Origin of the sequence: Achromobacter sp. UBA4530, assembly GCF_002388205.1 — a bacterium.
GTDB classification, from domain to species: Bacteria; Pseudomonadota; Gammaproteobacteria; order Burkholderiales; family Burkholderiaceae_B; genus Achromobacter; species Achromobacter animicus.
In genome coordinates, this window is sequence record NZ_DGMA01000031.1 from 322,742 (window position 1) to 379,496 (window position 56,755).

Annotated in this window: 50 protein-coding genes and 1 tRNA gene (1 of these 51 only partly in view); 25 read left to right on the plus strand and 26 right to left on the minus strand. The window is 63.3% G+C overall.

Annotation, left to right across the window (positions count from 1 at the left end):
• Positions 1-123: 123 nt before the first annotated feature.
• The gene (gene fahA / locus B2W22_RS22590; protein WP_175184653.1) at positions 124-1,443 is read right to left on the minus strand and encodes a fumarylacetoacetase; all 1,320 of its coding nucleotides are present in this window, start codon (positions 1,441-1,443) and stop codon (positions 124-126) included.
• Between the two features lie 137 nt (positions 1,444-1,580).
• Positions 1,581-2,879 (minus strand): homogentisate 1,2-dioxygenase, encoded by a 1,299-nt coding sequence (gene hmgA, locus B2W22_RS22595; protein ID WP_286939611.1) that lies wholly within the window; start codon positions 2,877-2,879, stop codon positions 1,581-1,583.
• Positions 2,880-3,043: 164 nt separating this feature from the next.
• On the opposite strand from hmgA, the gene B2W22_RS22600 reads away from it, so the two are divergent.
• The gene (locus tag B2W22_RS22600) at positions 3,044-3,952 is read left to right on the plus strand and encodes a LysR family transcriptional regulator (protein ID WP_175122534.1); all 909 of its coding nucleotides are present in this window, start codon (positions 3,044-3,046) and stop codon (positions 3,950-3,952) included.
• 76 nt (positions 3,953-4,028) lie between these two features.
• Here the strand turns inward: B2W22_RS22600 and B2W22_RS22605 are convergent, their stop codons facing one another.
• From B2W22_RS22605 to mutM, 4 genes are all read right to left on the minus strand, one after another.
• A complete protein-coding gene (locus B2W22_RS22605; protein WP_175122535.1) occupies positions 4,029-4,229 on the minus strand; it encodes a DUF2783 domain-containing protein in 201 nt (66 codons plus the stop codon).
• A gap of 17 nt (positions 4,230-4,246) precedes the next feature.
• A complete protein-coding gene (locus tag B2W22_RS22610) occupies positions 4,247-5,926 on the minus strand; it encodes an FAD-dependent oxidoreductase (RefSeq protein WP_286939612.1) in 1,680 nt (559 codons plus the stop codon).
• A gap of 98 nt (positions 5,927-6,024) precedes the next feature.
• The gene (locus B2W22_RS22615) at positions 6,025-6,978 is read right to left on the minus strand and encodes an MBL fold metallo-hydrolase (protein WP_286939613.1); all 954 of its coding nucleotides are present in this window, start codon (positions 6,976-6,978) and stop codon (positions 6,025-6,027) included.
• A gap of 140 nt (positions 6,979-7,118) precedes the next feature.
• Complete coding sequence (gene mutM / locus B2W22_RS22620) at positions 7,119-7,946, minus strand: bifunctional DNA-formamidopyrimidine glycosylase/DNA-(apurinic or apyrimidinic site) lyase (protein WP_286939614.1); 828 nt, start codon at positions 7,944-7,946, stop codon at positions 7,119-7,121.
• Between mutM and B2W22_RS22625 the strand changes: the two genes are divergently transcribed.
• From B2W22_RS22625 to B2W22_RS22710, 18 genes are all read left to right on the plus strand, one after another.
• Positions 7,945-9,831, plus strand: a complete 1,887-nt coding sequence (locus B2W22_RS22625; RefSeq protein WP_286939615.1) for a tetratricopeptide repeat protein — start codon at positions 7,945-7,947, stop codon at positions 9,829-9,831. The two genes, mutM and B2W22_RS22625, sit on opposite strands and share 2 nt — an antisense overlap.
• Before the next feature lie 47 nt (positions 9,832-9,878).
• Positions 9,879-10,430: a lipoprotein insertase outer membrane protein LolB gene (gene lolB, locus B2W22_RS22630; protein WP_286939656.1), complete on the plus strand. Its 552-nt coding sequence runs from the start codon at positions 9,879-9,881 to the stop codon at positions 10,428-10,430.
• Between the two features lie 219 nt (positions 10,431-10,649).
• Positions 10,650-12,248: a methyl-accepting chemotaxis protein gene (locus B2W22_RS22635; protein WP_191577961.1), complete on the plus strand. Its 1,599-nt coding sequence runs from the start codon at positions 10,650-10,652 to the stop codon at positions 12,246-12,248.
• Positions 12,249-12,312: 64 nt separating this feature from the next.
• Complete coding sequence (gene ispE / locus B2W22_RS22640; protein WP_286939616.1) at positions 12,313-13,254, plus strand: 4-(cytidine 5'-diphospho)-2-C-methyl-D-erythritol kinase; 942 nt, start codon at positions 12,313-12,315, stop codon at positions 13,252-13,254.
• A gap of 1 nt (position 13,255) precedes the next feature.
• Positions 13,256-13,332: transfer RNA gene (locus tag B2W22_RS22645), tRNA-Gln, on the plus strand.
• A 180-nt stretch (positions 13,333-13,512) separates the two neighbouring features.
• Positions 13,513-14,463 (plus strand): ribose-phosphate pyrophosphokinase, encoded by a 951-nt coding sequence (locus B2W22_RS22650; RefSeq protein WP_006227587.1) that lies wholly within the window; start codon positions 13,513-13,515, stop codon positions 14,461-14,463.
• 149 nt (positions 14,464-14,612) lie between these two features.
• Positions 14,613-15,224: a 50S ribosomal protein L25/general stress protein Ctc gene (locus tag B2W22_RS22655; RefSeq protein ID WP_175122543.1), complete on the plus strand. Its 612-nt coding sequence runs from the start codon at positions 14,613-14,615 to the stop codon at positions 15,222-15,224.
• Between the two features lie 99 nt (positions 15,225-15,323).
• Entirely contained in the window at positions 15,324-15,920 is a 597-nt protein-coding gene (pth, locus tag B2W22_RS22660; RefSeq protein ID WP_175122544.1) for an aminoacyl-tRNA hydrolase, read from the plus strand.
• Positions 15,920-16,690, plus strand: coding sequence for a type II CAAX prenyl endopeptidase Rce1 family protein (locus tag B2W22_RS22665; protein WP_175122545.1), 771 nt, complete (start codon positions 15,920-15,922; stop codon positions 16,688-16,690). Before pth ends, B2W22_RS22665 begins: the two co-directional genes overlap by 1 nt.
• A 243-nt stretch (positions 16,691-16,933) precedes the next feature.
• On the plus strand, positions 16,934-18,025 hold the full coding sequence (ychF, locus tag B2W22_RS22670) for a redox-regulated ATPase YchF (RefSeq protein ID WP_175122546.1): 1,092 nt from the start codon (positions 16,934-16,936) through the stop codon (positions 18,023-18,025).
• 196 nt (positions 18,026-18,221) lie between these two features.
• On the plus strand, positions 18,222-18,950 hold the full coding sequence (locus tag B2W22_RS22675) for a tyrosine-type recombinase/integrase (protein ID WP_286939620.1): 729 nt from the start codon (positions 18,222-18,224) through the stop codon (positions 18,948-18,950).
• The gene (locus B2W22_RS22680; protein WP_286939622.1) at positions 18,941-19,432 is read left to right on the plus strand and encodes a tyrosine-type recombinase/integrase; all 492 of its coding nucleotides are present in this window, start codon (positions 18,941-18,943) and stop codon (positions 19,430-19,432) included. The genes B2W22_RS22675 and B2W22_RS22680 overlap by 10 nt, the downstream gene beginning before the upstream one ends.
• A 352-nt stretch (positions 19,433-19,784) precedes the next feature.
• Positions 19,785-20,846 (plus strand): Fic family protein, encoded by a 1,062-nt coding sequence (locus B2W22_RS22685; protein ID WP_286939623.1) that lies wholly within the window; start codon positions 19,785-19,787, stop codon positions 20,844-20,846.
• A gap of 129 nt (positions 20,847-20,975) precedes the next feature.
• Positions 20,976-23,774, plus strand: a complete 2,799-nt coding sequence (locus B2W22_RS22690; RefSeq protein ID WP_286939624.1) for a DEAD/DEAH box helicase family protein — start codon at positions 20,976-20,978, stop codon at positions 23,772-23,774.
• A 15-nt stretch (positions 23,775-23,789) separates the two neighbouring features.
• Positions 23,790-25,454, plus strand: a complete 1,665-nt coding sequence (locus B2W22_RS22695; RefSeq protein WP_286939625.1) for a type I restriction-modification system subunit M — start codon at positions 23,790-23,792, stop codon at positions 25,452-25,454.
• Positions 25,451-27,094 (plus strand): restriction endonuclease subunit S, encoded by a 1,644-nt coding sequence (locus tag B2W22_RS22700; protein ID WP_286939626.1) that lies wholly within the window; start codon positions 25,451-25,453, stop codon positions 27,092-27,094. The genes B2W22_RS22695 and B2W22_RS22700 overlap by 4 nt, the downstream gene beginning before the upstream one ends.
• A complete protein-coding gene (locus tag B2W22_RS22705) occupies positions 27,091-28,923 on the plus strand; it encodes a restriction system-associated AAA family ATPase (protein WP_286939627.1) in 1,833 nt (610 codons plus the stop codon). The genes B2W22_RS22700 and B2W22_RS22705 overlap by 4 nt, the downstream gene beginning before the upstream one ends.
• Positions 28,923-29,981, plus strand: coding sequence for an HNH endonuclease (locus tag B2W22_RS22710; protein WP_286939628.1), 1,059 nt, complete (start codon positions 28,923-28,925; stop codon positions 29,979-29,981). Before B2W22_RS22705 ends, B2W22_RS22710 begins: the two co-directional genes overlap by 1 nt.
• Before the next feature lie 54 nt (positions 29,982-30,035).
• Here the strand turns inward: B2W22_RS22710 and B2W22_RS22715 are convergent, their stop codons facing one another.
• The 7 genes from B2W22_RS22715 to B2W22_RS22745 all read right to left on the minus strand — a co-directional run bounded on the left by B2W22_RS22715 (position 30,036) and on the right by B2W22_RS22745 (position 36,765).
• The gene (locus B2W22_RS22715) at positions 30,036-30,899 is read right to left on the minus strand and encodes an integrase domain-containing protein (RefSeq protein WP_286939629.1); all 864 of its coding nucleotides are present in this window, start codon (positions 30,897-30,899) and stop codon (positions 30,036-30,038) included.
• Between the two features lie 601 nt (positions 30,900-31,500).
• The gene (locus tag B2W22_RS22720) at positions 31,501-32,406 is read right to left on the minus strand and encodes an STY4528 family pathogenicity island replication protein (protein ID WP_286939631.1); all 906 of its coding nucleotides are present in this window, start codon (positions 32,404-32,406) and stop codon (positions 31,501-31,503) included.
• Positions 32,403-32,660, minus strand: a complete 258-nt coding sequence (locus B2W22_RS22725) for a hypothetical protein (RefSeq protein ID WP_286939632.1) — start codon at positions 32,658-32,660, stop codon at positions 32,403-32,405. The genes B2W22_RS22720 and B2W22_RS22725 overlap by 4 nt, the downstream gene beginning before the upstream one ends.
• Positions 32,661-33,052: 392 nt before the next feature.
• A complete protein-coding gene (locus tag B2W22_RS22730; protein ID WP_286939634.1) occupies positions 33,053-33,226 on the minus strand; it encodes a hypothetical protein in 174 nt (57 codons plus the stop codon).
• Positions 33,207-34,262, minus strand: a complete 1,056-nt coding sequence (locus B2W22_RS22735; RefSeq protein WP_286939657.1) for a PDDEXK nuclease domain-containing protein — start codon at positions 34,260-34,262, stop codon at positions 33,207-33,209. Before B2W22_RS22735 ends, B2W22_RS22730 begins: the two co-directional genes overlap by 20 nt.
• 457 nt (positions 34,263-34,719) lie before the next feature.
• A complete protein-coding gene (locus B2W22_RS22740) occupies positions 34,720-35,163 on the minus strand; it encodes a MarR family winged helix-turn-helix transcriptional regulator (protein ID WP_105240556.1) in 444 nt (147 codons plus the stop codon).
• Between the two features lie 3 nt (positions 35,164-35,166).
• On the minus strand, positions 35,167-36,765 hold the full coding sequence (locus B2W22_RS22745; RefSeq protein WP_286939636.1) for an MDR family MFS transporter: 1,599 nt from the start codon (positions 36,763-36,765) through the stop codon (positions 35,167-35,169).
• A 412-nt stretch (positions 36,766-37,177) separates the two neighbouring features.
• Between B2W22_RS22745 and B2W22_RS22750 the strand changes: the two genes are divergently transcribed.
• Both B2W22_RS22750 and B2W22_RS22755 read left to right on the plus strand, forming a co-directional pair.
• Positions 37,178-39,676 (plus strand): AsmA family protein, encoded by a 2,499-nt coding sequence (locus B2W22_RS22750; protein ID WP_286939637.1) that lies wholly within the window; start codon positions 37,178-37,180, stop codon positions 39,674-39,676.
• Complete coding sequence (locus B2W22_RS22755) at positions 39,673-40,059, plus strand: MOSC N-terminal beta barrel domain-containing protein (RefSeq protein ID WP_286939638.1); 387 nt, start codon at positions 39,673-39,675, stop codon at positions 40,057-40,059. Before B2W22_RS22750 ends, B2W22_RS22755 begins: the two co-directional genes overlap by 4 nt.
• 19 nt (positions 40,060-40,078) lie before the next feature.
• Here the strand turns inward: B2W22_RS22755 and B2W22_RS22760 are convergent, their stop codons facing one another.
• The 4 genes from B2W22_RS22760 to rsmD all read right to left on the minus strand — a co-directional run bounded on the left by B2W22_RS22760 (position 40,079) and on the right by rsmD (position 42,790).
• On the minus strand, positions 40,079-41,302 hold the full coding sequence (locus B2W22_RS22760; RefSeq protein ID WP_175184641.1) for a benzoate/H(+) symporter BenE family transporter: 1,224 nt from the start codon (positions 41,300-41,302) through the stop codon (positions 40,079-40,081).
• On the minus strand, positions 41,299-41,550 hold the full coding sequence (locus tag B2W22_RS22765) for a YfhL family 4Fe-4S dicluster ferredoxin (protein ID WP_006391351.1): 252 nt from the start codon (positions 41,548-41,550) through the stop codon (positions 41,299-41,301). The genes B2W22_RS22760 and B2W22_RS22765 overlap by 4 nt, the downstream gene beginning before the upstream one ends.
• A 112-nt stretch (positions 41,551-41,662) precedes the next feature.
• A complete protein-coding gene (gene coaD, locus B2W22_RS22770; protein ID WP_056325406.1) occupies positions 41,663-42,166 on the minus strand; it encodes a pantetheine-phosphate adenylyltransferase in 504 nt (167 codons plus the stop codon).
• A gap of 18 nt (positions 42,167-42,184) precedes the next feature.
• On the minus strand, positions 42,185-42,790 hold the full coding sequence (gene rsmD / locus B2W22_RS22775) for a 16S rRNA (guanine(966)-N(2))-methyltransferase RsmD (RefSeq protein ID WP_175122810.1): 606 nt from the start codon (positions 42,788-42,790) through the stop codon (positions 42,185-42,187).
• A 439-nt stretch (positions 42,791-43,229) separates the two neighbouring features.
• Between rsmD and ftsY the strand changes: the two genes are divergently transcribed.
• On the plus strand, positions 43,230-44,282 hold the full coding sequence (ftsY, locus tag B2W22_RS22780) for a signal recognition particle-docking protein FtsY (RefSeq protein ID WP_349679465.1): 1,053 nt from the start codon (positions 43,230-43,232) through the stop codon (positions 44,280-44,282).
• A 209-nt stretch (positions 44,283-44,491) separates the two neighbouring features.
• Here ftsY and B2W22_RS22785 read toward each other — a convergent pair whose 3' ends face one another.
• The 9 genes from B2W22_RS22785 to B2W22_RS22825 form a co-directional block, all read right to left on the minus strand.
• On the minus strand, positions 44,492-46,687 hold the full coding sequence (locus B2W22_RS22785) for a phosphocholine-specific phospholipase C (protein ID WP_286939641.1): 2,196 nt from the start codon (positions 46,685-46,687) through the stop codon (positions 44,492-44,494).
• A 46-nt stretch (positions 46,688-46,733) separates the two neighbouring features.
• Positions 46,734-46,931 carry a hypothetical protein gene (locus tag B2W22_RS22790; protein WP_175137534.1) on the minus strand — a complete coding sequence of 66 codons (198 nt, stop codon included), beginning with the start codon at positions 46,929-46,931 and terminating at the stop codon, positions 46,734-46,736.
• Positions 46,932-47,206: 275 nt separating this feature from the next.
• Entirely contained in the window at positions 47,207-48,865 is a 1,659-nt protein-coding gene (locus tag B2W22_RS22795) for a CYTH and CHAD domain-containing protein (protein WP_286939642.1), read from the minus strand.
• Between the two features lie 284 nt (positions 48,866-49,149).
• Complete coding sequence (gene phnE, locus B2W22_RS22800; RefSeq protein ID WP_175122559.1) at positions 49,150-49,974, minus strand: phosphonate ABC transporter, permease protein PhnE; 825 nt, start codon at positions 49,972-49,974, stop codon at positions 49,150-49,152.
• A complete protein-coding gene (gene phnE / locus B2W22_RS22805; protein ID WP_175122560.1) occupies positions 49,971-50,858 on the minus strand; it encodes a phosphonate ABC transporter, permease protein PhnE in 888 nt (295 codons plus the stop codon). Before phnE (B2W22_RS22805) ends, phnE (B2W22_RS22800) begins: the two co-directional genes overlap by 4 nt.
• On the minus strand, positions 50,855-51,625 hold the full coding sequence (gene phnC / locus B2W22_RS22810) for a phosphonate ABC transporter ATP-binding protein (protein WP_175122561.1): 771 nt from the start codon (positions 51,623-51,625) through the stop codon (positions 50,855-50,857). Before phnC ends, phnE (B2W22_RS22805) begins: the two co-directional genes overlap by 4 nt.
• Before the next feature lie 6 nt (positions 51,626-51,631).
• Positions 51,632-52,630, minus strand: coding sequence for a phosphate/phosphite/phosphonate ABC transporter substrate-binding protein (phnD, locus tag B2W22_RS22815; RefSeq protein WP_056558855.1), 999 nt, complete (start codon positions 52,628-52,630; stop codon positions 51,632-51,634).
• A gap of 147 nt (positions 52,631-52,777) precedes the next feature.
• Entirely contained in the window at positions 52,778-53,593 is an 816-nt protein-coding gene (locus tag B2W22_RS22820; protein WP_105240545.1) for an IclR family transcriptional regulator, read from the minus strand.
• Between the two features lie 20 nt (positions 53,594-53,613).
• Positions 53,614-54,432 carry an HAD-IIB family hydrolase gene (locus tag B2W22_RS22825; RefSeq protein WP_286939644.1) on the minus strand — a complete coding sequence of 273 codons (819 nt, stop codon included), beginning with the start codon at positions 54,430-54,432 and terminating at the stop codon, positions 53,614-53,616.
• A gap of 149 nt (positions 54,433-54,581) precedes the next feature.
• On the opposite strand from B2W22_RS22825, the gene ribBA reads away from it, so the two are divergent.
• The 3 genes in view from ribBA to nusB are tightly spaced (at most 10 nt apart) and all read left to right on the plus strand, a layout consistent with a single transcriptional unit that may run on beyond the window.
• A complete protein-coding gene (gene ribBA / locus B2W22_RS22830; protein WP_175122563.1) occupies positions 54,582-55,757 on the plus strand; it encodes a bifunctional 3,4-dihydroxy-2-butanone-4-phosphate synthase/GTP cyclohydrolase II in 1,176 nt (391 codons plus the stop codon).
• A 10-nt stretch (positions 55,758-55,767) separates the two neighbouring features.
• Positions 55,768-56,298, plus strand: coding sequence for a 6,7-dimethyl-8-ribityllumazine synthase (gene ribH, locus B2W22_RS22835; RefSeq protein ID WP_175122564.1), 531 nt, complete (start codon positions 55,768-55,770; stop codon positions 56,296-56,298).
• Positions 56,267-56,755, plus strand: the 5' portion of a protein-coding gene (gene nusB / locus B2W22_RS22840) for a transcription antitermination factor NusB (RefSeq protein ID WP_175122565.1). It continues 21 nt past the right edge of the window; only the first 489 of its 510 coding nucleotides appear in the window; its start codon is at positions 56,267-56,269; its stop codon lies beyond the right edge, outside the window. The genes ribH and nusB overlap by 32 nt, the downstream gene beginning before the upstream one ends.

Consider the following 56,755-nt stretch of genomic DNA (forward strand, 5'->3'; position numbering starts at 1 on the left):
GTCGCCCGCCGCCGGGTCGCCGGCCGCCGGATCGCCGGCCGTCACAAACCCGCCCGTCAACTAAATAAAAAAAGCCACGCAGCGGTCGCGCCGCTGCGTGGCTTTGTCCATGCCGCCTGAGCGTCAGACGCGCGCGGGCAGCACCACGCCCGAGCACTCGCCGAAGCCAATGCGCGGATAGCCCGCCTTCACGCATTCGGCGCGGATGATGATCTGGTCGCCATCCTGCAGGAAGGTGCGCTTCTCGCCCCACGGCAGTTCGATCGGCGCTTTGCCGCCATTGCTCAGTTCCAGCAGCGACCCCGCTTCCGAAGGCTGCGGGCCGGACAGCGTGCCGGTGCCCAGCATGTCGCCCGGCTGCAGGTTGCAGCCATTGACCGTGTGATGCGTGATGAGCTGCGCGACGTTCCAGTAGGCGTCGCGGAAATTGCTGCTGGACAGCTTCACCGGCGGCTTGCTGTCGGCGCGCGATTGTTCGGTGGTCATCAGCACCTGCATTTGGACGTCATACGCGCCCTTGGCCCGATTGGCGTCGGAGGCCAGGTAAGGCATCGGCTGCGGCTCGCCCGCGCCACGGGTCCATTGCGTGCGGAACGGCTCCAGCGCTTCCATCGTGACGATCCACGGCGAGATCGTGGACGCGAAGTTCTTGGACAGGAAGGGGCCGAGCGGCTGGTATTCCCAGGCCTGGATGTCGCGCGCCGACCAATCGTTCAGGATGCACAGGCCGAACACGTGCGAATCCGCGTCGGCCAGCGTGATGCGTTCGCCCTGCGCGTTGCCGGTGCCCACGAAAATGCCCAGCTCCAGTTCATAGTCCAGACGCGCGCAGGGGCCGAATTGCGGCGCTTCGCCTTCGTTGGCGGGACGCGTCTGGCCGACCGGGCGCGGGAATTTCTGGTCCACGCCAATGCTGGAGGCGCGGCCGTGATAGCCGATCGGCACCCACTTGTAATTGGGCAGCAGGGGGTTGTCGGGACGGAACTGCTTGCCCACGGCGGTGGCGTGGTGCACCGAGATATAGAAGTCGGTGTAGTCGCCGATGCGGGCGGGCGTGGTGTATTCGGCGTCAGCCTGCGCGACCAGCAGCGGTTCCACCGTGGCGCGCAGGGCGGCGCCTTCGCGCAGCGCGCGCGACAGGGCCAGGCGCAGCGCGCTCCAGTGCGATTGGCCCAGGGCCATCAGCGCATTCAGGCTATCGGTGGCGCAGGCGGCCAGGGCATCCGCGGCCAGGCCTTCGAACGGCTGCTTGCCGGCCAGCGCGGCCAGGTCCAGGATCTGGTCGCCGATGGCCACGCCGGGGCGGAAGGATTCCTGCGAGCCCTTGCGGCGGAATGCGCCGTAGGGCAGGTTCTGCACGGGGAAATCCGACGTGTCCGAATTGGCGCTGGCGACCCAGCTCTTCAAGGACGGGTCGTGGGTTTCGTTGATCGTGGTGGTCATGGCTGCGTGTCTCGGTCAGTGTGGTTATGGGGGGCTGGCCGGGCGCTCGAGCGGTTCGTGCGCCGGATGAATCAAACGCCAAACGGCGATGCGCTGTTCGCGCATCGCCGCCGGCAACAAAGGTTGACGCAGTCGCGTCACGCCTTCCTGGGATCGAAGTGCTTTGCGATGCCCTGCCAGCACCGGTAGTAATCGCCCTGCAATTCTACCGACGCCAGCGCCTGCTCCGTCGGGCGGATCACGCGGCGGGTCTCGAACATGAACGCCATCGTGTCGCGGATGTAATGCGCCTTGCTGGTGTCCGCGTGCGACGCCTTTTCAAACGTTTCGGCGTCGGGGCCGTGGCCGCTCATGCAGTTGTGCAGGCTGGCGCCGCCGGGCGCGAACCCGTCGGCCTTGGCGTCGTACACGCCCTGGATCAGGCCCATGAATTCGCTGGCGATGTTGCGATGGAACCAGGGCGGACGGAACGTGTTCTCCATGGCCAGGACGCGCGGCGGGAAGATGGCGAAGTCCATGTTGGCCGTGCCCGGGGTGTCCGACGGCGCCGTCAGCACCGTGAAGATCGAGGGATCAGGGTGATCGAAGCTGATCGAACCGATGGTGTTGAAGTGGCGCAGGTCGTACTTGTAGGGGGCGTGCGTGCCATGCCAGGCCACCACGTTCAGCGGCGAATGGTCGATCGCGGCACGCCAGAAGCCGCCCGTGAACTTGGCGATCAGTTCAAAGTCGCCGTCCACGTCTTCGTACCAGGCCACGGGCGTCTTGAAGTCGCGCGCGTTGGCCAGACAGTTCGAGCCGATGGGACCCAGTTCCGGCAGGCGCAGCGCCGCGCCGAAGTTTTCGAGCATGTAGCCGCGCGCCGTGCCGTCCAGCAGTTCCACGCGGAATCGCACGCCGCGGGGAATGACGGCGATCTCCAGCGGTTCCAGGTCGATAAGACCCAGTTCGGTGGCCAGGCGCAGGCGCCCCTCTTGCGGCACCAGCAGCAGTTCGCCGTCGGCGTTGTAGAAGAAGCGGCCTTGCATCGAGCGGTTGGCGGCATACAGATGGATGCCCACGCCGCCCTGTTCGTCGGGGCCGCCATTGCCGCCCCATGTCTTCACGCCTTCCAGAAAATCCGTGGGGGTATCGGGAATCGGCATCGGGCTCCAGCGCAGCTGGTTCGGCGTGACCGGGCCGTGGCCGAAGGTGCTCAGCCAGCCGGCGGCGCCGCCGAACGCTTCAAAGGGCTTGTGCTGCGCGCCCGGACGGATGCGGTACAGCCACGAACGGCGGTTTTCCGCGCGCGGCGCCGTGAAGGCGGTGCCGGACAGCTGCTCGGCGTACAGGCCGTAAGGACATTGCTGCGGTGAATTGCGGCCAGCGGGCAGGGCGCCGGGCAAGGCCTCGGTTGCGCATTCGTTGCCGAAGCCGGACTGATATTGCAGTTCCATGGAATCCTCCTGGGTGGCGGGCGCGGTGCTTGGCCGCGCAGCTTGGTGTGGTGGCGGGACGGGCGCCGCCCGAGCCGATGTGCCATTGTCGGAAAAAATCCCTGTTGCGGCTACGGGAATGCAAAAATAGCGACTATAAATTTCGTGAATAGTAGGGGGCGCCGATGGCCGAACTGCGCGATGTCGATCTGAACCTGTTGCTGCTGTTTCAACACCTGCTGGAAGACCGCAACCTGTCAGCGGTGGCGCGGCGCATGGACCTGTCGCAACCCGCGGTGAGCAATGCGCTGCGGCGCCTGCGCGTGGCATTCGGCGATGAACTCTTCGTACGTACCGCGCAGGGCATGCTGCCGACGCCGCGCGCCCAGCGCCTGGCCGGACCCGTCAGTGAAGCGCTGGGGTTGCTTTCGCAAGCCTTGCAGGACCAGGACGAGTTCGATGCGACGACCAGCACCCGGCGCTTTCGTGTGGCCATGACCGACGTCGGCGAAATCCACTTCATGCCGCGCCTCATGGAAGTCTGCGTGCAGAAGGCGCCGCACGTGCGCATCGACTCGGTGCGGGTGCTGGGGCCGGATCTGCCGCGCGAGATGGAGTCGGGCAGGGTGGACCTGGCAATCGGCGCGTTCGATGAGATGGGAGCCGGCACGCTGCAGCGGATGCTGTTTCGCCAGGGCTACGCCACGCTCTTCCGCCAGGCGCATCCCACCGCGCATGCGGGCATGGGGATCAAGGCGTTTCGCGCGGAGCGTCATCTGATCGTGTCGCGCGCGGCGCCTTATGGGCAGGTGAATCAGTCGATGGAGCGGGCCGGGGTGGACCTGGCCGAGCATTTCAGCGTGCCGCATTTTTCCGCGGTGCCCTATATCGTCAGCGCGACGGATTTGCTGGCAACCGTGCCGGAGAAGCTGGCGGCCAGCGCCGCCGCACCGTTCGGCCTGCGCTTCATGACCCCGCCGCTGAAAGTGCCCGCGCTGCAGACCAACATGTACTGGCAGCGCAGGGTGGATCGCGACGGCGGCAATCAGTGGCTGCGCGCGCTGATCGTCAATACCTTCGCGGTGGGCTCATGAGGGCGCGCGCGGCGCGTTGACGCCGACGCGGACCCACGCCGTTGGGATCGGACGCGCGCTGTCTTGAATTGCCGCCTTAAACCGCCTGCGTCACGGACGCGCGCGCATGTTGCAACGCTTCCTTCAGCAGCGGCAGGTCGCCCAGGTGGTTCGCCAGCAGCAGGATCAGCGCCGCATTCAGCTCCTGGCTCTGCTCGTTCGTCAGGTCGCGATGGGCGTCGATCAGCGCTTCATAGAAGTCGTCCGGCGCGCTCAGGTTGGTTTCGGTGATAAGCATGGTGACAACCTCGGGAATCACGCGCGGCCCGTCGCGCGCTGAACGGCGGCGGCAACGGCGTCGGGATTGAAAACGCGCCAGCGCGCGGCGATGTGCTGGTCGGGGCGGATCAGGTAGGCGGTGCCGTCCTGCGCGTCGTAGCGCTTGGCCAGGCAGCCTTCGCTGTCGCGCACCACGGGCACGTCCGCGGCCACGGCGGACAGGTCGCACTGCATATCGGCCACCAGCACGGCTTTGACGGGCACCGGCGCCATCCGCATCGCCTGCAACGCCATCAGCGTGTCGTGGCCGGGCAGCGCGCCGCCGCAGAACACCGCCAGCACAAACTCGCCATCCAGTTGCGACAGCCACCAGCCCGCTTCGCCCTGAACCTGCAACGGCGCATCCAGCGCCACCGCGCCCGGCATCATGCGGCCGGTGAAGGCGTCGGCATCCGGCGTGTTCAGGGGCGATCCGGCGTAGGTGGCCGGCAGCGAAAGCCGCCCACTGTTCACGAGCGATCGCGCAAACGGGTGGTCTTTCGCCAGGTTCAGCACTGCGTTGCGGAAGCTACGGCTGATGTCGCTCTTGGGCGTGATGAAGTCGGTGGCGCGCGACGAGTTCAGGATGTTCTCGTCGGCCGCGAATTCACGCTCGGCGCTGTAGCTGTCGATCAGCGTATCGGGCGCCAGGCCGGCCACGACAAGCTTGAGCTTCCACGCCAGGTTCTCGGCATCCTGCACGCCGCTGTTGGCGCCGCGCGCACCGAACGGCGACACGCGATGCGCGGAGTCGCCCGCGAACACGATGCGGCCGTGGCGGAACTTGTCCATGCGTTCGCACGCAAACGTGTAGACGCTGACCCATTCCAGTTCGAACTGCGCATCCGGACCCAGCAGCGCCCGGATGCGCGGCAGCACGTTCTCGGGCTTGACCGCTTCAACGGGGTCGGCGTTCCAGCCGAGCTGGAAATCGATGCGCCAGACGTTGTCGGGCTGCCGGTGCAGCAGCACGGATTGATTCGGGTGAAAAGGCGGATCGAACCAGAACCAGCGTTCGGACGGAAAATCCGCGGTCATCTTGACGTCGGCGATCAGGAAGCGGTCGCGGAAGATGCGGCCGTGGCTTTCCTGGCCGATCAGCTTGCGCACCGGCGATCGTGCGCCGTCACAGGCGATCAGCCAATCGGCATGCAGCGTGTACGGGCCTTCGGGCGTTTCGACGGTCAGCGTCACGCCGTCATTGCCCTGCATGACGCCGGCGACCTTGTTCTTCCAGCGCAGCTCGATGTTGGGCTGCTGGCGGGCCTGCTCGTATAGATAGCCTTCGGCGTAGTACTGCTGCAGATTGATGAATGCCGGCCGGCGGTGACCGGGTTCGGGCAGCAGGTCGAAGCGCCAGACTTCCTGTTCGCGGAAGAAAATCTTGCCCACGTTCCACGACACGCCCTTGTCGATCATGCGCTGGCCAACGCCCAGGCGATCCCAGATTTCGAGCGTGCGCTTGGAAAAGCAGATGGCGCGCGACCCTGTGGACAAGCGGTAGTCGTCGTCCAGCACCACCACGCGCACGCCCTGGCGCGCCAGGTCCAGCGCCGTGGTCAGGCCGACGGGGCCGGCGCCCACCACCACGACCTGATGGCGCGCCGGGTCGGCCGCCGTCTGGTCCGCATGCTTTTCATAGGCGAACTCCATCGCCTGAAAGTCGATGTCTCCCACGGTTGTCTCCTGTGTGGGTCATTTTTTTATTTATGCGGACACGCTGCGCCGCAAGGGTCGCGCGTGTCCGGTTCTTGCTTGTCTGGTCGGGGGTAGGGTCAGCCTTCCAGCTGGGCCCACATCTCCAGGTCGCGCTTGTCCGTCCAGATGCGCGGATGCGTGTGGCCCGACGCCTCGTCAAAGGCGCGCGACACGTCGAACGGCATGCAGTGGTCAAAGATGACCCAGTCGCTGTAGCGCGGCTTCATGAAGTCGTAGACCTCGCGGTAGATCGTCTTCAGGTCCTTGCCCTCGGACACGCCGCGGTTCACGGCGCCGTACAGGTCCGTCAGGAAGGCGCGCGTGCCGGCCAGGCCCTGGCGCACTTCGGTGGCGTTCTTGAGCGCCGGGCCGCGGCCGGGCACCATCTTCTCGGCTTCAAAGCCCGACAGTGCGTCCAGCGTGGTGGGCCAGTCGCGGAAGTAGGCGTCGCCGCAGTAGGGCGTGGACTGGTATTCGACCAGGTCGCCCGCAAACAGGATCTTCTGTTCCGGCAGCCAGGCGATGGTGTCGCCCTTGGTGTGGCCGCGGCCGACCTGCAGCAGCTTGACTTCCAGGTTGCCCAGGTTGACCGTCATTTCGCCCTTGAACGTCATCGTCGGCCAGACGAGACCCGGCGGAATCGATTCGGCGTTGCGGAACAGGCGGGGGAAACGGCCGATTTCGCTGGCCTTGTCCTGTTCGCCGCGTTCGGCGATCAGGTCGTAGGTGTCGCGGCTGGCCAGGATTTCCTGGGCGTTGTAGGCCGACGCACCGAACACGCGCACGGCGTGGTAGTGCGACAACAGGATGTACTTGATGGGCTTGTCCGTGACTTCGCGGATGCGGCGGATCACGTCCTGGGCCATGACGGGGGTGGCCTGGGTGTCGATCACCATGACGGCCTCGTCGCCGATGATCACACCCGTGTTGGGGTCGCCTTCGGCGGTGTAGGCATAGGCGTTGTCGGACAGCTTTTCGAACGAGACGACCTTGTCGTCCATGTCCGCGTGCGAGGCGAATTGCTTGCTCATGGAGGCTCCTTCCACTTTTATAGGAATAGGGTGTGTGGAAGGAAATATAGTCCCGCGTTAGTTTTCGTGCAATACGTTTGCTATAAACGAATTCCCCGGTTGTAACGGCGATTTCCCCAGGTGCGGCGGCCCGGCCCGGGTCAATTCCGCTGGCATTTCGGGCAGTAGTAAGTGGCCCGCTGCCCCTGGACGAAACGGCGGATTGGGGTGGCGCAGACCCGGCAGGGCAGGCCTTCGCGTTCGTACACGGCCGCGTGGATCTCGAAATAGGCCCCCGGCTCGCCGCTGGCGCCCACGTAGTCGCGCAGCGTGCTGCCGCCGGAGGTCAGTGCGTCGGCCAGCGTGGCGCGCACCATGTCGGCCAGCCGCTCGCAACGGGCCAGCGACAGCTTGTTCGCGGGCGTCTTGGGATTGATCCGGGCGCGGAACAGGCTTTCGGACGCATAGATATTGCCCACGCCGACCACCGCCATACCGGCCAGCAGCACCTGCTTGATGGCGGCGGAATGGTTCTGGAGATGCCGGTGCAGCCAGGCCCCGTCGAATCGCGGGTCGAAGGGTTCGATGCCCAGCTTGGCCAGCAACGGGTGCGCCTCGATGGGCCCGGCTTCGGCGTCGTGCCACAGCACCGCGCCGAAGCGCCGCGGATCGTGCAGGCGCAGGACTGCGCCGTCGAAGATCCATTCGACATGATCGTGCTTGCGCAGGAATTCACCGGGCGCCACGCTGCGCAGCGAGCCCGACATGCCCAGATGCACGATCTGGGTGCCATGTTCGAAGCGCAGGAGCAGGTACTTGCCGCGCCGCGCGCATTCCAGCACCGTGCGTCCGCCGATCAGGGACGGCAGCTCCGGCGGGATGGGCCAACGCATGCGGGGTTCGTGAACGACCAGTCGCGAGAGCGTCTGGCCGGTGATGATGGCGTCGATTCCTCGGCGCGTGGTTTCGACTTCAGGCAGTTCCGGCATGAGCCAGTGTAAGATCATCAATTGCGTGTACGAAGATTGTGCCATCAACCGGACGGGCCGCGTGAAGTCGTCTTTTAAACAAATGAATATCGGGATCGCCGCGTTGGGGCTTGCGCTGGCAGCAATCATGGCCCCGCCGGCCCAGGCCGCCGACGGCCGGACGCGTGACGCGACGGGCCCCCGGATGGCCCCCCAAAGCCGCCAGCCTGAGACCGAAGTCATCCGCCTGCGCCCAGGTCAACTGCCTTATGTGTCGCTGACCGGCGATATCTTCTACCGCGTACTGGCTTCCGAAATCGCCGCCCAGCGGGGCATGTACGGCACCGCCGCCACCACCATGGTCGGTCTGGCCCGTGACACCGGCGATCCCCGTCTTGCCCGCCGCGGCCTTGAATTCCAGCTTGCCGGCGGCAACCTGCCCGGCGCGCTGGACGCGGCCCGCGTCTGGGCCCGCCTGGCTCCCAACGACGTCGAAGCCAGCTCCACCGAGCTGGCGCTGGCGGCTGCCAATGGCCAGACCAAGGGCTTGGCCCAGGCCCTGCGCAAACGCATCGATTCCTCGCGCGACAAGCCCGCCGCCATCGGCCAGGCGCTTGCCGTGCTCAGCCGCCTGAACGACCGGCGCCTGGCGCTGCGCATCCTGGACGAATCCCTGAGCGACAGCGTGCGCAAGCTGCCCGCCGCCCATCTGGCGCTGGCCGATGTGGCCTCCGCGGCCGGCGACTACGAGCGTGCCGCGCAGGAATCCCGCGCCGCGCTGGCCGCTGATCCCAAATCCGAAGGCGCCGCCCAGCGCGTGCTGGAGTACGGTTCCAAGGTCGACCCCAAGCGCGCGCAAACCGAAGCCCGCACTTTCATCAACCGCAATCCGGGCGCCCGCAAGGTGCGCCTGATGCTGGCCGGTCAACTGGCCGACAGCGGCGACTACGACGCCGCGCTGGCCGAACTGCAAGCCATGTCGCGCCGGTCGCCTGAAGACTTCGACCTGCTCTTCATGCAGGCGCAACTGGCGTACAAGTCCGGGCAGCTTCCGCAGGCCAAGACCTTGCTGCAGCAGTATCTGGACGTCCAGAACCAGCGCCAGCGGGCCACGGTCCCGGGCGCCACCGACGCCGGCGCCGCCGCCGCCGATGCCCACGTGCTGCTGGCGCGCATCGCCGAAGACCAGGGCCATTACGACGAAGCCATCGCCGAACTCGGCCGCATCGATGACCCCACGCTGCGCTATTCCGTGCGCATGCGCCAGGCTGCGCTGCGCGCAAAGAGCGGCCGCGTGGACGACGCGCTGGCCATGATCGACTCGGCCGGCCCGCAGGACGAAGAAGAACGCGCCCTGGGCGCGCTGACCAAGGCGCAGATCCTGCGCGACGCCGACCGCATCGGCCAGGCGGTCACCGCCCTGGAAGCCGCCGACCAGGCGCTGCCGGACACGGTCGAAATCAAATACGAACTGGCGATGCTGTACGAACGCCAGAACCGCCTGGCTGACCTGGAGCGCATGCTGCGTCAGGTCATCGCGCTGGATCCGGACCACGCCCATGCGTACAACGCGCTGGGCTACACGCTGGCGGACCACAATCAGCGCCTGCCCGAGGCCCTGGACCTGATCACGCAGGCGCTGGAGTTGTCGCCCAACGATCCGTTCATTCTCGACAGCATGGGCTGGGTCAAATTCCGCATGGGCGACACCTCCGCCGCCGCGGATTATCTGCGCCGCGCCTACAGCGTGCGTCCCGAAGCCGACATCGCCGCGCATCTGGCCGAAGTGCTTTGGGCGCAAGGTAAGCGCGATCAGGCCATGGACCTGCTGCGCGCGGCCCTGCAGAAAGATCCCAAGAACAAGACGGTTCAGGACGTCGTGAAGCGTCTGGGGGTCAGCCTGTGACGGCAGTATTTGCAGGATTGCGCGGCGCCGCGGCCAGCGTGCGCTGGATGGCAATGGCGCTGTTGGCCTTCACCCTGGCGGCATGCACGTCCTTGCCCAAGCCGATCGAAGGCGCCAGCGCCGATGCGTTTTCGCGCATCGGGCGCTTTGCCATTACTGTCAACGAAGAAAGCGGCAAGCAAAACGCGGTGCAGGGCGGTTTTTCCTGGTCCGACGATGGCCGCCGTTATGTGCTGGACCTGACCAACCCGCTGGGCTCGACCGAAGCGCGTGTGGAAGGCGCCCCCGGCGCCGCCAGCCTTACCAAGGCAGACGGCACCCGCCTGGTCGCCGACAACCCGGATGCGCTTGCCGAAGACGCGCTGGGCAGCAGCATGCCGGTGTCCGGATTGCGCGACTGGCTGCGCGGCAAGCTGCCCGCAGACCCCGAGGCCACCGACGTCACCCGTGACGAACTGGGCCGCCCCGTGGCATTCGAACAGGGCGGCTGGCGCGCCAAGCTTTCCCGCTACGACGAGAAAGGCCCGCAACTGCTGGTGCTGGAGCGCCAGGAACCCGGACGCCGCATCCTCGTTCGGCTGGTCGTCAACCAGTCGTGAGCGCGCGCGGCGTCAGGCGCCGCGCCGGGTGATTCGGGTAAACCCTTATCACATCGCCTTCATTCCAATCAAGCGAATAACCGCCGCAAATCCGGGCGTGTTACCGCTTGAAATATATTGACTTCACTGAATAATTCTCCCTGCCCGCGCCCGGTTCGTGCGCGGCGCAGCAATTCGGGGTCGACGCTCGTCTGCCGCCACCCTTTTGGAGAATGGCCAATGTTCAGGAACACACGCATCGCGACGGTGCTATTGGGAATCATCGCGATATTTTTCACCTTCCAGTTGGTGATTGGCGGCATGGGCTTTGTTGCCCTGCGGCAGACCAACCACGATGTCGAGCAGCTTTATCGCCTGTCGGCGCAACAGGTCAATGCGGTCAATTCCGCGTCGCTGTCGCTCGTTGCGGCCCGCACGGACCTGAGCCGCTACGCCACGCGCGTCGCGCAGGGCAATACCGACGACAAGAGCTCGCTCCAGGCCGCGCGCCAGCGCATCGTGTCGGCCGATCGCGCCTTCCAAGGGTTCTCGGGCAGCCTGTCCGCCGAGGAAAAGGCCGAGTCCGCCGCCATCATCGACGCCTACACCAAGCTCAGCACCAACCTGCAGAACGTGGGCCGCGTCCTCGAAGCCGGCGACATGGACGCCTACTTCAAGCAGGGTACGCAGGCCGTGCAGGAGCGTCTCGTAAGCGAGCGCGACGCCTTCGTACTGCGTGCCGAGAGCACCGGGCAGACGGTCATGGATGAAATCTCCATGTTCCACACGCTGTTCAGTTCGCTGCTGGCCGGCATTCTGGCGCTGGGCCTGTTGATGGCCGTCGGCGCGCATGTGTTGATCCGCCGCATGATCGTGCGTCCGCTGCTGGAAGCGGGCGAAGTCTTCCGCCGCATCGCCGAAGGCGACCTGACGCGCCGCGTGGCGGATATGGGCAAGAACGAAATCGGCGCGCTGATCGGCGCCCTCAAGGCCATGCAGGACAGCCTGGTGCGCACCGTGTCGGCCGTGCGCCGCGGCGTTGACGAGATCAACGTCGGCGCTCGCGAAATTTCTTCGGGCAACACCGATCTGTCCAGCCGCACCGAAGAGCAGGCTGCGTCGCTCGAGGAAACCGCGGCCAGCATGGAAGAGCTGGCCACCACCGTGAAGCAGAATGCCGACACCGCACGCGAGGCCAATCGCATGGTGGCCGCGTCGCAGGCGGTTGCACAGCGCGGCGGCGAGGCCGTGTCCAGCGTGGTCGAAACCATGCATGCGATTTCGGGCAGCTCGTCGCGCATCGCCGACATCGTGGGCGTGATTGACGGCATCGCGTTCCAGACCAACATCCTGGCGCTCAACGCCGCGGTGGAAGCCGCGCGCGCCGGCGAGCAGGGCAAGGGTTTTGCGGTCGTGGCCAGCGAAGTGCGCACGCTGGCACAGCGCAGCGCCGCCGCCGCCAAGGAAATCAAGCAGCTCATCGAAGACTCTGCGCAGAAGGTCGGCGTGGGTTCGGAGCAGGTTGAAAATGCCGGCGCCACGATGCGCGAGATCGTCGAATCCGTGCAGCGCGTGACCAGCCTCATGGCTGAAATCTCGGCGGCTTCGGAAGAGCAGGCCACCGGCATCGACCAGGTCAACCGCGCGGTGTCGCAGATGGATAGCGTGACGCAGCAGAACGCGGCCTTGGTCGAAGAAGCCGCCGCTGCTGCTGGCGCCCTGGAAGAACAGGCGCGCCAACTGGCCGGCGCCGTGTCGGTGTTCAAGCTGCCGGACGGACAGGTCATCGACGCGCCTGCTGCACGCCTTGGCGGCAGCGTGACGCCGCAGTTGGCGTAAAGGCGCCACGGCGCGCCGGCCCGTCTCGCTAGAATGACGGATTGATCCGCACCGGTTGTCTTTCGTGACCCTCTACGACGTTCCCGCTCCCGCCAAGCTGAATCTCTTCCTGCACGTTGTGGGCCGCCGCGACGACGGCTATCACCTGCTGCAGACGGTGTTCCGCTTCATCGACCTGTGCGACACGCTGCACTTCGATGTGCGGTCCGATGGCGTCATCAGCCGCGCCACCGATCTGCCGGGTGTCCCCGAAGACCAGGACCTCACTGTGCGCGCCGCGCGCGCCCTGCAGAAGGCCACGGGCACGCGCCAGGGCGCGCAGATCAGCCTTGAAAAGCGCATTCCGCAAGGCGGGGGCTTAGGCGGCGGTTCCAGCGATGCGGCATCGGTGCTGATCGCCTTGAACAAGCTGTGGAACACGGGACTGTCGCGTCAGGAACTCATGGCGCTGGCGTTGCCGCTGGGCGCGGACGTGCCCGTCTTCGTCTTTGGCCAATCGGCATTTGCGCAGGGCATCGGCGAAGATCTCACCGCCGTGACGCTGCCCGAACGCGCCTATCTGGTGGCGCAACCGGATGCCAGCGTGCCGACTGTTGGAATATTTTCCGCACCCGATTTGACAAGGGATTCTTCTTACATCACAATAGCGGACTTTCTTGCTTCGCAAACATTTTTGCCAAGCGGATCCGGCGGTGAAGTTGCCAAAGGATGCGCGCTTTACGGAAAAAATGATTTGGAGCCGGTGGTCTACCGTCTTTATCCTGAAGTACTTGGGGCATCGCGGTGGCTTGCTGAGCGGGGTCTCCCTGTTCGCATGTCGGGATCAGGCGCGTGTTTATTCGCCGAATTTTCCGAAACATCGCAGGCCGTTTTGGCAGAACAAGAAATTACCGCTATAATGCGCGGCGCTGATAAAACATTCAGCCAAACGCATCCACGGTTTCGGTTAGTGCAGGCATGTACTGGGTTAGCTGAACATCCGTTGCGGAATTGGATTGCAAGATAGTTGGGGAGTCGCCAAGCTGGTTAAGGCACCGGATTTTGATTCCGGCATGCGAAGGTTCGAATCCTTCCTCCCCAGCCAACCGAATACATAAAAAAGCTGTTGAACACGCCTGTAAGACACTGGCCCGGGTTCAGCAGCTTTTTTATTTTCCGGATTCGCTGGTGCAAGTTGAACGTGCTTGTCCAAGTCACCCCGGGTATCACCCCGCATCATTCGCATCAATCGTTAGTGTCTCAAACGACCATCGCATCATCCATCATGGCAAACGATAGCTTCATGATTTTCACGGGCACCGCCAACACTCGGCTGGCCGTGGACGTAGTCAACCACCTCGACATGTCCCTGGGAAAGATGACCGTTGGTCGTTTTTCGGACGGCGAGGTGATGGTCGAGATCAACGAGAACGTGCGGGGTAAAGACGTCTTCGTCCTGCAGCCCACCTGTGCGCCTACGAACGACAACCTGATGGAAATCATGGTGATGGTCGATGCCCTGCGCCGCGCGTCGGCCGGCCGCATCACCGCCGCGATTCCCTATTTTGGCTATGCCCGCCAGGACCGCCGCCCGCGTTCGGCGCGCGTGGCCATCTCGGCCAAGGTCGTGGCCAACATGCTGCAAGTGGCTGGCGTTGACCGCGTCCTGACCATGGACCTGCACGCTGACCAGATCCAGGGTTTCTTCGACATTCCCGTGGACAACATCTACGCCGGTCCGATCCTGCTGGGCGACATCTGGCGCCGCAATTTCTCGAACCTGGTCGTGGTGTCCCCGGACATCGGCGGCGTGGTTCGTGCCCGCGCGCTGGCCAAGCAGCTTGAAGCCGACCTGGCCATCATCGACAAGCGCCGTCCGCGCGCCAACGTGTCGGAAGTGATGAACATCATCGGTGAAGTCGACGGCCGCACCTGCATCATCATGGACGACATGGTCGACACCGCCGGCACGCTGTGCAAGGCGGCCCAGGCCCTGAAAGACCGCGGCGCCGGCGCCGTTTACGCCTATTGCACGCACCCCGTGCTGTCGGGCGGCGCCATCGACCGCATCGAAGCGTCGGAACTCGACGAACTCGTCGTCACCGACACCATCCCGCTGTCCGAGCAAGGCCAGGCCAGCGGCAAGATCCGCCAGCTGTCGTGCGCCGCGCTGCTGGGCGAGACCATCCTGCGTATTTCCAACGCCGAATCGGTCAGCTCGCTGTTCGTCGATTGACGCGTAGGCGTTGATCGGGCCACAGCCCACATTTGCAGTTCTTTGCGCCTCGCTGGTCGCGGCAAGGCGCAAACAAGCACGGCGCGCCCTTTGCGCGCCGTGAATTCAACCGGTGAAGTCTCTTCACCTTTATCGTTTCGGAGTTATCCATGAAATTTACTGCCACTGCGCGTAGCGTCCAGGGTTCGAGTGCGAGCCGCCGCCTGCGCCGCGCGGGCCGCGTTCCCGCCATTGTTTATGGTGGTACGGCTGCCCCCCTGAACATCGAACTCGACCACAACGAGATCTACCACGCGCTGCGCAAGGAAGAATTCCACGCATCGATCCTGCAAATGCAGCTCGAAGGCGCCAAGGATGAGCAAGTTCTGCTGCGTTCGGTTCAATGGCACGCCTACAAGCCGCAAGTCCTGCACGTGGACTTCCAGCGCGTTGACGCCAACCAAGCCCTGCGTACCAAGGTGCCGCTGCACTTCGTGAACGCTGAAATCTCGCCGGCTGTGAAGCTGAGCGGCGCCATCATCAGCCACGTGACGACCGAACTGGAAATCACCTGCCTGCCGTCGGCTCTGCCCCAGTTCATCGAAGTGAACCTGGCTGACGTCCTGGCCGGCGGTTCGATCCACCTGGCCGACATCAAGCTGCCCATGGGCGTGACGTACGTCCCCCACGGCGGTGAAGACAACCCCCTGCTGGCCGCTGCGGTCACCAAGGGTGGCGCTGCCGCCGCCGACGACGCCGAAGAAGCTGCTCCGGCAGCCTAAGTCCTGCAGGAAAGCCTTTGCGGCTTTCCCGCGGCTTACGCCCGAAACCCTGCGTGTGCATTTGCATCCGCAGGGTTTTTTGGTTTAAACACCCCCATCATGTCTACTCCCATACGCCTCATCGTGGGACTGGGTAATCCAGGTCCCGACTACGAAACCACCCGGCACAACGCCGGCTTCTGGCTGGCCGACCATCTGGCGGACGATCTGCGCACTTCTTTTGCGCTCGAGAAATCCTTTTTCGGCATGGTGGCCAAATCGCGCCTGGGCGCGGACAACGTCCTGCTGCTCAAGCCCAACACCTACATGAACCGTTCCGGCCAGGCGGTCGGCGCGCTGGCGCGCTTCTACAAGCTGACGCCCGAAGAAGTGCTGGTGCTGCACGACGAACTGGACCTCATGCCCGGTCAGGTCAAGCTCAAGCAGGGCGGCGGCCACGCCGGCCACAACGGCCTGAAGGACATCCAGGCTGCGCTCGGCAGCCCCAACTTCTGGCGCCTGCGCATCGGCATCGGCCATCCGCGCACGTTGGGCCTGGCGCAACAGGTCGCCGACTTCGTCCTGCACCCGCCGCGCCGCGAAGAGCAAAAGGAAATCGAAGCCGTCATCGACCGCTGCCGCGCCGTCGTGCCGTCCATGCTGGCCGGTGACTTCGCACTCGCCACCCGTCAGTTGCATAGCGGCAACGAGTCCTGATGACAAAACGCCAGCCCAACGGGAAGATGCGTTTTCGCAGCGAGATCGCCGACTTCTGGCGCTTCATCCGCCATCCGCATCCGCTGTCGCGCCTGCCGAACCGGGCAGGTGGCAGCGGGCTGGTCGCCGACTGGTGGCCGGGCATCGGACCGGGACGCCTCCTGGCCTGGGCCGCCGTGCTGTGGGTCATCAATCTTTTTGCGCTGGGGCCCGTGGCCGTCGTCGCGGCCGGACTGGGCGGCGTCTCGCATCGCCTGGATCCCCACAACATTCCGTGGCTGACCGCGGTGCTGTGGGCGCCGCTCGTCGAAGAAATGCTGTTCCGCTACGGCCTGCGCCGGCCGCGTCAGGCGCTGTGGCTGATTCCCGCTCTGGTGCCCGTCGTGCTGTGGGGGCCGAAGCTCTGGACGGGGCTGCTGCTGGCTGCGTTCATTCTGCTGGCGGTGTGGGGGCTGCGCGCACGCCCTGAGCCCCTGAAAGGCTGGGACACGAGCTGGCGCAGGTATTACCTGCAGCACTATGGCGTCGTGTTTCATCTGATCGCGCTGACGTTTGCGGCGGTTCACCTCACCAACTTCGTCTACAACAAGACCCCGTACTGGCTGCTGCCGCTGCTGGTGCTGCCGCAATGGCTGACCGGGCTGGTGCTGGGATGGATGCGCGTGCGGCGGGGCATCGGGGCGGCGATTTTGCTGCACTCGGTGTTCAATGCCGGGCCGATTTTGATGATCTGGCTCGTTATGCGCTACGCGCCGACGGCGGCCGGTTAAGTTTCGCTGCCGGGGCGCTCGGCGCCCGGCGCTCGGCGCCCGGCGCTCGACGCCCGGTCCGAACGGAGGCGGGCTGGGCTGGTCTGATGATGGCAATTCGCGGGCGCCGTTCTTAGGATCGCAGCGGGATCGCATCGAGGTCACTTCGGGGCCGCATCCCCCCTCCGCCCACACGGCGTCGTTTCGCCCCGCCGGGGTAAACTACGCCGTTAACGCTCAATACCGTACTTACACAGGATTCCCATGGCTCTGCAATGCGGCATCGTCGGCCTGCCCAACGTTGGCAAATCGACACTCTTCAACGCTTTGACCCGCGCCGGCATCGCCGCCGAGAACTATCCGTTCTGCACCATCGAGCCCAACGTCGGCGTCGTCGAAGTGCCGGATCCGCGCCTGCAGAAGCTGGCTGAAATCGTCAAGCCCGAACGCATCCTGTCCGCCACCGTCGAATTCGTCGACATCGCGGGCCTGGTCGCCGGCGCGAGCAAGGGTGAAGGCCTGGGCAACCAGTTCCTCTCGCACATCCGCGAAACCGACGCCATCGTCAACGTCGTGCGCTGCTTCGAAGATCCCAACGTGATCCACGTTGCCGGCAAGGTCGACCCGATCGCCGACATCGAAGTCATCGAAACCGAGCTGGCCCTGGCCGACCTGCAGACCGCCGAAAAGGCCCTGCAACGCCACCAGAAGACCGCACGCTCGGGCGACAAGGAATCGCAACGCATCGTCGCCGTGCTGGAAAAGTGCATCGCCCAGCTCAACGAAGCCAAGCCCATCCGCGCGCTGGACCTGACCACCGAAGAAAAGGCCGACATCGCCCAGCTCTGCTTCATCACCGCCAAGCGCGCGATGTACGTGGGCAACGTTGCTGACGACGGCTTCACCAACAACCCGCTGCTGGACCGCCTGACCGAATTCGCCGCCGCCCGCAACGCGCCCGTCGTGGCCATCTGCGCCGCCATCGAATCCGAAATCGTCGACCTCGACGACGCCGACCGCGAAGCCTTCCTGAAAGACATGGGCATGGAAGAACCAGGCCTGAACCGCCTGATCCGCGCCGCCTTCAAGCTGCTGGGCCTGCAAACCTACTTCACCGCCGGCGTGAAGGAAGTCCGCGCCTGGACCGTGGCCATCGGCGCCACCGCGCCCCAAGCCGCCGGCGTCATCCACACCGACTTCGAACGCGGCTTCATCCGCGCGCAGACCATCTCGTACGAGGACTACATCACGTATAAGGGCGAGCAGGGCGCAAAGGAAGCCGGGAAGATGCGCGCGGAAGGCAAGGAATACATCGTGCAGGACGGCGATGTGATGAATTTCTTGTTTAACGTCTGACGATTTTTGCTGAATCTCGGTGGCGTTCAGTAGCGCTTGGTGGACAGATTGACCCGTTTTAAATCAATGGGTTGCGTAAACAATACGGTCTACTGAGCGTTCCTATTGTTCATCGAGGTCTGAAAAATTCGGGGGTAGCGTTGGGGGTACTCGTGTTCAACCGTGGGGGTACATCTCCCCGCAGTGGAGTCCAACGATGCCCGAGAATCTACTCACCGACACCAAGGTCAGGTCGGCCAAATCGACTGATCGAGATTGGAAACTGTCAGACAGCGGGGACCTGTTCCTGCTGGTCAAGCCCACCGGCGGCAAGCTCTGGCGGTGGAAGTACCGCCTGCAAGGCAAGGAGAACCTCTTTGCCATTGGCGGCTTTCCCCAAATAAGCCTTGCAGAGGCGCGTGCTGCCCGCGAGAAAGCGCGTGCCTTGGTCAAGCAAGGTATCCACCCTGCGCATGAGCGGCGGCAGGTCAAAGAGCGCGACCTGGAGGCGCTGGAGGAACGCAAGCGCGCAAAGGAAAGCTCGTTCGCCAAGGTGGCGCAGGCGTACCTGGCCGAGATCAAGTCAGTCTTTGCGCTCAGTTCCTACCGCACGAAAGAGTCCCGCATCAGGAAGTACCTGTCGCCCAAGTTCGATGGGATGCCGATGAGCGACATTGGCGTGAAGCAGAATCGCCCGCTGCTGGAGGAGTGCAAGTCCCACGGTGCGTGGGCGGCCATCCATGTCAAAGGCGATCTTTCGGCCATCTTCGAATTCGCGGTGGTTCGTGGGCTGGTCGAGGCAAATCCAAATCCCAGCCTGCGAGGGCTGCCACGCGTGCCGCTCAGCGAGAGCAAGGCGGCGATGACGCGAGAGCAAATCCAGAGGTTTTATCAGGGTTGCGCGGCTACCGGGGCTATCCGGAAACCTCGTTGTGCTTGCGGTTGATCGCTCTGACCGCCTGCCGTCCAGGGGAAGCGGCGGATGCCGAGTGGGACGAGTTCGACTTTGAGGATGCACTGTGGCGTCGGCCTGCGGCGAAGATGAAGGCGCGGCGTGACCATGTCAGTCCGTTGTCCAAGCAGGCCATAGCGGTGCTGAAAGACTTGCAGCACATCACGGGTGGCGGGCGCTATCTGTTTCCGCACCGAAGCGGAAAGGGCTTCACTACGCCCAATCGGCTCACCTACGCGATGCGCGACATGAATCTGGGCCTGGGTACGACGCCGCATTGCTGGCGGACGACCTTTTCAACCTGGGCCAATGAGAACGGATACCGGCCTGATGCGATTGAACGGCAGCTTGCACACGTGGAAAGCAATAAGGTGCGGGCGACGTACAACAAGGCGCTGCTGCTGGATCAAAGAAGGACACTGTTGCAGGACTGGGCGGACTATCTGAGTGCGGCGGGGGACAGCGGCACGGCATAGAGAAGAGTTGGCTGGGTGTTGCAGAACGAATGGACAGGGCGGCCTTTTCCTTTTCTGGGAAGGGCCGTTGTCCCTTGAGTGCCGTTCCCTTGCCATTTGCCTTTGCCCAAGGCTGGGCGCTGGAAATGGGGTATGCAATGAAATAAATGGGGTAATTTTTCAGTTATTACCCCTTTTTTTTTGGATTCACGTCGCCTATTTTTTTCTTCCCGGTCAGCCATGCCAGCCCCTCACGACCGGTCCTGTGTTCAGAAATGGGGTAGTCAAACCTCGTTAATGAGGTATTTTTAGAGACAATGCCCCATTTAATGGCTATGATTACCCCATTTAGATAGTCCAGCCTTACATTCCCATGCACTCGCTCACACCCGAGTACCTTGCCGCGCTTCGCTTCGATGGCATCCAGGCCGCCACGTTGCGCACACTGGGCGAGTACCAGGGTAAGCAGCAACTCTACGCCGCGCAGTCGCCCGAAGCCCTCAAGGGGCTACGCCAGATCGCGGTGGTGGAGTCCACCGAGTCGTCCAACCGGCTGGAAGGCGTTGTCGTAGCGCCCTCGCGGTTGAAGTCCCTGGTCATCCGCAACGCAACGCCAAAGAGCCGTTCCGAACAGGAGATCGCCGGCTACCGTGATGCCCTGGCGCTGATCCACGAGTCCGCTGCGCACATGCCCTTCAGCGAAAGCGTGGTACTGCAACTGCACACCCTGCTGTATCGCTACATGCCGCAGGCGGGCGGACGCTGGAAGGCCACCAATAACGACATCATTGAGCGTCACCCGGATGGCACTTCGCGTCTGCGCTTCCAGCCGGTGGCTGCGCATCTCACGCCGATGGCCATGGCTGATCTGACAGGGCGCTACGCCACTGCACTGGACCAGCACCTGGCCGACCCGTTGGTACTGGTGCCGCTGGCGATGCTCGACTTACTGTGCATCCACCCTTTCCCGGACGGTAACGGTCGCATGTCCCGCTTGTTGACCCTGCTGCTGCTCTACCACTTCGACTATGCCGTGGGCCGCTACATCAGCTTGGAACGCATCTTCGAGGACACCAAGGAAGGTTATTACGAGACCCTGGAAGCCAGCTCGCAGGGTTGGCATCAGGGGCAGCACGACGTTAAGCCCTGGCTCGACTACTTCTGGGGTGCCTTGCTGCGAGCCTACCGTGAGTTCGAGGAGCGTGTCGGCACCATCGAACGTGGCCGTGGCAGCAAGGGCGACCGGGTGCGTGCGGAGATCCTGGGGCGTAGTCTTCCGTTCTCGATTTCTGAGATCGAAGAGGCCTGCCCGGGTGTGAGCCGGGACATGGTACGGCTGGTATTGCGGGTGATGAAGTCAGAGGGACTGATCGAATCGACCGGCAAGGGACGTGGAGCAAAGTGGCTTCGCATCAATCAAGTGGGTGAGGAATGAAGACTAGAAAAAGTATTTTCAGCCTCGACATCCGCGACGATCACACTTGCAGCAACGTGCCCGCGTTCCAGACCGAGGAAATGATCGCAGTTAGTAGCCAAGGCTTCCTCATCGCCAGGGAGGCTAGGCATGTCTAAATCCGAGGCACAGACACGAGCCGACTTGATCGACCAGCAACTCGCGTTATCAGGCTGGAACGTCAAAGACCCGACTCAGGTCGTCGAAGAATTCGACATCCTCACTGCGCTAACAGAGGGTGTGGCCGAACCACGCACCCCATATCAGGGCCATCAGTTCAGCGATTACGTCTTACTGGGCAAAGACGGTAAGCCACTGGCTGTGATCGAGGCCAAAAAAACCCTCCGAGATGCCGCGCTTGGCCGTGAGCAAGCCAAGCAGTACTGCTACAACATTCAGAAGCAACTGGGCAGCGAACTGCCATTCTGCTTCTACACCAACGGCCTCGAAACCTTTTTCTGGGATTTGGAGAATGCACCGCCCCGCAAGGTTGTCGGCTTTCCCACCCGCGATGATCTGGAGCGCGTTGCCTACATCCGTCGCAATCGCAAGCCGCTGACGCAAGAGTTCATCAATACCTCCATTGCAGGCCGGGACTATCAGATCCGCGCCATTCGCTCGGTGCTCGAAGGCATCGAACAGAAAAAACGCGATTTCCTGCTGGTGATGGCAACCGGCACGGGCAAAACGCGCACCTGCATTGCCATGGTCGATGCCTTGATGCGTGCTGGGCATGCAGAAAAGGTGCTGTTCCTCGTGGACCGTATCGCGTTGCGAGAACAGGCACTGGCAGCCTTCAAGGAGCATCTGCCCAACGAGCCTCGCTGGCCCAACGTGGGTGAAAAGCTCATTGCCAAGGATCGCCGTATCTATGTAGCGACTTACCCAACGATGCTCAACATCATCCGCGATGAAGTCCAGCACCTGTCACCGCACTTCTTCGACTTTATCGTCGTGGACGAAAGCCATCGGTCCATCTACAACACCTACGGCGAAATCCTCGACTACTTCAAAACCATCACCCTCGGTCTGACTGCCACGCCGACCGACATCATCGACCACAACACCTTCCAGCTCTTCCACTGCGAAGACGGTTTGCCTACCTTCGCCTATACCTTCGAAGAGGCCGTCAATCGCGTTCCGCCCTATCTCTGCAACTTCCAGGTCATGAAAATCCAGACCCGGTTCCAGATGGAAGGCATCAGCAAGCGCACCATTTCACTGGAAGACCAGAAAAAGCTCATCCTGCAGGGCAAGGACATCGAAGAGATCAACTTCGAAGGCACCCAGCTTGAAAAGCAGGTCATCAACAAGGGCACCAACACCCTGATCGTCAGGGAGTTCATGGAGGAGTGCATCAAGGACGGCAACGGCGTGCTGCCCGGCAAGACGATCTTCTTCTGCTCCTCCAAGGCCCATGCCCGTCGCATCGAGGAAATCTTCGACAAGCTTTATCCCCAATACCATGGTGAACTGGCCAAGGTGCTGGTCTCGGATGACCCCCGCGTCTACGGCAAGGGCGGCCTGCTCGATCAGTTCACCAACAACGACATGCCACGCATTGCCATCAGCGTGGATATGCTCGATACCGGCATCGACGTGCGAGAAATCGTCAATCTGGTCTTTGCCAAACCGGTGTATTCCTACACCAAGTTCTGGCAGATGATCGGTCGCGGCACCCGCCTGTTAGAAGCCAGCAAGCCCAAGCCTTGGTGTACCGAGAAGGACGTATTCCTGATTCTCGATTGCTGGGACAACTTCGAATACTTCAAGCTGCAACCCAAGGGCAAGGAACTCAAACCCCAGCTACCGCTGCCCGTGCGCTTGGTGGGCCTGCGCATCGACAAGATCGACAAGGCCATTGCCACAAACCAAATCGACATCACTGAACGCGAGGTGGCCAAACTGCGCTGGCAGATCGCGACACTGCCGAAAGACTCTGTGGTGATCAAGGACGCTGCTGTCGCACTGGCCAGGTTGGACGAAGAGAACTTCTGGATCAACCTCACGCCCCAGAAGCTGGAATTTCTGCGCGCTGAAATCAAGCCGTTATTTCGTACCGTCTCGGAAGCCGACTTCAAGGCCATGCGTCTCGAACGCGATGTGCTCGAATACTCGCTGGCCGTACTCAATGAAGACAGAGAGCAGGCCGACACGCTCAAAGAGGGCATCGTCGAACAGATTGGTGAATTGCCACTCTCGGTCAGTTTCGTCAAGCAAGAAGAAGCCTTGATCCGCGCCGCACAGGCCAGCCATTACTGGGCTACGGCCGACGAAGATGCCTTCGATGAGTTGGTGGCCAAGCTCGGCCCGCTGATGAAATTCCGCGAGCAGATGGCCAGCCCGGGGCCAGCGCATCTGGATCTCACCGACATACTGTACAACAAGGAACGGGTCGAGTTCGGCCCCCAGCACGAAGCGGTGAGCATCAGTCGTTACCGGGAAATGGTTGAAGCGCTGATTACCGAACTCACTGAGCACAACCCAGTGCTGCAGAAGATCAAGAGCGGCGAAACGGTGAGTGCAGACGAGGCCAACCAACTGGCTGAACTGCTGCATGAAGAACATCCACACATCACTGAAGACTTGCTGCGCCAGGTCTACAAGAACCGCAAGGCGCGCTTTATCCAGTTCATCCGGCACATCCTCGGCATCGAAGTCCTGCAGAGTTTCCCTGACGAAGTTAGCGCTGCGTTCGACCAGTTCATTCGCGCCCACACCACCTTGTCCAGCCGCCAGATGGAGTTCCTTAATCTGTTGAAGAACTTCATCATCGAGCGCGAAAAGGTGGAGAGAAGAGACCTGATCACCGCCCCCTTCACGGTCATCCACCCGCAAGGCATCCGTGGCGTGTTCAGCCCGGCAGAAATCAACGAAATCCTGCTGCTGACCGAACGCTTGGCAGCTTAAGGAACAAGGCATCCCATGCTACAGAACAACCCCGAACTCAAAAGCAAAATCGACCAACTCTGGAACAAGTTTTGGAGCGGCGGCATCAGCAACCCGCTCACCGCTATCGAGCAGATTACCTATCTTCTGTTCATGAAACGGCTAGACGAGCTGGATCAGAAGAGACAGGCGGATGCCGAGTGGACCGGCGAGAAATACACCTCTAAGTTCGAAGGCGCCTGGATTCCACCCGAGGAGCGCAACTGGCCAGAGGCGGAACAGCGTCCCATCGACAAACGCACGTTGCGCTGGAGTGAGTTCAAGCGTATGCAGGCCGAAGAGATGTTGCAGCACGTGCAGGGCAGGGTTTTCCCCTTCCTGAAAGACCTGAACGGTGCCGAATCCAATTTCACCCATCATATGAAAAATGCCGTGTTCATCATTCCCAAGCCAGCTCTGCTGGTGGAAGCGGTGAAGACCATCGACGAAATCTTCGAGGTGATGGAGAAGGACTCACGGGAAAACGGTCAGGCCTTTCAGGACATCCAGGGCGATGTCTACGAAATGCTACTGGCCGAAATCGCCACCGCCGGTAAGAACGGCCAGTTCCGCACCCCACGCCACATCATCAAGCTGATGGCTGAGCTGGTACAGCCACAGCTAGGTCACAACATCGTCGACCCTGCCTGCGGCACCGGCGGCTTCCTGCTGGGCGCCTACCAGTACATCGTCACGCAGTTGGCCATCAAGGCAGATACCAAGAACCTTGCGCCCGATGAAGACGGCTTTGTCCGCACCTCGGTCGCTGCCGCACTGACCGAAAAGGCCCAGACCATCCTGCAGGAAAGCCTGTACGGCTACGACATCGACGCCACCATGGTGCGCCTGGGGCTGATGAATTTGATGATGCACGGCATTGATGAGCCGCACATCGACTATCACGACACCCTGAGCAAGAGCTACAACGAAGAAGCCGAATACGACGTCGTGCTCGCCAACCCGCCCTTTACCGGCAGCATCGACAAGGGCGACATCAATGAAAACCTGCAGCTCTCTACCACCAAGACCGAACTGCTGTTTGTCGAGAATATCTATCGCCTGCTCAAGAAGGGCGGCACTGCCTGCGTGATCGTGCCGCAGGGCGTGCTGTTCGGCTCCGGCAAGGCATTCAGGGATCTGCGCCAGACACTAGTGGAGCGCTGCGACCTCAAGGCCGTCATCACCATGCCTAGCGGCGTGTTTAGGCCTTATGCCGGGGTCAGCACCGCCATTTTGCTGTTCACCAAGGTCTGGGGGCCGCAGGACAAGATTGCCAAGCCCGCAACCGAGCATGTCTGGTTCTACGAAATGACTGCCGATGGCTATTCTCTGGACGACAAGCGCAGCAAGCGGGAAAACTTCGGCGACCTGCAGGACATCGTCGTCCAGTACCGCGCCCGCAGCCCGGCGACTGACACTGACCGCACGGCAAAATACTTTATGGTGCCACGCGCCGAGATCGCCAGCGACACGAGCAACTACGATCTCTCATTGTCGCGCTACAAGCAGGATGTATTCGAGGAAGTGCAATACGACAAGCCGGGGGTGATTCTGGATCGGCTGATTCAAGCTGAAGTAGGCGATTTGGATGAGGCAGAACTGGTCAAGGTGCAAGATGGCATTGTGCGCGAGTTGCTGGAATTGAAGGGGATGGTGGGATGATTTTTCGGAAACTGTCAGAAGTTGCACCTCCAAAGCCATCCAGCACTAAGCCAGCTCCTAACGAATCTGTCTGGCATCTCACGTTAGATCAAATCGAGTCTGGATCAGGGCAGATTGTCAATCGTGTTTACGGACGTGCTTCGGACGCGGGTTCATCCACCTTTGCATTTGACAATGGGAACGTACTTTATTCTAAGCTTCGTCCGTACCTAAACAAAGTTATCTGCCCGGACACAAATGGCATTGCAACAACAGAGTTGGTGCCACTTAGACCAAGTCCCAGTGAACTGAACCGAGAGTATTTATGTTCCTACCTTCGATCTCCTAAATTTGTTTCTTGGGCGAGTTCGCAAGTTGATGGGGCAAAAATGCCACGAATGAAGATGAAGTCATTCTGGGCATACGAAATTCCTGTCCCGTCGCTTGACGAGCAAATCCGCATTGCCCATCTGCTCGGCAAGGTGGAAGGGTTGATCGTCCAGCGCAAACAACACCTGCAACACCTCGACGACCTGCTCAAGAGCGTGTTTCTGGAGATGTTTGGCGATCCGGTACGAAATGAGAAGGGGTGGGATAAGAAACAGTTTTCAGAACTGCTCGACGACATTGAAAGTGGGAAAAGCCCCAAGTGTGAGGCTAGAGAGGCCGCCGCAGACGAATGGGGGGTGCTTAAGCTAAGCGCTGTAACGCGCGGCAGATTTGATGAGAACGAAAACAAAGCGCTGCCACAGGATGTTCTTCCATCAGTGCGCGACGAGGTCAAAGCAGGAGATTTGCTGTTCAGCAGGAAAAATACCTATGACCTGGTGGCGGCATGCGCCTATGTATTTAAAGCTCGGCCAAAGCTCCTAATGCCTGACCTGATCTTCCGCTTTGCTTTTAAGAAGAACGCGGAGATAAATCCAATTTTCATATGGAAGCTCCTCATTTGTGATTCGCAGCGGAAGAGAATCCAGTCGTTGGCCGCGGGGGCTGCTGGTTCTATGCCGAACATTTCGAAGGCGAACCTTAAGACAGTCCTCCTACCAATTCCACCGTGGCCGTTACAAAATCAATTCGCCACCATTGTCGAAAAAGTCGAAGGCATTAAATCTCTCTACCAACAAAGCCTCACCGATCTGGAAGCCCTCTACGGCGCACTAAGTCAGCAGGCCTTCAGGGGCGAATTGGATCTGTCGCGCGTGCCTCTCCCCACCCAGTCTATCGATCCCGTTGCTATTGGAGATCAAGCCACCGTGCCCGAACCTGTTGTGCGGACCGTACCTGCTATTCATTTGCCCGATACGGGAAACTTGCTGGCAGCGTTGGAAAATTCCGAGGCGCGTAAAGCATTGATCGCAGAATGGCTGGAAGCCTATCGCCAACAACTGGGAGATGCACTATTTTCGGTGCAAGATTTTATGGCGGCGGTGAGTGATCGACTCACAGAATGGCTGCAGACTGTGGTGGAAGACGAAGGTGTCACTGATGAGCAGAAGAACCGTTTAGCCGAGTTCTACCCGAGCAATGATGTTGGGCTTGACGTAAACGACTATGAGCACATCAAAAAATGGGTATTCGAGGCGCTGGCGGCTGGCGCCCTGACGCAGGGGGGCAATAAGGGGGGCAACCGCATCGAACTCAAGGCTGTTCAGTCATGAAACTGCTCCGCCTCAAGATTACTGACCCGGCAGGCTTTCGTAGCCTGCCCTGTGGTTTCGAGCATCACTTCCGGACCGATTGGAGCTTGCAGGAAGAACTGGCCCAGCCCGAAGGTTTTTCGCCTTTCGTGTGTGCTGGCCCCAACGGCAGCGGTAAGTCCAACTTGCTCGAAGCGTTGGCAGCCATCTTCTTTCAGCTGGAGGTGCAGCGGGTACGCCGCAATTTCTTACCCGACATCTTTCAGTACGACCCTGATGACAATCCGGAGGGCATACGAGAGCACGAAGGCCATCCCAACGCCTATGAACTGGAATACCTGATCAAGTTGCCGAAGGACCACCGTTCTTCCGGTAGTCCGGAGTTCGCCCACGTGGTCGTGATCAAGGAGCCGGACAAGTCGCCGTGGCTACGCTGGGAGAACAACGAAGCGTTTCCTGTCGAGGGTTTTGCTTTCAGCCGGTTGAGCGATGAAGAGCGCGACCTGCTATTGCCGCAGTACGTGCTGGGCTATTCCTCCGGCGAGAACGAGATTCTCAGCTTGCCGTTCTTCAAGATGCGCTTCATCCAGTTCGATGAGTACTGGAATGCTCTGGCTCGCCAGCTTCCTTATCCCGGCCGCCCCGAAACGCGGCTGGCCTATCTGGACAGCGGCTTCAGCCAGGCCATCCTGCTGTGCAACTTGCTGTTTCAGGACGCGGCTACGCTCCAGCCCTTCCGCGAGGATGTTGGCATCGAGGCGCTACAGGAGTTTCGCATCGTCCTGCGCCGCAGTATTCTGGTCACCCATCAGCAGGTTGCTGCTTTCACTTCGGGTGAGTACGTTTTGCCCACTGAGACGCAGGATGGTCGCTTTACAGATACCAATGTGGTTTATCTTGACCCGGAGACTGGCGATTACCGGCTCAATCTGCTTCAGGGACTGGAAGCGAATGAACGCACTAAACGTACCGCAATTGTCGAGAAGCTCAAGCGTTGCGCGACGCTGCATTTTCACGATGAAGCGACCGATACCTTGGTTCTGGATTACCAGATCAATGAAGCGACCAAGCAAGCCTTCCGCGCCAATTTCGATGATCCGGCAGGCCCTGCACTCGCTTTGTTCCAGGCCTTGCAGGTTCTGCTGACGCTCAACCTGTATAGCGCCAGCGATACCATCAAGACCGACTTGTACCGCTCCACCAGCCACTACGTCAGTGAGACGGTACCGACGCTCGCCTCCGACCAGCGCATCATGCGCTTCAAGAATTTTTACTTCACAAAGCAGGGCGTAAAAAAGCCGATGCTGCTCAAGGAACTGTCGGACGGCGAGTACCAGATGCTGCACAGCCTCGGGCTATGCCTGCTGTTTCGCAGGACCAACAGCCTGTTCCTACTCGACGAGCCAGAAACCCACTTCAACCCGCACTGGCGCGCCAGTTTCATTACCCGTCTGCGTCAATGCTTGCCCGATGTTGAGGATGCTGGACAAGAAATGCTAGTTACCACCCACACGCCCTTCCTGATCTCCGACAGCAAGCCGGAGAAGGTGTTGGTGTTCGCCAAGGACAAAGCCAGCGGCAAGGTTAGCATCAGCAAGCCGAACTACAACACGCTGGGTGCCTCGATCAACAAGATCACCATGAACACCTTCGGTAAGCGTGAAACCATCGGTGACCACGCACAGGCAATTCTGGATGATTTGCGCAAGCGCTTTGAACGGGGCACCGAAGACAAGGAAGCCTTGATCACGGAGATTCACCAGCAGCTCGGCGACTCGGTGGAGAAAGTGTTGCTGATCAAGTCCATCCTCGACGACGATCAGTCAGGCAATCGGGAGGTGCAGGGCTGATGTTGTTCTCGTATACCTATGTGCCGCACCAGATGGAGAAGATGCAGGAGTTCATTGACTTCATTTTTCATAAGGTATGGTGCAAGGCGCCGGCCAGCGGCCCCTTCGGTCTACAGCTGTTCGACGCCAATGCAGAGTTGCGCGAAGTGATGGAGGCGTTCTATTACTCCGACGCGCAAGGTGCCGATTTCTTCTACGGCCATGTGGAGCGAATCTACGGTTTGTTCTCGACACTGACTGCCGTGCAGATCAATCAGTTTCAGCAGTGGTATCAGGGCAATAACGATCTGGAAAAAGTCTGCGCCAATGATCCCGCAACGCACCTCGCCCGTTACGCCGACATCGCCGTCAATCACAAAAACCTTGCCGCTCAACTCGGCACCTTCTTCAAAGGGCTGTATTCGCCATCCCTGTTGGGCCTCGCTGCGCTTCGCACCAAGATTGGTGACATCGACGATCACTATCAGGCATTTGTGGCCGCGAACAGGGTGGGTAAATGCCCTTTCTGTGGCATCGGAGATATCAAGGGCGAGCATCACAGTAAACGCGAGGCCTACGACCACTATCTGCCGAAAGCGCTATATCCATTCAATTCCATAAATTTTCGTAATCTCGCACCCGCCTGTCACGAGTGCAACAGCACCTACAAGCTGAGCAAAGACCCTGCACACAATGCAGCTGGACGGCGCAAGGCCTTCTATCCGTATGCCGCTGTCAGCCATATCGTTGAATTGCAGGTTGCTTTGCTGCATGCAGATCTCGATAAATTGGGGCCTGCCGACATCACAATTCAACTTGGCCCTGCGGTATTGGCTGAAGAACTCGACACATGGAAGGACGCGTACGGGATTGAAGAGCGCTACAAAGCCAAGTTCTGTGCGGAGAATGACGGCAAATACTGGCTGACGCAGGTGCTGGACGAGTGGAAAGAGGACGGTCGAGACCCAGCCGACTTCATGACCACGCTAGCGCGACAGGTGCAGAAGAACCCGTACGGTGGTTGCAACTTCCTCAAAAAGCCGTTTCTCGATGCTTGCCAGCAGATTGGTGCTTTTTGATGGAGGTAGGCAGCCGACAAGTCGGTTACGGGCCTTTGGAAACTCAGGTTTGGATCAGCTTCCCAGGTAGACCGCCGTCACCTTCACCCGCTCGTGCCCGAGTTCGCGACTGATTTGCTGCCGGACATGTTGGTCGACCAAGCGTTGTGATAGGTCGAGTTGAGCCTTGCCTGGTCCGCCTGCTGCCGGTGACTTCCACCCCGTCAATGTTTCATATCGCATCTGTGCATACTGATGCCGCAGCCCATGCATATTGCTCAGGCCCGCCACCTTGCTCTGCCCATCGTAAACGTGCCGTTGCTGGATGTAGGTCCTGTGTGCCGGGATCAATGACGCTGAGCCTGCTAGGTGGTGTGCTGCCTGGAGCGCGTCGCGATGCTCTGTCGTGGTGATGGGCACAGTTCGCTCCCGGCCGCCCTTGGTCCACGATCCCATGAGGGCGATGTGGTCGCCCCGATCCGCGTAACTGGGCTGGAACTTGATCGCTTCCTCCCGACGCAATCCGAAGGCAGCCTGTAGCTGAAGACTCATGCGTACGTGCGCGTCGGTGACCAGTTCAAGACCTGTGCCCAGTTCTTGGGCCTTGCTGATGTTGGTCACATAGCGGCGCTCGGCCACGCCGAGTTGCGTGTTGTTCGCCGGCAGGATGCCGGCCTTGCCGATCTTCTCGGCCCACCAGCGCAAGTGAGAGAGCCGATTCTTGATGGTGCCCGACGACAAACCGTCGCCTTGCCAGCGCTCCAGCAGCGCCTGGACATGCTTGCCTTTGAGTGACGAAGCCTTCATCTGCCGGAAGCCGGCCTCGCGTAGTTGCCGCGCAGCCAACGCGAGAGAACGCTTCCGGTCGGCCTGTGTGTTGTGGCCGCCGTCACGGTTGCGCTGGCAAAGCTGCCGCTGGGTGTAGGTCAAGTCGTCCATCGTCCGGCCTCCAAGCAAAGCGCCGTACTGCGTTGTCCTGAAATTCAGTGGTTAGTGTTGGTGCCAGCTCGCCAAGGCGAGATCCCGTGAGGGCAAGGGCATGGTGTTCAGGAGACACCAGAGCCTCGAATGAGGCGTCCGTCTTGCTCCCTGTTGGAAGCCCGGACGGAGTTACTGCAAGACGAAAGTGATGCGAACGTGGACAAATCCTCCTATGAAGTGAGTGGGATGAGAAATGCAGCGGGAACCCTGTGCGTTGCGCACAGGTAATAGCCGCAAGGGACAGTGCGCCAGCTGGCGCGGTAGGGATGAGTTCAAACAGCCGAAGAAGGCTCCGCCCTGGGTAGGGCCGGTATGCGGTCGGAGCCTGGGCATATCTGGGGCGGTTCCACCCTGTCGGGCCAGCGCTTGCAGGAACCTGCGCTGTTGGGGTTTCCGATGTACGAAGCCCATCGGTCTTGGCAACTGCCCGGTCAGTGTAGGGCGGCCATCATCATGTCTGCCGCACGCAATAGGATTCGGCATTCGCCCGCATTGTTGCTGGCGTGGGCGGGGTCGTCACTGCGGCGTGCAGTGACGACCCGTTTCGCGGCAGCATTTGCTACGCAGGGTGCGGCTGCCATCCCCTGGTCTGCATTGCCTGTGCCGCGATGTCCCCAGCGTTCGTCGGGGCATTCAGCATCTTGCGGATGTTGGCGATGTGCGCCAGGGCGGTTTCACGCGATGCCGGTGGCGCAGTCGGTTCTGGGCGGTGTTCGGTGCGTGGCACACCAGCAGGCCTATTTTCGACAGGCCGTGAGGCGGCAGATGTCTCCTTACGACCTGCCCACAAGCGGAACTCGCCCGCAAAGACGCGCTTCACCAAGGCGAAGAAGTAGGCCACGACATTGCGCACGGTGCCGCTCTGGCTGCGCGCCTGCAACTCATCGAGTACTTCCTGGCGATGTTGCGGCGGCAGCCGCCGTAAGGCGGCCTGCACGTCCTTTTGCTGATCTGCCTGGGCATTGGTCAGGCAAGGCGGCAAGCTCACCGACGGCGATGCCGAATCGCCGTCGCCTTCGCGCGCGCGGTACGTACGTTCTTTTTTATACATATACATCTTATACGTACCGCCCGGCTCAGCCGTCATGTGGCGGGCGTGTCCGGTCTGTTGCGGAACAAGCGTGCTGCCAGCGGAATCGCCAGACAATGGTAGTGGGTCGGCTGCCTCGCTCGCCTGCGACGGCGGCGTTGGGGGTAAATCATCGTCATCGTGGCGCTGATCGTGGGTCGCAATGGAGGCGGCTTCAGGTGCCAGCGCCAGCGCTGCCTGAATGTGGACGGCCACCCGATCCACCTGGTTGTTTTCGTGGCCGATAGACCCTTGCAGAAGTGCGGGCAGACTGGCATCGAGCGTGCAGGCCTGCTGGAAGTGCAAGGCGCTTTCGTGAACCTGATACAGCTCGCTGAGCACATGGCCGGTCAGAGGATCGCGGTGCTGGCCTATCAGGCTGATCCAGCCCGTCAACCGAAGCACAACGAGGACGCGCCGGGCCGTCTCGTATCCCCGGCCCTCTGCCCCAGCGGGGTGGAGGTGAGATAGCGGCGCAACTGCCCCAGATTCGCCAGCGGGCTGATGCCCTCGGCAGAGCGCAGCATGCGTAGAACCTGCCAGCCATTGCGCTCCAGCGGCGTGAGGCGAGCATCGAGCATGAGCGAAGCAGGTGTAGCGAACAGGGCATCTTGCCCCAGCGAGTTGTGGCGGGTGTGGTGGTCTGCCATAAGAGTTCTCCAAGGTCTGGGCCACAGTGGCCCGTTCCCCTGCATCTCATCGCGTACCGTTCAAGGCGTCAGCCAACAATGCGGTCTGCGCCATAACCGATTTATCCGGCTGGGCGCGGCGCTGGCACCGGTAGCCGGACTGATCTATTATCCCGATACCCCCATGGGGGTACAACTGGGGGTACTTCCAGCGATTCCCGCAAAGGCCGTGGCCCGATTTCCCCGCGAAACCTAGCATTCACCGCCCTTTGCCGACCGATCAACGTTTAAACGTGTGATCAACGTCCGATCTTTCTTCGTACGTTTGGATGTGCTGTTAAGCGCATGGCAGTCGCTCGGGCCGCCCCCGTGCGGCTGCCTCCGAAGTTGGAAATGGGTTGCCGTTGCCCACATCAGCCGGGCTGGGCCCAGTCGATCAACTGCGCTGTCTCATGCGATTGGCCCGCCGCGATCTGCGCCGGCACGCCATGGCGCAGCAACTGGTAGGTGTGCAGGTTGGCCTGATAGGTAGTGATGCCGGTGACATCCACCGCGAGGGTCAGCACATCATTCCTCGGCGCCATCATCCAGCGGCTTTCCCAGCTCTCGCTCGATCTGTTCGATCGTCGGCAGGCCAGTTTGCAGCTCTTGCGGCAGGGACTCCACCAACTTGTATTCGGCGATGCCCATTGGCTGCGACTTGTCACCCAGGGCGTACTCAGCCACCACCTTGTTCTTGCTTTTGCACAGCAGCAGGCCAATGCTCGGATTGTCCTGCGCGTGCTTCACCTGCCGATCCACGGCGGTCAGGTAAAAGCCCAATTGCCCCAGATGCTCGGGCTTGAACTTGCCCGCCTTCAGTTCGATCACCACATAGCAGCGCAGCTTGAGGTGGTAGAACAACAGGTCGATGAAGAACTCTTCGCCGCCCACGTCCAGCAACACCTGCCGCCCGACGAAAGCAAAGCCCGCGCCCAACTCCAGCAGGAAATCGGTGACGTGCTGCACCAGCGCTTTTTCGATCTCGCGTTCCTGTGCTTTCTCCCCCAGGCCAAGGAAATCGAAGCGGTACGGGTCTTTCAGCGACTCGATAGCCAAATCGGACTGCGGTGCAGGCAGGCGCTGATCGAAATTGGTGACGGCTTTGCCGGTGCGCTCCAGCAGGCGGGTTTCGATATGGATGTTCAACACGTTGCGCGACCAGCCATATTCGATGGCGGCGCGGGCATACGCTAGGCGCTCTGTCGGCGCTTTCAGGCGATCCAGCAATACCAGGTTGTGCCCCCAGGGCAATTGTGCAGCAACCTGCTGCACAATTTCGGCGTCCGGCCAGGCCTCGGCAAACGCCCGCATGTACTTGAGATTGCGCGGCGAGAAGCCTTTCACCTCCGGGAAGGCGGTGCGTAAGTCATGCGCCAACCGATCGATCACCTTGGCTCCCCAACCCTGTTCTGCCTGTCGCGCCAGAATGTCGTGGCCGATTTGCCAGTACAGGCTTACCAGTTCCCGGTTGACCGCCAGCGCCGCACGTTGCTGTGCGGTGTGGATGCGCCCCTTCAGGTCGGCCAGCCAGTCGGCGTAGCCTTGTGGAGCAGGGGTGAGCGAGGTTGGTCTGTCGGCCATCGGCTTTCCATCTTCCGTGTTATCCGTACGTCTCGACTTCTTCATGCGGTAGAACTCCTCAACGAGAAAATTCTACTTCTGACTACATCGCTTTTACGGGAGGGATTGCCGGGGGAGTGGCGATTATGAACACACTCGAGACCGGGCCGAGACACTTGAAGTCATCGTTCGCGTGTCATCGCCGGTGCTACTGATGTTGATGACTGCCGCCGCATTTTCGCTTGTGCAGCCTTTTTCCGCAGAGAAGAAGAACACGGTACGGTCGACGCCGCACGACGATTTCGCGCAGTCGGAATGTTCACCGGGGTGGTCACTGTGGCGTCGCTTCTGAGGAATCTAGCGCTTGGCGCTGAAGTGCTCGCGCCCCAGCGATCTGCACGAGGCTTGTCGTCAAGACCTGATAATCAATGGAAGGGACTTATGAATAAAGTGCTGCGCGCCAGGAGGGGGGCGTCCGTCAGGAGTTCCTTTCCCCCGCCGCCCTGACAAAATTCTCCTCCAACACACTCAACACCCGATTCAACGTATCCACATCCGCGGCTGACAGCCCTTTAAGCGACTCCTCAAAAAACTGAGCCCGCTTCGGCAAGGCCTCATTCACCACCGCCTGGCCGGCAGCGGTCAACGTCGCATTCGTCAACCGGTTGTCGTCCGCATCCACCGCCCGCGAAATCCACCCCAGCTTCTGCATCGCCTGCAATTGCCGCGTCAATGACGCCGGATCCAGCCGGCAGCGCTCGGCCAGATGCTTCTGCGAGCACTGCCCGTTCTCATGCAGCGCCAGCAATATCCGCCACCGCGGCAACGCGTGACCCACCTTGCTGCTGAAGGCGCTCTGCATCACGCGATACGTTTGGCCCATGTGCTGGATGACTTGAAGGCCTTGTTGTTGTTTGGGCAAAAGCTACTCTCCGACGCCGGCGGGCTCCGGTTTGGATGGCCGGACCAGTTGCACCAGGGGCACGCGCCGCACGCACCAGAGTGCGAAGACGGCGACGGCGAGGGCGATGAGCTGCCCTTCGTGGATGGCGCCCACCAGCGCGATGCGCGCGATTTCGATGAGCGACGTTCCGTCCTGGCCTTGATGGGCCAATTGTGCCAGGAACTCGGTCTGGGCCGCTGGGTTGACCAGCATCTGCGGGTCGTTGAGCTTGGGCAGCCACTGCGCGGAAGCGCCGCGCAGGGTGGATTCGACGCCGCTGAAGTAGCTGTGGCTGACCATGGTGCCGACGACGGCGGTGCCCAGCATGCCTCCGATCATGCGCAGGGATTGCAGAAGCGCGGTGGCGATGCCCAGGTGGCTGCGGCCGGCGGTCTGCTGGGCGAAGACGGTGAGGTTGGGCATGATGAAGCCCATCCCCAGGCCGGCCATCGTCATGTAGGCGCCGATCAGCAAATGCGACGTGTAGCTGTGGGTGGTGACGATGCCCAGGCACGAAAACGCCATGAGAATGAAGCCGGCGTACAGCATGCGGTTGGGGTTGCGGATGCGCGTGATGATGCGGCCGTTGACGATGCTGCCGACGGTGATGAAGACGACCATGGGCGTGATGAGCAGGCCCGCCTGCTGGGGCGACAGCCCGAAGCCACCTTGCAGGAGCAGGGGCGCGTAAAAGAGCAGGGAATACATCGTCACGCCGACCAGCAGGGCCAGAGTGAAGAGCATGGCCAGGCCGCGGTTGCGGAACATGTCCAGGGGCAGGAGCGGATGCGGGCAGCGGCGTTCCCACCAGATCAGGGCAGCGAAGGCGGCGATGCTGCCGGCGCCCAGCATCACGAGGGAAGGCGTGAAGCCGTCCTTGGGCAGGAGTTCCACGAGCAGTTGCATGGTCCCCAGCGCCACGGCGATCAAGATCGCACCTTGCCAATCCAGCCGGACCTTGCCGGGACTCTGGTTGCGCAGGTGCGGCAGGTAGCGGGCGACGAACCACAGGCCCAGGATGCCGATGGGCAGGTTGACGTAGAAGACGGAGCGCCAGCCGTAGTGTTCCGTCAGGGCGCCGCCAAGCGTGGGACCGACCGCGTTGGCGATGCCGAAGGCGGCGCTGAGCATGACCTGCCAGCGCAGCCGGACGAGGGGATCCGGGAAAAGATCGGGAATACAGGCGAAGGCGGTCCCGACCAGCATGCCGCCGCCGATACCCTGCAGCGCCCGCGCCAGCACCAGTTCGAGCATCGTGTCGGCGGCGCCGCACAGGACCGAGGCCAGGGTGAACAACACGATGGCGGCCACGACGAAGGGTTTGCGGCCGTAGTAATCGCCCAGCCGCCCGAAGATCGGCACGGTGATGACGGACGTCAGCAGGTAAGACGTCGCTACCCATGCATACAGTTCGAAGCCGCGAAGTTCCGCCACAATGGTGGGCAGCGCGGTGCCCACCACGGTCTGGTCGATGGCGACCAGCATCATCACGAAACACATGCCCAGCATGGCCAGCAGGGTTTGCCGGAAGGGCAGGATCTGGCCGGGCGAGTGTGGAGAGGTGGGGGCGGGGGCGGTCATTGTTGGACGCATCAATAATTGATCGATCAATTATTCTAGTCCTACAATCCGCCGGTCAGGAAGCCGTCAGCTTGGTCGATCCCGCTGATCGGCCTGATTTGTTACGATAGCGGTTATCTGCACGCTGGGTTACCGGCGTCTTCAGCAGGCCTTCCTCGGTAGCACCTTCCTTTGGCGCCCATGCCGCAGGCTCGGCAGGAGCGAGGACACGCCCTGAAAGGCAAGCCTCTGAATGGCAAGTCGGTCCAGGCAAGTCCGTCAAGGCAAGCCCGGCAAGGCAAACCTGACAGGCAAGCCCAGGATTGCAGACAGTTCAATAGGCCAGCGGTCTTCCGCCGGCAACGCACCTTCCCCGCGCGTGGCGCGGTGGGCGGTATCAAGGATTTCCAGTCGAGGTACCGACGGGGCAGCAATGAAAACGTGGTTCAAGCGCATTTTGATAGGCCTGGTAGTGTTGGTTGTCGTGGCCGTCGTCGGCCTGGCCATCTTCTTGCTGACATTCGACCCCAACGCGTACAAGTACAAGCTGGAAGAGCTTGTCCAGGAACGTTATCAACGCACGTTGACGATCGACGGCGAGATCGAGCTATCGCTCTTCCCGCGGATCGGCCTGTATGTACAGGGCGTCTCCCTGTCCGAACCCAATAGCACGGACACGTTTGCCTCCATCGAGAGCACGCGCCTTGCCGTGGCCGTGTGGCCGCTGCTGTCCAACAGCTTTGTCGTGGACCACGTCGCCATCAGCGGGCTGAAAGCGCGCGTGGTGCGGGACAAGCAGGGCCAATTCAATTTCAGCAATCTGGTGGGCGGCACGCAGCCGGTCACCGATTCGCCCAGCAATCCGGCCGAAGCCTTGGTGGGCGCCGCCCAGACCGCCGCGCAGGCGATCACCAGCGGCAACCTGCCGCCGTCGCGCAACAACATGCAGATCGACATCGCCGGCCTGGACCTGAAGGACGGCGAAGTGCAGCTGCAGGACGCGATAACGGGCATGGCGGTCGCGTTCACGCGCATCAACGCCAACACCGGCCGCGTCACGTTCAACCAGCCGTTCGATGTGCGCATGACGGCGCGCGTCGAAGGCGGCTATCCGCGCGTGGATGCCAACCTCACCGGCCAGGCGCTGCTGACGCTAGACCCTTCCGCCAAGCGCTATGCCGCACAGCGGCTGGACCTGCGCATGGACGGCAAGCTGCCCGGCGCCGAGGCCAAGAGCCTGGTGATGCGCGGCAACCTGGCGTTCAACGGCCAGAAGTCCGCGTTGGACGTCGGTGGTCTGGAACTGCTGTTCCAGGGCGACGTGACCGAACCCTCGGTCAAGGCGACCAATGTGGAAGCCAGCGTGGCGATCCCCAAGCTGGCGATCGATCCGCACAAGAGCCAACTCCAGATCGAAAAGCTTGCCGTGCGCGCCAAGGGCGGCGTGGTTGATGGCCCCTTCGAACTGGCCGTCGATGCGCCGGCGCTCAATATTTCCCCCGCGTCGGCTACCGGCGAAGCCCTGACGGGCCGGGTGCGGATCAGCGGCCTGGATGCCAGCTTCGGCCTGAACGGCATCAGCGGAAACGCCGGCGAACTGGATATCAAGGAAGCCAAGCTGGACAGCACGTCCAAGAAGGGCGACCGTGTGGTGAAGCTGAATTTCGCGTCACCGCTCAGCCTGAACCTGCTGATGCGCAGCGGCGCCATGTCGGCGTTGCGTGGCGACGTGAACATCACCGATCCTGGCCTGCCCAAGGGCAGCCTGCAGATTCCGGTGATCGGCAGCCTGACGGTGGACCTGCTCAAGGATCAGGCCACCAGCAAGATCAATGCGGTGCTGGAAGGCGGCAAGTTCGACCTCAGCGCCGACATCACGAAACTGACCGACACGCCGCAGATGAAGTTCGCGCTGGTCGTGGACACGCTGGATCTGGACAAGCTGGTGCCGCCCGTGGTGGCCGCACCGCCCAAGCCGCCCGCGGACGGCAAGAAGGACGACAGCAAGCCCGCGCCGGCCCCGGCCCCCGCCGCACCGGTCGATGACACGATCAACCTGTCGGCGCTGGTCGGCCCCAGCGTCAACGGCACGCTGAAGGTCGGCAAGCTGGTGGTCCGCGGCCTGAAGGCCGACGAAGTCTCGGCCTCGGTCAAGCTGGACAAGGGCAAGCTCGACATTTCCGACCTCGCGGCAGGCCTCTACGGCGGCAAGCTGGCGGGGGCGCTGTCCGTGGACGCGGCGCAGGGCAATCAGATCGCCACCAAGATGACGCTGGCCGGCATCGCAATCGAACCGCTGCTGGTGGATCTGGCCAAGCGCAACGTGCTGAGCGGCACGGGCAACCTGACGCTGGACCTGAAGACCGGCGGCGCCAACGTCTACGCGATGAAGAGCGGCCTGGGCGGCACGCTGCAATTGAAGCTGCGGGATGGCGCCGTGAAGGGTATCGACCTGACGCAGACGTTGCGCGACCTGAAAGCCCGCTTCTCGCCGGATGCGCAGAACGAAACGGTGGCTGCGGACACGGGCAAGCAGACGCAGTTCTCGGAACTGGACGCGGACTTCGCCATCGCCAAGGGCATTGCCACCGTGAAGCGCCTGAATTTCGTATCGCCGCTGCTGCGGGTTACGCAGGGCGAGCCGGCCAGCATCGACTTCGTCAAGAGCGAGCTGGATCTGGTGGCGCGCGCGCGGGTCATCAACCCGGCGGCGAATCCCGATGGCAAGGAGCTGATCGACCTGAAGGACGTGACTATCCCCGTCCATTTCAAGGGCCCGTTCGACAACCCTTCGTACACGCTGCTCTGGAAGGACGCCATCGGCGGCATTCTGAAGCGCAGCCTGGAGAACAAGCTCAAGGAAGCGGTCTCCGGCAAGGGCAAGAGCGGCGCCGCGGTGGACAAGGCCTTGAAAGGATTGCTGGGCAAATGAGCGCAGAACAGTTCCAGCCGATCGCCGAATGCGGCGTGACGACACAGGCCCAGGCGGCCGGCTATCACCGCCAGTGGCTGGTGGCCAATGATTCGGGGCAGTGGTTGAACCGCGAGCTGTGCCCCCGCCTGGCCGAGGTGTCGGTGGAATTGCGTTTGGGTTATCTGGTGCTGAAGGCGCCGGGCATGCTGCGCATGGATATTCCGCTGGACGTGATCGAAGACGACGACAGCGTGCGCTACAGCATGATGGTGGGCGAGCAGACCATCGACGTCGTTGACGAAGGCGAGCTGGCCGCGGCCTGGATCTCGAACTTCGTTCAGGTGCCTTGCCGCATCATGAAGGTGCACCCGGACACGCCCGTATCCGCCTGGCCGGTCTGAACGCGGCCCGCGCCGGTTTTCAAGCGCCCGCTCGGGCGCGCTTGTATTCGAAAGCGGTGTGAGCCACGAGGCCCGCCGCGAGGCCCCAGAAGGCCGACCCAATTCCCCAGAAACTGAATCCCGACGCCGTCGCCAGCAGCGTGATGAGCGCGGCTTCGCGCCGTTGCGGATTGGCCATGGCGGCGGCCATGCCGCCCATGATGGTGCCCAGCAGCGCCAGCCCGGCCAGCGCCGCCAGCAGCGCGGCGGGCAGTGCCTGGAAGAAGACTGCAACCGCGCCCGCGACGATGCTGAGCGCGACGTAGCTGACGCCGTACGTGGCGGCGGCGATGTAGCGCTTGCCCGGGTCGGGATGCGCTTCGGGCCCGGTGCAGATGGCCGCGCTGATCGCGCCCATGGTGACGCTGTGCGCGCCGAAGGGGGCGGCCACCAGGCCCAGCAGGCCAGTGGCGGCGACCAGGCGCGATGCGGGCGGACGGTAGCCTGCGGCCTGCAGGATGGCCAGACCGGGCAGGTTCTGCGACGCCATGGCCACGACAAAGAGCGGAATGCCCAGGCTGACCGCGGCCTGTGCGCTGAAGGCGGGCGTGGTCCACACGAATTCGGTCAGGCGCCAATCCAGCTGGTCGACCTGCATGAGGCCCATTCCGGCCGCCATGGCCACCGCCACGGCCATCACCACCAGCACCGCGTAACGCGGCGCCCAGCGGCGGCACAGCAGGTAGGCGGCGCACATGGCCAGCACCAGCGCGGGCTGCTTGTTGATGTTGCTGAAGATGCCCATGCCGAAATTGAGCAGCACGCCGGCCAGCATGGCGGCGGCGACCTCGCCGGGAATGCGGCGCAGGATGGGGTCGATCCAGCCGAACAGCCCGCAGGCCAGCGTCAGGCCGGCTGCCAGCACGAAGGCGCCGACGGCTTCATTGAAGGGGACGCCTGCCAGCGCGGTGACGAGCAGCGCCGCGCCGGGCGTGGACCACGCCATGACCACGGGCAGGCCCGTGCGCAGGCTGTAGAACGCGCCGCCCAGGCCCAGCACCAAGCTCAGCGAGCCGATCCACGAGCCGATGCGTGCGGCATCCAGGCCCGCGGCATGACCCGCCTGCACCATCAGCACGGCGGTGCCGCCAAAACTGACCAGGACGGCGACCAGCCCGGCAGCGACCGCGGACGCGGAGATGTCGCGGCGGGCGTGGTGCGGGGAGGGGGAAAGGTTGATGCTGGGCGGCGCCGCGTCGCTCATGCGGCACCGGTGAGGCGGCGGTACTTGGCCATGAGCTGCTCCTGGCCTTCATTCCATTGCGGGTGCAGCTCGATGCACTCCACGGGACAGACCACCTTGCACTGGGGCTCGTCGTGATGGCCGACGCATTCCGTGCACCGGTCGGGGTCGATGACGTAGTAGTCCTCGCCCATGGAGATCGCGTCGTTCGGGCACTGGGGCTCGCAAACGTCGCAATTGATGCATTCTTCGGTGATGGTCAGGGCCATGATGGGCAACGGAAAGGCGATTGGCCCGGCCATTGTAGCGCCGGGCGGCCGGGGCCCGGAAAGCGCGAAAAGGGCGCTTGCGCGCCCCTTCGGGGATGTTGCAGACGGGGCTTCAGCCCGGCCAGGATTGTTCGCGGCGTTCCTTGGCTTTTTCCTGCAGCCAGCGCTCGACCGACGGGAACACGAACTTGCTGACGTCGCCGCCAAGCTGGGCGATTTCGCGGACGATGGTGCCCGAGATGAACTGGTACTGGTCGGATGGTGTCATGAAGAGCGTCTCGACGTCCGGCAGCAGATGGCGGTTCATGCCGGCCATCTGGAATTCGTATTCGAAGTCGGACACGGCGCGCAGCCCGCGCACGATGACGCGGCCATTCTGTTCACGCACGAAGTCCTTGAGCAGGCCGCCAAAGCTTTGCACTTCCACGTTGGGATAGTGGCCCAGCACTTCGCGCGCGATATCCACGCGCTCGTCGATGCTGAAGAAGGGCTTCTTGTTGCGGCTAGTGGCGATCCCCACCACGACTTTGTCGAAAAGCGTGGCTGCACGGCGAACCAGGTCCTCGTGGCCCCTGGTCAGCGGGTCGAAAGTGCCGGGATAAACAGCGATGATCATGCGAGCTCCGTACCGTTATTAGTGGTGTACACCATCCTCCGAAGCCGGATTATTGATCGATTTGCGCAATGCAGCAAATTCCAGAAGATGGAAGTGGACGGCGCCGGCCTTGTCCTGCCGCAGAATCTCGAATCCTTCGGGGGCTTCGATGGCGGATTCCGCCTCGACATAGACTAGTCCATGATCGGTCAGAATGCCCGGCAGGATCGGCCACAGGCGCGGCAGCCAGCCCTGTCCAAAGGGCGGATCCAGCAGGATGAGGTCAAACCGGGACGCATCCATCCGTTCGGCGACCTGCATCGCATCGCCCACATGGATGCGTATCATGTCGGCTTTGAGCTTGTCGCGCAGTGTCCGCAGCGCGGACGCGGCGGTCCTGTCCCGCTCGACCATCTGCACATGCGCCACGCCGCGCGAGGCCGCCTCGAAGCCCAGGGCGCCGCTGCCGGCAAAAAGATCCAGCACCTGCTTGTCGGCAAACTCGCCGCCCCACAGGTGTGTAAGCCAGTTGAAAAGCGTTTCGCGGACCCGGTCGGGCGTGGGACGCAGCGTCTCCACGTCGGGCACGGCGATGGGGGTGCGCCTGTATTGGCCCCCGACGATACGAATATACTTGTTACCCATGTTTAGCCGCTTCTTCAAGAAAAAATCCCCTCCGCCCGCCACGCCGGCTCAGCCCGCGTCGCCGCCGGAGGTTGTCGACGCGCCAGTCGCGCCCGCGGAGCCGTCTTCGGCTCCGTCCAGCCCGGCGCCTGCGTCGCCTGCTCCCGAGCTTCGTCAGGAACCGGTTGCGCCGGTTGCAGCGCCGGTCACTGCGCCAGTGACCCCGCCGGTCCCGGCGGCGCCTACGCCAGCGCCGGCCGTCTCGGTAACGCCTGCGCCGGCGACGACGTCTGCACAGGCTGCGCCGATTCCGACTCCGGCCGCGCCGTCCCTCACGCGTACCGCGCCGGCTTCCGCACCGGGCGCGGCGTCTGCAGCAGCCGCTGCCGCCACGCCCGCCACTGAGCCGTTCCGCGCGCCGCAGCCGCCCGTCCCGGCGCCTGCACCCGTCGTCGCGCCCGTGCCGGCCCCCGCGCCTGTAGTCCCGGCACCTGCTCCTGCGACCCCGGCACCTGCGCCGGTATCAACGCTTGCGCCTGTCGCGGCGCCTGCGCCGGTTGTCCCAGCTGTCCCGGAACCCGCACCCGCCGAGGCGCCCAAAAAGGCCTCCTGGCTGTCGCGCCTGAAGCAAGGACTGTCCCGCACGGGCCAAAGCATCGGCGGCATTTTTGTCGGCGTGAAGGTCGACGAGAACCTGTTCGAGGAACTCGAATCGGCCCTCATTATGGCCGATGCCGGCCTTGAGGCCACCGAGAAGCTTCTGACGGCGCTGCGCGCGCGCGTCAAGAAGGAACGCATCGAAGACCCGGCCAAGGTAAAGACGGCGTTGCGCCAACTGCTGGCCGATCATCTGCGTCCGCTGGAGCGCGCCTTTGATCTGAAGCGCACGCAACCGCTGGTGGTCATGATTGCCGGCGTGAACGGCGCGGGCAAGACCACGTCCATCGGCAAGCTGGCGCATACGTTCCAGCGCCAGGGCGCCAGCGTGCTGCTGGCCGCCGGCGACACGTTCCGCGCCGCCGCACGCGAGCAGTTGGTGGAATGGGGCAGCCGCAACAACGTCAGCGTGATTTCGCAGGATGGCGGCGATCCGGCCGCCGTGGCGTTCGACTCGGTTAATGCCGGTCGCGCGCGCGGCATGGGCGTGGTGATGGTGGATACGGCCGGCCGTCTGCCCACGCAGCTGCACCTGATGGAAGAACTGAAGAAGATCCGCCGCGTCATCGGCAAGGCGGACGCCAGCGCGCCGCACGAGGTGCTGCTGGTGGTGGACGGCAACACGGGTCAGAATGCGCTGGCGCAGATCCGCGCTTTCGACGCCGCGATCAACCTGACCGGCCTGGTCGTGACCAAGCTGGACGGCACCGCCAAGGGCGGCACGCTGGCCGCCGTCGCAGCCGGCAGCCAAGGCGTGCGCCCGGTGCCGGTGTACTGGATCGGCGTCGGCGAAAGCCTGGAAGACCTGCAGCCCTTCGTGGCGGACGAGTTCGCGGCGGCGTTGCTGGCCGACTGAGTCGGTTCATCCGGGACTCATCGCTGTCTTGCAAGAGGCCGTAAAGGCCCATGAAGACCTATCTGACGGGACGACGCGAAAGCGCCGTCCCGTTGTCGTTTCCGGGCAGGCGCAGCCACGAATCGCGCTGTGAACGGCGCCGTCAGCAGCTTCCGCCAACGGCACCAGGCGCAGCGCCACCAGCGCCACCCGCAGCGCCGGCGTCCGCTTTACCCGACCTGACCCATCGCCGGATCGCTGATCAGATCCTTGCCCGTCTCCATCCGACCGGCAAAGCGCCGCTGGAACGCCGCATACCCCTCGCAAGCAACCGCGAAGTCATACCACTGGCCGCTGTCGCTGACCGGCCACGCAAGCTCGCCGGTCTGTCCAGGTTCGACCGTCGCGGTCCAAGGACCGTCGCCGCGGTACGCCATCGCCTTGACGGTGAACGTGCAAGCCGTCGCGCCGTTGTTGTGCAGCTTGACCAGCACCTGCGGATCATCACACGGCACGTAGCACACCTGGATCTCCGGCTGAGCGCCGCCCGCCTGCATCAGATCGCCTGCGAACGCGCGGTGAAAACCGTTCGGTCCCAGTACCCACAGGTCGTACTTGCCCGCGTCGCCGGACACGTCCCACGCGTCGTCCAGCGACTTGCCCGCTTCAACCACATAACGGCGCGGGATGCGGTCCAGATGCAGCTTGTCGTACACATGGAAGACAGCGGCGGTCTTGGCCGAGCTGGCGTTGGCGAACAGCAGCCGGACCCGGTTCTCACGCACGTCCTCGCGGGCGCTGGCGTGAAGTTCATACGGCAACGCACGCGAGGGCCGTGTGCCTTGCGCCTGCGGGGCCAGCGTCTGTTGCGCCGGGATGGCGATGGCCGGTTGTGCCTCCTGCCAAGTGGTCAGGCCGTCGGCGTCCGTCTTGGTGCTGCGGCCGGACAGCGTGGGCAGCGGCGCGCCGTTGGGCGACACGAAGTTCAGCGTGGACGTGAGGTCGCCGCACACGGCGCGGCGGAATGCGCTGATATTGGGTTCCATGACGCCGAAGCGCTGTTCGAGAAAGCGCAACGCCGAGGTGTGGTCGAACACCTGCGAATTGACCCAGCCGCCACGGCTCCACGGCGAGATCACCCACATCGGCACGCGCATGCCGGGACCGTAGGGTTTGCCATCGGCGGACAACTGCTTGGGCGTGGCGGGCGTGTAGGTGTTGTACTCGAAGGCCATCTCGGCGTCCGTCAGCGTGGACTTGCCGGCCAGCGTGCCGTCGTCGTTGCGCGACGGCGCGCTGGGTGTGGGCATGTGGTCGAAGAAGCCGTCGTTCTCGTCGTACGTGACCAGGAACACGGTCTTGCTCCAGACCTCGGGCGACTGCGTCAGCGCGTCCAGCGCGGCCTGGATGTACCACGCGCCCTTTGCGGGGCTCGAGGGGCCGGGATGCTCGCTATACGCCGCCGGCGGGATGATCCATGACACCTCGGGCAGCGTGCCGTTCATCACGTCGTCGCGCAGGCTTTGCAGCAGGCCGCCGTCCGGCATGGTGTTGCCAAAGCCCTTGGCAAATGGGCTGAACTGGTCGTCGATGGCCGGGTTGTACGCGGGACCGCCCTGGTTCGTGACCTGGCGGTCCGCCGGCATCTTTTCGATCTCGGCGCGCCAGTGGCGAAAGCTCATCATCTCGTTGCAGCCGAAGTTGTCGGGGATGTTCTGGTAGACCTTCCAACTCACGCCGGCCTGCTGCAGGCGGTCGGCGTACGTCGTCCAGGTCCAGCCCTCGGTCGAAGGCCCCACGTCGGCGCCGTCGTTCATTTCGTTCATCACGACCGATACGTTGTCGCCGCTGGGGCCGTTGGTGCCCGTCCAGAAGAAGAGGCGGTTGGGGATCGTGCCGGCGTGCATCGCACAGTGGTAGCTGTCGCACAGCGTGAAGGCGTCGGCCAGCGCGCGGTGGAACGGCACTTCGGCGGTCTCGTAGTAGCCCATCGACAACGGCTGCTTGGCGCTAGGCCAGCGGTTCATGCGGCCGTGGTCCCAGGCGGCCTGACAGTTGGGCCACGAGTGCGGCGTGCTGCCCGCGCGCTGCGCGTTGCCCAGCCGCGCGTCCAGGTGATAAGGCAGTTCTAGCGTGCCGTCGCTGCGCGTTTGATGGAATACCGACTTGCCGTTGGCGAGCGGAATGGGGAAGCGGTCGCCGAAGCCGCGCACGCCCGGGAAGGTGCCGAAGTAGCCGTCGAATGAGCGGTTTTCCAGCATCAGCATCACGACGTGCTTGACGTCCTGGATGGTGCCGGTGGGACTGTCGGCTTCAATCGCGAGGGCGCGGCGGATGCTGGGTGGAAACATCGACAAGGCGCTCATCGCCGCGGTGGCGCCGAGCGTGGTCGTGAAGAACTTTCTCTTGGAGGCGTCGATCGTCATTGGCTGTTCTGTCTGGAGTTTGCAGGAAACGGCAGCACTGCCGGCATCATGGCGCACAATGCGCCGCGCAGGTAGCCGGGGCGGGCGTCGTGGGCGTGGTGGGCGTCGTGGTAGGGGGCGGCGGCGCCGTTTCGTCCGTGTCGTCGTCGCCGCCGCAGGCGGCAAGCGAGAACACCAGCGAAAGCGCGCAGCAGGCCGCGAGGCCGCGTCTGGCAATGACCAGCAAGGGGGAAGTGGTTTGCATGAGTCCGTGTGCGTGGATGGGCGGACGGCCCGCGCTGGCCGTTGCGCCGTCACACAGGACGAGTGTCGGGCGGAAGCTGCGGGCCACGAATGCGCCCGGCAGTGTGTCCGGACGACAGCCAATGAGTATTGGCACGCCGGATGTCGACGAATTGACAGGGGCCTGACGCGAAGCTGTCAGGCGGCCCTTTTTTGAAACGCCATGCTAGATGCGTGTCCAGGTGAAATCGAATTCAACGCGGGACTTTCGCATGGGTTAAACGCGCGCGATGCGCGTCACTTCCAGAACGGTTTGCTGCGTGCGAGGTCGTCAAAGGCCTGCTGCGCTTCGACGACCAGTTCGTCCAGGCGCGCGCTGATCCAGCCCAGCGCGAACCAGGCTTGCGGATGCGTCGCCGTACACGACTGGTAGTAGTCCTTTGCCATCGCCAGGTCGTTGATTTCACCCAGCACGTCCTGCACGCGGGACAGCAGCTTGCGATAGCCGCGCAGCTTGCTGGCGGGCAGCAGCGATTCAGCGAACGACAGGCCATAGCGCAGGCGCTTGCCGCGCTTGCGCAGATCGTGGCGGGCGGGGATGTCCAGTGCCGCGAAATGCGTGCCCTGGTCGGCCACCTTGTCGTGCCAGCGGTGCAGGCGGCGGGCGAGCAGCTTGTGCAGGTGCTGCGGCTCGGGTTCCGGCGTCAGCATCGGGATGATGGTGGGCTTGACGATGGGACCGGCCACACCGCCTTCCAGCCGGATGGCGGGCTCGGGCGCGGCGTCGCTGGGCGTGCCGTTGGCGATGGTCTGGCTGTCCGTGTCAGGTTGCACGGGCGGCACGTCGAGCGACCATTCCAGCAGCGTGAGCAACCATGCCTGGAAGGCCTGGCCGCCCGCGATGGTCTGCGCGTCTTCGTCGGGCGGCGCGGCTTCCATGGGGATCACGGGCATGCCGGCGCGCAGCAGCGCGGGGGCGACGGTCTCGTTCAGCACGTCCTGATCGCGGTTGGCGCCGAACGCCGCGAAGTGCGTGCGCACACCCTGCAGCAGCTCGTCGGGCACCGGGGCGATCCAGCCGTCGAAGAGCTTCCAGGCCGACCGCAGCCGGCGCACGCCGACGCGCAGTTGATGCACGTGTTCGGAGTTGCCGGCGCGGTAGACGCCTTCGGTGTCGACCTCGGCCAGCACCGCCGCATTGCGGCAGATCTGGTCCAGGCATTCGGCCGCGATCGCGCCCATGGCCTGCGGCGGCGTCATGTCGTCGCGCAGCTTCACGGACGACGCGCCGCGCGGGGACCAGAACTGGGCGATGGCCTGCGCGCGGCGCGCTTCGTGGTCGTCGCCGGCAGCGGCGTCGACCTCGGCCAGGCGATTCGCCAATTGGGCCAGCGCGTCGCCGCGTTCGGACTTGCTGCGGGGATCCAGGATCAGCGCATGACGCTGTTGCCAGCCGCGCGCCGCCGCGAAGATGGCGGCGGGACGGCCCGACACCAGTTCGAATTCCAGTTCTGAGATCGGCAGTTCCAGCGCGCCAGCGCGCAGGATGCCGGTGTCGTAGGCCAGCTCGACCGTGCCGAAGCGCGTGCGGATCTTGCGCAAGAGGCGCTGCACGTCGGTTTCATAGCGCAGGCCCAGTTCGCCCTTGATGGCAGACAGCGGGCCCTCGACGTCGGTGCCGGCATAGACGGACAGGTCGAGCACGGGACCGGGCCGGGGGTGGTTCATCTCGATGCGCGAGATCGCATCGGCGCCGGGCATCTTCAGCGTCTGCACCCAATCGGAGCCTTCCTGCCGCAGCCGGACGGCGATGCGCGCCCGCGCAAGCTCGCGTTCCGGCGTGTCGAAATACATGGCATGCAAGCGAATGCGCGTGGCCTCGCGTTGCTTGACTTCACGCAGCACGGCCTGGCGTGAAGCCGTGGGCACGTGCAGTTTCAATTCCTGTTCCGACATGGCAGCGGGTGTCCAACGGCAAAAGCCAAGATGTTAATCAAGGCGGGGTGCGTTTTGATGACCGTTCATATTTTGTTCACATTGAGCATAGACGTGATCGCGGCGCAAAAACAAGGCGGCCCATCAAGGGCGACGAGGCGCTTTTGCGTTGCTTGCGAACAGAAAGGAAAGTGCGGATGTCAGTCACCGGCACTCGCTCGCCCAAAGAAAACGCCGCCCCGTTTGGGGCGGCGAAGGGAGCGCGAGTCAGGGGAAACCGACAGGCGTAAAGCGGTGCGGCGGCGCTACAGAATGCGTTTGCGCGCCTGGGTGATGATGACTTCGGCCAGCACGACGACTACGAAGATCGCGGCCAGCACCAGCGCGACGCGGTCCCACTGGAACAGGTTCAGCGCGGTATCCAGCGCCATGCCGATGCCGCCGGCGCCGACCAGTCCCAGCACCGCGGATTCGCGCACGTTGATGTCCCAGCGCAGCAGCACGATGGACCAGAACGCCGGGCGGATCTGCGGCCAGTAGGCGTACCAGATCACCGAGGCCTTGCTGGCGCCGGTGGCCGTGACGGCTTCGATGGGGCCGCGCTGGGCTTCCTCGATGGCTTCGCCGACCAGCTTGCCGACAAAGCCGATCGAGCGGAAGGCGATGGCCAGCGTGCCGGCCAGGGCGCCCGGTCCGAAGATGGCGATGAACAGCAGCGCCCACACCAGCGAGTTGACCGAACGGCTGGACACCAGGATCAGGCGGGCCAGCATGTTGATGGTCTTGCTGGGCGTGAGGTTGTTGGCCGCCAGCAGACCCACCGGCACGGCCATGAACACCGAAAGAATGGTGCCCAAGGTGGCGATGTGCAGCGTTTCGATCAGGGCTGCGTGTACGCCATCCGGGTAGTAGGCCCAATCGATCGGCCACATCCGGCGGAAGAGGTCGGCCATCTGTTCCGGTGCGTCGTACAGGAACTCGGGGATGACCTCCACGCCGCGGATTGCTTGCACGACCGCCGCCACCAGCAGCAGGTACAGCGCAAAGCGCAGCAGGCGCTGGCCCATGCTGTAGCGTTGCCAGACGCGGGGCTGGCCCGCGGGGTTCAAGGGAGAGACGTGGGCGTTCATTCTTCCACCTCCGCCTTGCGCGCGGCCGTCGGCTTGCTGCTGCCCAGACCGCGGGCGCCAGCGAAGCGGCTTTGCAGGATTCGGTCAAAGCCCAGGTTGTCCAGGAACACCGCCCGCACGAAGCCGGCCAGGATTTCACCCAGCATGATGATCGCGATCAGGGTCAGCAGGATGGCGCTGACGAAGTCGTAATCGAAGCGCTGGAAGGCCGAGAACAACGTGCCGCCCACGCCGCCCGCGCCCACGATCCCCACCATGGTGGAGTTGCGCAGGTTGGAGTCGAACTGATAGGTGGCAAAGCCGATGAAACGCGCGAACACCTGCGGCAGCACGCCGAACACGATGACGTTGGAGAACGACGCGCCGGTCGCGCGCACCGCTTCGACCTGCTTGAGCGAGATTTCCTCGATGGCTTCGGTGAAAAGCTTGCCGATGAAGCCGATGGACGCGACAGTCAGCGCCAGGATGCCGGCCAGCGCGCCAAAGCCCACGGCCTTGACGAACAGGATGGCGACGATGACCGGGTGCAGCGCGCGGCACAGCGCGACGATCGAACGCGCGGGCCACGAAATCCAGGCGGGCATCAGGTTGCGCGCGCCCAGGAGGCCCACGGGCAGGGCAAGGAAGATGCCCAGCATCGACGCCAGGACCGCGATTTCAAGACTTTCGGCGATGCCCTTCCACAAGGTGGCGGGCTTTTCGAAATTGGGCGGGAACATGCGCGCCAGGAACGTCGACGCATGGCCCATGCCGGCTTCGAAGCGCGACCAGCTGAAGTCCAGTTGCGCGGCGGCATAGACGGTGTAGAGCACCAGCAGCAGCACGCCTGCCTTGGCGCGCCCTGACATGGCGAAGGGGCGGATGCCGCCCCGGGGTTGCGTCATTCCAGCCAAGACTCGCCTCCGTAGATGGTCTTGAGCATGGTCGCGTCCAGGCCCTGGCCGTCGCCGTCGTAGACTACGTGGCCGCCCGACATGCCCACGATGCGCGTGGCATAGCGGCGCGCCAGTTCGACGTCGTGGATGTTGACGATGACGGGGATGCCCGAGGCGCTGCCCTGCGCGGACAGCAGTTCCATGATTTCGACGGAGGTCTTGGGATCCAGCGACGACGTCGGTTCGTCGGCCAGCAGCACCTGCGGGCGCTGCATCAGCGCGCGGGCAATGCCCACGCGCTGGCGCTGGCCGCCCGACAGCGCATCGGCGCGCTGGTCGGCAAACCCGGCCAGGCCCACGGTGTCGAGCAGCTTGTAGGCGTGCTCGATGTCCTCGGGCTCGAAGCGGCGCATCCAGGCCTTCATGGCCGAGGTGTACCCCAGCCGGCCGGTCAGCAGGTTTTCCATCACGGTCAGGCGTTCGACCAGGTTGTATTCCTGGAACACCATGCCGATGCGGCGGCGCGCGCGGCGCAGCGACGCGCCGCGCACTTGCGCCAGGTCCACGGTGCCGTCCTGGGACTGCAGGATGATCTCGCCCTTGGTGGGTTCGATCAGCCGGTTGATGCAGCGCAGGAGCGTGCTTTTGCCGGTGCCCGAAGGACCGATGATGGCGGTGAGCCCCTGACCGGCGATCTGCAGGTCAATGCCGTTCAGTACCGGCCGGCCGGCCCGGTATTCCTTGACCAGGCCGGAAATGCGTAGCGACGTCGTCATGCTGGATTACTTCTTGCTCTTTGCGGATTCGCGGTCGTAGGCCGCGCGGTTGAAGCTTTCGCCACCGGATTCAGCGACCTGGCGGACGATGGCCCAGTCCTTCTCGTACGTCACCGGGTAGAAGCGGTCGGCGTTGTCGAAGGCCTTGGACATTTCCGGCGGGAAGCGGTAGTCGTAGAAGCACTTGAGCATCTGGTCGCGGAACTTCGGTTCCAGGTCATGCGCGTAGGCGAACGACGAGGTCGGGAATTTTTCGCTGGTGTAGATGATGCGGAAATCGGCTTCCTTGACCTGGCCGCGTTCGACCATGCGCTTGAAGACGTCCGATGCCACGGCGGCGGCGTCGTAGTCGCCGGAGTTCACGCCCATGACGGACTGGTCGTGTTTGCCGGAGAAGATGACCTTGTAGTCCTTGTCGGGCGTCAGGCCTTCCTTCGGGAACAGGGCGACGGGCGCCATGTGGCCGGAGTTCGACGAGGGCGCGGTGTGCGCGAGCTTCTTGCCCTTCAGGTCGGTCAGCTTCTGGTAGGGGCTGTCTTTCTTGACGATGACGATCAGGTTGTAGCCCTGGAAGCCGTCGGCATAGCCCTTCACGGCAAACGGCACGGCGCCGGCGATGTTCACGGCAAAGGCGGTGGGACCGGTCGAAAAGCCGCCGACGTGCAGGCGGCCCGAGCGCATGGCTTCGATTTCAGCCGCGTTGCTCTGCACCTGATAGAACACGACGCGCTTGCCCGTGCATTCGGACAGGTGCTTGGTGAAGGGCTTGAAGATGTCTTCGTACACGGCCGGATCTTCGACCGGCGTGTAGGTGAACACCAGCGTGGAAGGCGTCTTGAGCTTGGACGCGTCGGTGGGCGTGTCGGCCACCAGGTCCTTGTTCGAGTCGCAATACATCTGGTCGAGATCGCCGCGGTTCGAGCAGGTGTCGGCGGCCTGGGCGGCGGAAGCTCCAAAAGCGAATGCGGCCAGCGCGGCCGCCTGCATAAGACGCAAGGCTTGCATCGTGTGTCTCCTCGTGTAGGTATGAATTGAATCTTTGCTGAATTCAAACACACAACGGGGGACGGCACACTCGGGAAAGTCCCTGCCTTTCTTTTCGTCTTTTGTTCGTTTTGTTCGCTTTGTGTTCGTTATTGCGCGAAAACGCGCTCAGCCGCGAAAGCCCAGCTTGCGGGAGATTTCCTGGGCGCACGCGATGAGCGGACGCGCGATCGCGCCGTCCCACGACACGTCGAACAGACCGGTGGGGCCCAGGCTGGTCAGCGCCAGCACGATGCTGCCCGTGTTGTCGAACACCGGCACCGACAGCGCGTCCACGCCCGGCAGCGGATTGCCCAGCGCGCGGGCCATGCCGTGCACGCGGATGTCGGCCAGTTGCGCCTCGATGTTGGCGCGGGAGGCCTTGCGGGGCGGCGGCACGCTGGCGATGACGGCGGTGTCGCCTTCTTCGCGCGCGATGTAGTGCTCGCTGACCTTGGGCGGCAGCCACGCCGCAAACACCAGGCCGGTGGCTGTGTGCAGCATGGACATCACGGTGCCCTTGCGCATGTTCACGTGGACCGGATAGCTGGCTTCGGTCATATGGATCATGGTGGGGCCGTGCGAGCCCAGCACCGCGATGCCCAGTGTGTGGCCGATGTCGGACTGCAGCTTGGCGATTTCCGGCATGGCGACACGCACCGGATCCAGGCGCTGCAGGCTGACCAGTCCCATCTGCAGGGCGAACGGGCCCAACTCGTACTGGCCGGTGACGGCGTCCTGCTGCACCAGTCCGACGCGGATGAAGCTCACGAGGTACGGGTGCGCCTTGGCGGACGTCATGCCCGCGCCGGCTGCCAGGTCGCGCAGCGTCAGGGGCTTGCCCGCGTCGACCAGCGCGGCCAGCAGCGGTACGCCGACCTCGATGGACTGGATGCTGCGGCGGCCGTCGTTGGCGGCGGGCGCCGCGGTCTTGGAAGTTGCCACGGTGTGCTGACCTTAAGCCGTTAGGCCGGCTGGACTTGGGAGGACTGACGGGCGGCAAGCAGCCGGTCGGCCATTTCGACGAAGCCGCCGCCGCCATGAAAGGCGGCGACAAACGCGGGGCGATGCGTCAGGCGGTGCAGCTGGGCCTGGATGTTGGCCACACCGACCGAGATCGGGAAGTAGGCGAACATCGGCTCGTCGTTGGGCGAATCGCCAATGAACAGCGTGCTGTCCAGGGCGCCGGCCACGTCCATGCCGAACTCGCGCTGGAACATGGTGCGCGTCATGGTGAGCTTGTCGTAGTCGCCAAACCAGCCGTTGACGTGGATGGAGCTGACCTTGGCCTGCGCGCCCGCTTCCTGAAAGATCTGGACGATGCGGCTGATGGCGGCGTCGGGCAGGGCGGGTACGTCTTCGCAGAAATCGATGGCCAGGTCCGCCACGCGGTAGTCCTGGTCGCTGGCGACGGCGCTGCCCGGCACCTCGGCCAGAACGCGGTCGCGGATGGCGTCCAGCCGCTTGCGGCTTTCCTGGCGCGAGGCGGCGTCGGTCCAGTAGTGCGTGGTCATGCGGCGGGCCTGGCGGTCGTAGGCGTAATAGAACGCGCCGTTCTCGCCGACCACGGCGCGCACCGGCCACATGCGGGCGATGTGGTCGCACCAGCCGGCCGGGCGGCCGGTGATCGGCACGACCTGGATGCCGGCCTGTTCCAGGCGTTCCAGTGCGGCGTACGCGTCGGCCGGCAGGCGGCCTTCGGTGGTCAGCGTGTCGTCGATGTCGGTCAAGACGACGCGGACGGCTGCCGCGACGTTCAAAGGCATGGCCGCAAGGGCTTGCATGAGGTTTTTCCTTCGTTTTTCTGGGGGGATCTCCGGGCGAAAGTTTAACCGGACGGCCCCATTCGGACGGGCCGTCCAGACACTAATAGGGGTTCGGCCCAGAGGGGCGGTAAAATCCGGGCTTTCCCGCCTGGTTTACGCGTCACGCCATGTCCGTCCAGTTGTCCTCCCTGCCCGGCTCCGAGCCGGAATCCTTCGGCATCGCTTCGGTTGCCGAGATCATCGCCGAGCTGCGCGCCGGCCGCATCGTCATTCTGGTTGATGAAGAAGACCGCGAAAACGAGGGCGACCTCGTCATGGCCGCCGAATTCGTCACGCCCGAAGCCATCAATTTCATGGTTACCCACGGCCGCGGCCTCGTGTGCCTGACGCTGACCGAAGAACGCTGCCGCCAGCTTGAGCTGCCGATGATGGCCGCCCGCAACGGCACCCGTTACGGCACCAATTTCACGCAGTCCATCGAAGCCGCCGAAGGCGTCGAGACCGGCATTTCGGCCGCCGACCGCGCCCGCACCATCCAGGTGGCCGTGGCGCGCGACGCCAAGCCGGCCGATCTGGTCCAGCCCGGCCACATCTTCCCGGTGCGCGCCGTGCCCGGCGGCGTGCTGGTACGCGCCGGCCACACCGAGGCCGGCTGCGACCTGACCGCCATGGCGGGCCTGACGCCCGCCGCCGTCATCTGCGAAATCCTCAAACCCGATGGCACGATGGCCCGCCTGCCGGACTTGGTGGAATTCGCCCGCCAGCACGACCTGAAGATCGGCACCATCGCCGACCTGATCCAGTACCGCAGCGAGCACGAGTCCATCGTCAAGCGCGTGGGCAAGCGCACCATGCAGACGGCCTGGGGCACGTTCGAGGCCGTGGCCTACGAAGACGCCGCCACCGGCTCCGCCCATTTGGCGTTGGTGCATGGTAATGTGACTCCCGACGCCGAGACGCTGGTGCGCGTGCACGAGCCCGCGTCCGTGCTGGATGTGCTGGATACCGGCGCCAGCCCGCATAGCTGGGGCGTGGCCCAGGCGCTCGAGGCCATCGCCGCCGCCCCGGCCGGCGTGCTGGTGCTGATGAACTGCCAGTCTTCCACGGAACATCTGTTTGGCCAGATTGCAGGTTGGAACGACCCGAAGGCGCAGGCCAATCCTGCGAACGCCGACCGCTTCGGTCTGCGCACCTACGGGATCGGCGCCCAGATTCTGCGCGACCTGAACGTGGGGCAAATGAGGCTCCTGGCCCGGCCGCGCAAGATGCCCAGCATGGCGGGCTTCTCGCTCACCATTACGGGTTACGATTGCGACCCGCAGAACACTCCCGCAACACACTGAAGGCCGACACATGAACCCTTACATCCTTACCCCCGACCTGAACGGCGAAGGGCTGCACATCGGCATCGTACGCGCCCGCTTTAATGAAGAAATCGGCCAGGCCGAACTCGAAGCGTGCCTGAAGGAACTGGCCGAATTGGGCGTGGACGAGCGCGACGTCATGGTCGCCACCGTGCCCGGCGCCCTGGAACTGGGCGTGGCCCTGTCCCACATGGCCGAAACGTTCGAGTTCGACGCCCTGATCGCGCTGGGCGCGGTCATCCGCGGCGAAACCTATCACTTTGAAGTGGTCAGCAATGAAATGGCCACGGCAATCACCCGTATCTCCCTCGAAACCGGCGTCCCCGTCGCGAACGGCGTGCTGACCGTCGACACCGACGAGCAGGCGCAGGCCCGCGCCGCCGGCAAGGGCCGCGACTGCGCCCAGGTGGCCGTCGAAATGGCCAATCTGGTGGCAGCGCTGGAACCCGAGGAAGAAGACGAAGACGAAGACGACGAGGACGAAGATTTTGACGACGAAGAAGACGACGACCAGCGCTGATAGCGCGGCGCAGGCCCGCGCCAACGCGCGCAGCGCGCGCCGCCGTGCGCGCGAATTCGCGCTGCAGGGCGTGTACGCGTGGCTGCTGCGCGGCGGCGAAGGCACGCAGGACGCCGGCGAGATCGACGCCCATCTGCGCGACACCGAGGACTTCTCCGAGGCCGACGCGCAATGGTTCAAGACCTTGCTGCACGGCGTGCTGCGCGAGGCGCCCACCCTGCGCGAACGCTTCACGCCCTACGTCGACCGCCCGCTGGCCGAGCTGTCGCCCGTTGAGCATGGCATCCTGCTGATCGGCAGCTTCGAACTGATCCATCACGTCGAAGTCCCGTACAAGGTCGCCATCAACGAGGCCGTGGAACTGGCCAAGTCGTTTGGCGGCACCGACGGCTTCAAGTTCGTCAACGGCGTGCTCGACAAGCTGGCCGCCGACGTTCGCGCGCACGAAGTCCAGGCC

What these genes read in the sequence shown, in the direction of transcription:
- B2W22_RS22745 (WP_286939636.1), bottom strand. Translation starts at nt 36,765, where the DNA reads ATGACCGCCCCCGCCCCCACCTCTCCACACTCGCCCGGCCAGATCCTG.
- B2W22_RS22735 (WP_286939657.1), bottom strand. Translation starts at nt 34,262, where the DNA reads ATGGCCGACAGACCAACCTCGCTCACCCCTGCTCCACAAGGCTACGCC.
- B2W22_RS22795 (WP_286939642.1), bottom strand. Translation starts at nt 48,865, where the DNA reads ATGTCGGAACAGGAATTGAAACTGCACGTGCCCACGGCTTCACGCCAG.
- hmgA (WP_286939611.1), bottom strand. Translation starts at nt 2,879, where the DNA reads ATGGAACTGCAATATCAGTCCGGCTTCGGCAACGAATGCGCAACCGAG.
- B2W22_RS22725 (WP_286939632.1), bottom strand. Translation starts at nt 32,660, where the DNA reads ATGGCAGACCACCACACCCGCCACAACTCGCTGGGGCAAGATGCCCTG.
- B2W22_RS22825 (WP_286939644.1), bottom strand. Translation starts at nt 54,432, where the DNA reads ATGCAAGCCCTTGCGGCCATGCCTTTGAACGTCGCGGCAGCCGTCCGC.
- B2W22_RS22785 (WP_286939641.1), bottom strand. Translation starts at nt 46,687, where the DNA reads ATGACGATCGACGCCTCCAAGAGAAAGTTCTTCACGACCACGCTCGGC.
- B2W22_RS22635 (WP_191577961.1), top strand. Translation starts at nt 10,650, where the DNA reads ATGTTCAGGAACACACGCATCGCGACGGTGCTATTGGGAATCATCGCG.
- ribBA (WP_175122563.1), top strand. Translation starts at nt 54,582, where the DNA reads ATGTCCGTCCAGTTGTCCTCCCTGCCCGGCTCCGAGCCGGAATCCTTC.
- B2W22_RS22695 (WP_286939625.1), top strand. Translation starts at nt 23,790, where the DNA reads ATGCTACAGAACAACCCCGAACTCAAAAGCAAAATCGACCAACTCTGG.
- B2W22_RS22790 (WP_175137534.1), bottom strand. Translation starts at nt 46,931, where the DNA reads ATGCAAACCACTTCCCCCTTGCTGGTCATTGCCAGACGCGGCCTCGCG.
- B2W22_RS22650 (WP_006227587.1), top strand. Translation starts at nt 13,513, where the DNA reads ATGGCAAACGATAGCTTCATGATTTTCACGGGCACCGCCAACACTCGG.
- B2W22_RS22605 (WP_175122535.1), bottom strand. Translation starts at nt 4,229, where the DNA reads ATGCTTATCACCGAAACCAACCTGAGCGCGCCGGACGACTTCTATGAA.
- lolB (WP_286939656.1), top strand. Translation starts at nt 9,879, where the DNA reads ATGGCAATGGCGCTGTTGGCCTTCACCCTGGCGGCATGCACGTCCTTG.
- phnD (WP_056558855.1), bottom strand. Translation starts at nt 52,630, where the DNA reads ATGCAAGCCTTGCGTCTTATGCAGGCGGCCGCGCTGGCCGCATTCGCT.
- phnE (WP_175122559.1), bottom strand. Translation starts at nt 49,974, where the DNA reads ATGAACGCCCACGTCTCTCCCTTGAACCCCGCGGGCCAGCCCCGCGTC.
- B2W22_RS22755 (WP_286939638.1), top strand. Translation starts at nt 39,673, where the DNA reads ATGAGCGCAGAACAGTTCCAGCCGATCGCCGAATGCGGCGTGACGACA.
- B2W22_RS22665 (WP_175122545.1), top strand. Translation starts at nt 15,920, where the DNA reads ATGACAAAACGCCAGCCCAACGGGAAGATGCGTTTTCGCAGCGAGATC.
- B2W22_RS22690 (WP_286939624.1), top strand. Translation starts at nt 20,976, where the DNA reads ATGTCTAAATCCGAGGCACAGACACGAGCCGACTTGATCGACCAGCAA.
- B2W22_RS22730 (WP_286939634.1), bottom strand. Translation starts at nt 33,226, where the DNA reads ATGATGGCGCCGAGGAATGATGTGCTGACCCTCGCGGTGGATGTCACC.
- B2W22_RS22705 (WP_286939627.1), top strand. Translation starts at nt 27,091, where the DNA reads ATGAAACTGCTCCGCCTCAAGATTACTGACCCGGCAGGCTTTCGTAGC.
- fahA (WP_175184653.1), bottom strand. Translation starts at nt 1,443, where the DNA reads ATGACCACCACGATCAACGAAACCCACGACCCGTCCTTGAAGAGCTGG.
- B2W22_RS22760 (WP_175184641.1), bottom strand. Translation starts at nt 41,302, where the DNA reads ATGAGCGACGCGGCGCCGCCCAGCATCAACCTTTCCCCCTCCCCGCAC.
- coaD (WP_056325406.1), bottom strand. Translation starts at nt 42,166, where the DNA reads ATGATCATCGCTGTTTATCCCGGCACTTTCGACCCGCTGACCAGGGGC.
- ychF (WP_175122546.1), top strand. Translation starts at nt 16,934, where the DNA reads ATGGCTCTGCAATGCGGCATCGTCGGCCTGCCCAACGTTGGCAAATCG.
- B2W22_RS22615 (WP_286939613.1), bottom strand. Translation starts at nt 6,978, where the DNA reads ATGAGCAAGCAATTCGCCTCGCACGCGGACATGGACGACAAGGTCGTC.
- B2W22_RS22625 (WP_286939615.1), top strand. Translation starts at nt 7,945, where the DNA reads ATGAGCCAGTGTAAGATCATCAATTGCGTGTACGAAGATTGTGCCATC.
- B2W22_RS22675 (WP_286939620.1), top strand. Translation starts at nt 18,222, where the DNA reads ATGCCCGAGAATCTACTCACCGACACCAAGGTCAGGTCGGCCAAATCG.
- phnC (WP_175122561.1), bottom strand. Translation starts at nt 51,625, where the DNA reads ATGACGACGTCGCTACGCATTTCCGGCCTGGTCAAGGAATACCGGGCC.
- B2W22_RS22715 (WP_286939629.1), bottom strand. Translation starts at nt 30,899, where the DNA reads ATGGACGACTTGACCTACACCCAGCGGCAGCTTTGCCAGCGCAACCGT.
- B2W22_RS22600 (WP_175122534.1), top strand. Translation starts at nt 3,044, where the DNA reads ATGGCCGAACTGCGCGATGTCGATCTGAACCTGTTGCTGCTGTTTCAA.
- ribH (WP_175122564.1), top strand. Translation starts at nt 55,768, where the DNA reads ATGAACCCTTACATCCTTACCCCCGACCTGAACGGCGAAGGGCTGCAC.
- phnE (WP_175122560.1), bottom strand. Translation starts at nt 50,858, where the DNA reads ATGACGCAACCCCGGGGCGGCATCCGCCCCTTCGCCATGTCAGGGCGC.
- B2W22_RS22685 (WP_286939623.1), top strand. Translation starts at nt 19,785, where the DNA reads ATGCACTCGCTCACACCCGAGTACCTTGCCGCGCTTCGCTTCGATGGC.
- mutM (WP_286939614.1), bottom strand. Translation starts at nt 7,946, where the DNA reads ATGCCGGAACTGCCTGAAGTCGAAACCACGCGCCGAGGAATCGACGCC.
- B2W22_RS22750 (WP_286939637.1), top strand. Translation starts at nt 37,178, where the DNA reads ATGAAAACGTGGTTCAAGCGCATTTTGATAGGCCTGGTAGTGTTGGTT.
- rsmD (WP_175122810.1), bottom strand. Translation starts at nt 42,790, where the DNA reads ATGGGTAACAAGTATATTCGTATCGTCGGGGGCCAATACAGGCGCACC.
- B2W22_RS22765 (WP_006391351.1), bottom strand. Translation starts at nt 41,550, where the DNA reads ATGGCCCTGACCATCACCGAAGAATGCATCAATTGCGACGTTTGCGAG.
- B2W22_RS22655 (WP_175122543.1), top strand. Translation starts at nt 14,613, where the DNA reads ATGAAATTTACTGCCACTGCGCGTAGCGTCCAGGGTTCGAGTGCGAGC.
- pth (WP_175122544.1), top strand. Translation starts at nt 15,324, where the DNA reads ATGTCTACTCCCATACGCCTCATCGTGGGACTGGGTAATCCAGGTCCC.
- B2W22_RS22710 (WP_286939628.1), top strand. Translation starts at nt 28,923, where the DNA reads ATGTTGTTCTCGTATACCTATGTGCCGCACCAGATGGAGAAGATGCAG.
- B2W22_RS22700 (WP_286939626.1), top strand. Translation starts at nt 25,451, where the DNA reads ATGATTTTTCGGAAACTGTCAGAAGTTGCACCTCCAAAGCCATCCAGC.